At 36.1% G+C, this 57,671-nt stretch carries 55 protein-coding genes, 4 tRNA genes and 1 pseudogene (1 of these 60 running past the window's edge); 32 read left to right on the top strand and 28 right to left on the bottom strand.

What is annotated here, in order from left to right; translation table 11 throughout:
- On the bottom strand, nucleotides 1-95 hold the 5' end (the start) of the coding sequence (locus ABN099_RS06040) for an alpha-xenorhabdolysin family binary toxin subunit A (RefSeq protein ID WP_349462776.1). The gene continues 1,117 nt to the left of window position 1, outside the view; only the first 95 of its 1,212 coding nucleotides appear in the window; it begins with the start codon at nucleotides 93-95; the stop codon falls past the left edge of the window.
- Between the two features lie 210 nt (nucleotides 96-305).
- Between ABN099_RS06040 and ABN099_RS06035 the strand changes: the two genes are divergently transcribed.
- The 8 genes from ABN099_RS06035 to ABN099_RS06000 all read left to right on the top strand — a co-directional run bounded on the left by ABN099_RS06035 (nucleotide 306) and on the right by ABN099_RS06000 (nucleotide 8,864).
- Entirely contained in the window at nucleotides 306-1,637 is a 1,332-nt protein-coding gene (locus tag ABN099_RS06035; protein ID WP_349462775.1) for an isochorismate synthase, read from the top strand.
- A gap of 351 nt (nucleotides 1,638-1,988) precedes the next feature.
- The gene (gene menD, locus ABN099_RS06030; protein ID WP_349462774.1) at nucleotides 1,989-3,686 is read left to right on the top strand and encodes a 2-succinyl-5-enolpyruvyl-6-hydroxy-3-cyclohexene-1-carboxylic-acid synthase; all 1,698 of its coding nucleotides are present in this window, start codon (nucleotides 1,989-1,991) and stop codon (nucleotides 3,684-3,686) included.
- Entirely contained in the window at nucleotides 3,661-4,428 is a 768-nt protein-coding gene (menH, locus tag ABN099_RS06025) for a 2-succinyl-6-hydroxy-2,4-cyclohexadiene-1-carboxylate synthase (RefSeq protein ID WP_349462773.1), read from the top strand. The genes menD and menH overlap by 26 nt, the downstream gene beginning before the upstream one ends.
- Nucleotides 4,429-4,440: 12 nt before the next feature.
- On the top strand, nucleotides 4,441-5,298 hold the full coding sequence (gene menB / locus ABN099_RS06020; RefSeq protein ID WP_064720448.1) for a 1,4-dihydroxy-2-naphthoyl-CoA synthase: 858 nt from the start codon (nucleotides 4,441-4,443) through the stop codon (nucleotides 5,296-5,298).
- Nucleotides 5,298-6,269 carry an o-succinylbenzoate synthase gene (menC, locus tag ABN099_RS06015; RefSeq protein WP_349462772.1) on the top strand — a complete coding sequence of 324 codons (972 nt, stop codon included), beginning with the start codon at nucleotides 5,298-5,300 and terminating at the stop codon, nucleotides 6,267-6,269. Before menB ends, menC begins: the two co-directional genes overlap by 1 nt.
- A complete protein-coding gene (menE, locus tag ABN099_RS06010) occupies nucleotides 6,257-7,687 on the top strand; it encodes an o-succinylbenzoate--CoA ligase (RefSeq protein WP_349462771.1) in 1,431 nt (476 codons plus the stop codon). Before menC ends, menE begins: the two co-directional genes overlap by 13 nt.
- 170 nt (nucleotides 7,688-7,857) lie before the next feature.
- The gene (locus tag ABN099_RS06005) at nucleotides 7,858-8,478 is read left to right on the top strand and encodes an iron-sulfur cluster assembly scaffold protein SufA (RefSeq protein ID WP_349462770.1); all 621 of its coding nucleotides are present in this window, start codon (nucleotides 7,858-7,860) and stop codon (nucleotides 8,476-8,478) included.
- A gap of 5 nt (nucleotides 8,479-8,483) precedes the next feature.
- Complete coding sequence (locus ABN099_RS06000) at nucleotides 8,484-8,864, top strand: type II toxin-antitoxin system YafO family toxin (protein WP_349462769.1); 381 nt, start codon at nucleotides 8,484-8,486, stop codon at nucleotides 8,862-8,864.
- A gap of 92 nt (nucleotides 8,865-8,956) precedes the next feature.
- Here ABN099_RS06000 and ABN099_RS05995 read toward each other — a convergent pair whose 3' ends face one another.
- The gene (locus ABN099_RS05995) at nucleotides 8,957-10,411 is read right to left on the bottom strand and encodes a catalase (RefSeq protein ID WP_349462768.1); all 1,455 of its coding nucleotides are present in this window, start codon (nucleotides 10,409-10,411) and stop codon (nucleotides 8,957-8,959) included.
- Nucleotides 10,412-10,693: 282 nt separating this feature from the next.
- On the opposite strand from ABN099_RS05995, the gene ABN099_RS05990 reads away from it, so the two are divergent.
- Nucleotides 10,694-11,236 carry a YfaZ family outer membrane protein gene (locus ABN099_RS05990; protein ID WP_349462767.1) on the top strand — a complete coding sequence of 181 codons (543 nt, stop codon included), beginning with the start codon at nucleotides 10,694-10,696 and terminating at the stop codon, nucleotides 11,234-11,236.
- A gap of 91 nt (nucleotides 11,237-11,327) precedes the next feature.
- Here ABN099_RS05990 and tyrP read toward each other — a convergent pair whose 3' ends face one another.
- From tyrP to ubiG, 6 genes are all read right to left on the bottom strand, one after another.
- Complete coding sequence (tyrP, locus tag ABN099_RS05985; protein ID WP_349462766.1) at nucleotides 11,328-12,539, bottom strand: tyrosine transporter TyrP; 1,212 nt, start codon at nucleotides 12,537-12,539, stop codon at nucleotides 11,328-11,330.
- Between the two features lie 183 nt (nucleotides 12,540-12,722).
- A complete protein-coding gene (locus tag ABN099_RS05980) occupies nucleotides 12,723-12,956 on the bottom strand; it encodes a YgdI/YgdR family lipoprotein (RefSeq protein ID WP_064720442.1) in 234 nt (77 codons plus the stop codon).
- A 90-nt stretch (nucleotides 12,957-13,046) separates the two neighbouring features.
- Complete coding sequence (yfaE, locus tag ABN099_RS05975) at nucleotides 13,047-13,325, bottom strand: class I ribonucleotide reductase maintenance protein YfaE (RefSeq protein WP_349462765.1); 279 nt, start codon at nucleotides 13,323-13,325, stop codon at nucleotides 13,047-13,049.
- 29 nt (nucleotides 13,326-13,354) lie between these two features.
- Nucleotides 13,355-14,485, bottom strand: a complete 1,131-nt coding sequence (gene nrdB, locus ABN099_RS05970; RefSeq protein ID WP_349462764.1) for a class Ia ribonucleoside-diphosphate reductase subunit beta — start codon at nucleotides 14,483-14,485, stop codon at nucleotides 13,355-13,357.
- An 11-nt stretch (nucleotides 14,486-14,496) separates the two neighbouring features.
- Nucleotides 14,497-16,788 (bottom strand): class 1a ribonucleoside-diphosphate reductase subunit alpha, encoded by a 2,292-nt coding sequence (nrdA, locus tag ABN099_RS05965; protein ID WP_349462763.1) that lies wholly within the window; start codon nucleotides 16,786-16,788, stop codon nucleotides 14,497-14,499.
- 348 nt (nucleotides 16,789-17,136) lie between these two features.
- On the bottom strand, nucleotides 17,137-17,874 hold the full coding sequence (ubiG, locus tag ABN099_RS05960) for a bifunctional 2-polyprenyl-6-hydroxyphenol methylase/3-demethylubiquinol 3-O-methyltransferase UbiG (RefSeq protein WP_349462762.1): 738 nt from the start codon (nucleotides 17,872-17,874) through the stop codon (nucleotides 17,137-17,139).
- 172 nt (nucleotides 17,875-18,046) lie between these two features.
- Between ubiG and gyrA the strand changes: the two genes are divergently transcribed.
- The gene (gene gyrA, locus ABN099_RS05955) at nucleotides 18,047-20,683 is read left to right on the top strand and encodes a DNA topoisomerase (ATP-hydrolyzing) subunit A (RefSeq protein ID WP_349462761.1); all 2,637 of its coding nucleotides are present in this window, start codon (nucleotides 18,047-18,049) and stop codon (nucleotides 20,681-20,683) included.
- 184 nt (nucleotides 20,684-20,867) lie between these two features.
- Nucleotides 20,868-23,717, top strand: a complete 2,850-nt coding sequence (gene rcsC / locus ABN099_RS05950) for a two-component system sensor histidine kinase RcsC (protein ID WP_349462760.1) — start codon at nucleotides 20,868-20,870, stop codon at nucleotides 23,715-23,717.
- A 412-nt stretch (nucleotides 23,718-24,129) separates the two neighbouring features.
- Here the strand turns inward: rcsC and rcsB are convergent, their stop codons facing one another.
- Nucleotides 24,130-24,786: a response regulator transcription factor RcsB gene (rcsB, locus tag ABN099_RS05945; protein WP_349462759.1), complete on the bottom strand. Its 657-nt coding sequence runs from the start codon at nucleotides 24,784-24,786 to the stop codon at nucleotides 24,130-24,132.
- Between the two features lie 2 nt (nucleotides 24,787-24,788).
- Nucleotides 24,789-27,497, bottom strand: coding sequence for a phosphotransferase RcsD (gene rcsD, locus ABN099_RS05940; RefSeq protein ID WP_349462758.1), 2,709 nt, complete (start codon nucleotides 27,495-27,497; stop codon nucleotides 24,789-24,791).
- A gap of 201 nt (nucleotides 27,498-27,698) precedes the next feature.
- Here rcsD and ABN099_RS05935 point away from each other — a divergent pair.
- From ABN099_RS05935 to ABN099_RS05920, 4 genes are all read left to right on the top strand, one after another.
- Nucleotides 27,699-27,786: transfer RNA gene (locus ABN099_RS05935), tRNA-Ser, on the top strand.
- A gap of 6 nt (nucleotides 27,787-27,792) precedes the next feature.
- Nucleotides 27,793-27,868: transfer RNA gene (locus tag ABN099_RS05930), tRNA-Thr, on the top strand.
- Nucleotides 27,869-28,127: 259 nt separating this feature from the next.
- A tRNA-Ser gene (locus ABN099_RS05925) sits at nucleotides 28,128-28,215 on the top strand.
- 6 nt (nucleotides 28,216-28,221) lie between these two features.
- Nucleotides 28,222-28,297 (top strand) — tRNA-Thr (locus ABN099_RS05920).
- 116 nt (nucleotides 28,298-28,413) lie between these two features.
- Here the strand turns inward: ABN099_RS05920 and ABN099_RS05915 are convergent.
- Complete coding sequence (locus ABN099_RS05915) at nucleotides 28,414-29,151, bottom strand: S24 family peptidase (RefSeq protein WP_349462757.1); 738 nt, start codon at nucleotides 29,149-29,151, stop codon at nucleotides 28,414-28,416.
- Between the two features lie 238 nt (nucleotides 29,152-29,389).
- Between ABN099_RS05915 and ABN099_RS05910 the strand changes: the two genes are divergently transcribed.
- From ABN099_RS05910 to ABN099_RS05885, 6 genes are all read left to right on the top strand, one after another.
- A complete protein-coding gene (locus tag ABN099_RS05910) occupies nucleotides 29,390-30,208 on the top strand; it encodes an antitermination protein (RefSeq protein ID WP_349462756.1) in 819 nt (272 codons plus the stop codon).
- A gap of 386 nt (nucleotides 30,209-30,594) precedes the next feature.
- On the top strand, nucleotides 30,595-30,903 hold the full coding sequence (locus ABN099_RS05905) for a phage holin, lambda family (RefSeq protein ID WP_349462755.1): 309 nt from the start codon (nucleotides 30,595-30,597) through the stop codon (nucleotides 30,901-30,903).
- A complete protein-coding gene (locus ABN099_RS05900) occupies nucleotides 30,896-31,300 on the top strand; it encodes a structural protein (RefSeq protein WP_349462754.1) in 405 nt (134 codons plus the stop codon). The genes ABN099_RS05905 and ABN099_RS05900 overlap by 8 nt, the downstream gene beginning before the upstream one ends.
- Entirely contained in the window at nucleotides 31,297-31,746 is a 450-nt protein-coding gene (locus ABN099_RS05895; RefSeq protein ID WP_349462753.1) for a lysis protein, read from the top strand. Before ABN099_RS05900 ends, ABN099_RS05895 begins: the two co-directional genes overlap by 4 nt.
- Before the next feature lie 69 nt (nucleotides 31,747-31,815).
- A complete protein-coding gene (locus ABN099_RS05890) occupies nucleotides 31,816-32,328 on the top strand; it encodes a phage gateway protein (protein ID WP_349462752.1) in 513 nt (170 codons plus the stop codon).
- Nucleotides 32,329-32,336: 8 nt separating this feature from the next.
- On the top strand, nucleotides 32,337-32,483 hold the full coding sequence (locus tag ABN099_RS05885) for a hypothetical protein (protein ID WP_349463133.1): 147 nt from the start codon (nucleotides 32,337-32,339) through the stop codon (nucleotides 32,481-32,483).
- Between the two features lie 28 nt (nucleotides 32,484-32,511).
- Here ABN099_RS05885 and ABN099_RS19040 read toward each other — a convergent pair whose 3' ends face one another.
- The 3 genes from ABN099_RS19040 to ABN099_RS05875 all read right to left on the bottom strand — a co-directional run bounded on the left by ABN099_RS19040 (nucleotide 32,512) and on the right by ABN099_RS05875 (nucleotide 33,528).
- The gene (locus tag ABN099_RS19040) at nucleotides 32,512-32,718 is read right to left on the bottom strand and encodes a nucleotidyl transferase AbiEii/AbiGii toxin family protein (RefSeq protein WP_432807491.1); all 207 of its coding nucleotides are present in this window, start codon (nucleotides 32,716-32,718) and stop codon (nucleotides 32,512-32,514) included.
- A gap of 91 nt (nucleotides 32,719-32,809) precedes the next feature.
- Nucleotides 32,810-33,331 (bottom strand): hypothetical protein, encoded by a 522-nt coding sequence (locus ABN099_RS05880; protein WP_349462751.1) that lies wholly within the window; start codon nucleotides 33,329-33,331, stop codon nucleotides 32,810-32,812.
- Complete coding sequence (locus tag ABN099_RS05875; RefSeq protein WP_349462750.1) at nucleotides 33,322-33,528, bottom strand: hypothetical protein; 207 nt, start codon at nucleotides 33,526-33,528, stop codon at nucleotides 33,322-33,324. Before ABN099_RS05875 ends, ABN099_RS05880 begins: the two co-directional genes overlap by 10 nt.
- 636 nt (nucleotides 33,529-34,164) lie before the next feature.
- Between ABN099_RS05875 and ABN099_RS05870 the strand changes: the two genes are divergently transcribed.
- On the top strand, nucleotides 34,165-34,587 hold the full coding sequence (locus ABN099_RS05870) for a GNAT family N-acetyltransferase (RefSeq protein WP_349462749.1): 423 nt from the start codon (nucleotides 34,165-34,167) through the stop codon (nucleotides 34,585-34,587).
- Nucleotides 34,588-34,637: 50 nt separating this feature from the next.
- Here ABN099_RS05870 and ABN099_RS05865 read toward each other — a convergent pair whose 3' ends face one another.
- The 5 genes from ABN099_RS05865 to ABN099_RS05845 form a co-directional block, all read right to left on the bottom strand.
- Entirely contained in the window at nucleotides 34,638-35,021 is a 384-nt protein-coding gene (locus ABN099_RS05865) for a DUF805 domain-containing protein (protein ID WP_349462748.1), read from the bottom strand.
- An 84-nt stretch (nucleotides 35,022-35,105) separates the two neighbouring features.
- Nucleotides 35,106-35,630, bottom strand: coding sequence for an effector binding domain-containing protein (locus ABN099_RS05860; RefSeq protein WP_349462747.1), 525 nt, complete (start codon nucleotides 35,628-35,630; stop codon nucleotides 35,106-35,108).
- A 146-nt stretch (nucleotides 35,631-35,776) separates the two neighbouring features.
- Nucleotides 35,777-36,022, bottom strand: a complete 246-nt coding sequence (locus ABN099_RS05855; protein WP_349462746.1) for an AraC family transcriptional regulator — start codon at nucleotides 36,020-36,022, stop codon at nucleotides 35,777-35,779.
- A gap of 423 nt (nucleotides 36,023-36,445) precedes the next feature.
- Entirely contained in the window at nucleotides 36,446-36,880 is a 435-nt protein-coding gene (locus tag ABN099_RS05850; protein WP_349462745.1) for a hypothetical protein, read from the bottom strand.
- A 177-nt stretch (nucleotides 36,881-37,057) separates the two neighbouring features.
- On the bottom strand, nucleotides 37,058-37,237 hold the full coding sequence (locus ABN099_RS05845) for a GhoT/OrtT family toxin (RefSeq protein ID WP_349462744.1): 180 nt from the start codon (nucleotides 37,235-37,237) through the stop codon (nucleotides 37,058-37,060).
- Nucleotides 37,238-37,907: 670 nt separating this feature from the next.
- Between ABN099_RS05845 and ABN099_RS05840 the strand changes: the two genes are divergently transcribed.
- A complete protein-coding gene (locus ABN099_RS05840) occupies nucleotides 37,908-38,450 on the top strand; it encodes a DUF924 family protein (protein ID WP_349462743.1) in 543 nt (180 codons plus the stop codon).
- Nucleotides 38,451-38,522: 72 nt separating this feature from the next.
- On the opposite strand, the gene ABN099_RS05835 is transcribed toward ABN099_RS05840, so the two are convergent.
- The 4 genes from ABN099_RS05835 to ABN099_RS05820 all read right to left on the bottom strand — a co-directional run bounded on the left by ABN099_RS05835 (nucleotide 38,523) and on the right by ABN099_RS05820 (nucleotide 43,977).
- Nucleotides 38,523-39,299, bottom strand: coding sequence for a dimethyl sulfoxide reductase anchor subunit family protein (locus ABN099_RS05835; RefSeq protein ID WP_349462742.1), 777 nt, complete (start codon nucleotides 39,297-39,299; stop codon nucleotides 38,523-38,525).
- Nucleotides 39,300-39,302: 3 nt separating this feature from the next.
- Nucleotides 39,303-39,920 carry a DMSO/selenate family reductase complex B subunit gene (locus tag ABN099_RS05830; protein WP_349462741.1) on the bottom strand — a complete coding sequence of 206 codons (618 nt, stop codon included), beginning with the start codon at nucleotides 39,918-39,920 and terminating at the stop codon, nucleotides 39,303-39,305.
- 11 nt (nucleotides 39,921-39,931) lie between these two features.
- Nucleotides 39,932-42,364 (bottom strand): DMSO/selenate family reductase complex A subunit, encoded by a 2,433-nt coding sequence (locus tag ABN099_RS05825; protein WP_349462740.1) that lies wholly within the window; start codon nucleotides 42,362-42,364, stop codon nucleotides 39,932-39,934.
- Nucleotides 42,365-42,720: 356 nt separating this feature from the next.
- Nucleotides 42,721-43,977, bottom strand: a complete 1,257-nt coding sequence (locus ABN099_RS05820) for a mechanosensitive ion channel family protein (RefSeq protein ID WP_349462739.1) — start codon at nucleotides 43,975-43,977, stop codon at nucleotides 42,721-42,723.
- A 603-nt stretch (nucleotides 43,978-44,580) separates the two neighbouring features.
- Between ABN099_RS05820 and ABN099_RS05815 the strand changes: the two genes are divergently transcribed.
- Nucleotides 44,581-46,209, top strand: a complete 1,629-nt coding sequence (locus ABN099_RS05815; RefSeq protein ID WP_349462738.1) for a hypothetical protein — start codon at nucleotides 44,581-44,583, stop codon at nucleotides 46,207-46,209.
- Nucleotides 46,210-46,299: 90 nt separating this feature from the next.
- Here ABN099_RS05815 and ABN099_RS05810 read toward each other — a convergent pair whose 3' ends face one another.
- Nucleotides 46,300-46,878, bottom strand: coding sequence for an HdeD family acid-resistance protein (locus ABN099_RS05810; RefSeq protein ID WP_349462737.1), 579 nt, complete (start codon nucleotides 46,876-46,878; stop codon nucleotides 46,300-46,302).
- Nucleotides 46,879-47,072: 194 nt separating this feature from the next.
- On the opposite strand from ABN099_RS05810, the gene ABN099_RS05805 reads away from it, so the two are divergent.
- Entirely contained in the window at nucleotides 47,073-47,930 is an 858-nt protein-coding gene (locus ABN099_RS05805) for a D-amino-acid transaminase (protein ID WP_349462736.1), read from the top strand.
- A 137-nt stretch (nucleotides 47,931-48,067) separates the two neighbouring features.
- Here ABN099_RS05805 and ABN099_RS05800 read toward each other — a convergent pair whose 3' ends face one another.
- On the bottom strand, nucleotides 48,068-48,628 hold the full coding sequence (locus tag ABN099_RS05800) for a helix-turn-helix domain-containing protein (RefSeq protein WP_349463120.1): 561 nt from the start codon (nucleotides 48,626-48,628) through the stop codon (nucleotides 48,068-48,070).
- A gap of 86 nt (nucleotides 48,629-48,714) precedes the next feature.
- On the opposite strand from ABN099_RS05800, the gene ABN099_RS05795 reads away from it, so the two are divergent.
- Both ABN099_RS05795 and ABN099_RS05790 read left to right on the top strand, forming a co-directional pair.
- The gene (locus ABN099_RS05795; RefSeq protein ID WP_349462735.1) at nucleotides 48,715-49,377 is read left to right on the top strand and encodes an AzlC family ABC transporter permease; all 663 of its coding nucleotides are present in this window, start codon (nucleotides 48,715-48,717) and stop codon (nucleotides 49,375-49,377) included.
- Nucleotides 49,377-49,703, top strand: a complete 327-nt coding sequence (locus ABN099_RS05790; protein WP_349462734.1) for an AzlD domain-containing protein — start codon at nucleotides 49,377-49,379, stop codon at nucleotides 49,701-49,703. The genes ABN099_RS05795 and ABN099_RS05790 overlap by 1 nt, the downstream gene beginning before the upstream one ends.
- An 82-nt stretch (nucleotides 49,704-49,785) precedes the next feature.
- Here the strand turns inward: ABN099_RS05790 and ABN099_RS05785 are convergent, their stop codons facing one another.
- The 3 genes from ABN099_RS05785 to ABN099_RS05775 form a co-directional block, all read right to left on the bottom strand.
- Nucleotides 49,786-51,186 (bottom strand): ATP-binding protein, encoded by a 1,401-nt coding sequence (locus ABN099_RS05785; protein ID WP_349462733.1) that lies wholly within the window; start codon nucleotides 51,184-51,186, stop codon nucleotides 49,786-49,788.
- A complete protein-coding gene (locus ABN099_RS05780; RefSeq protein ID WP_349462732.1) occupies nucleotides 51,187-51,852 on the bottom strand; it encodes a response regulator transcription factor in 666 nt (221 codons plus the stop codon). It lies immediately after the preceding gene.
- 691 nt (nucleotides 51,853-52,543) lie between these two features.
- Entirely contained in the window at nucleotides 52,544-53,278 is a 735-nt protein-coding gene (locus ABN099_RS05775; protein ID WP_349462731.1) for a hypothetical protein, read from the bottom strand.
- Between the two features lie 159 nt (nucleotides 53,279-53,437).
- On the opposite strand from ABN099_RS05775, the gene ABN099_RS05770 reads away from it, so the two are divergent.
- The 5 genes and pseudogenes from ABN099_RS05770 to ABN099_RS05750 all read left to right on the top strand — a co-directional run bounded on the left by ABN099_RS05770 (nucleotide 53,438) and on the right by ABN099_RS05750 (nucleotide 57,196).
- A complete protein-coding gene (locus tag ABN099_RS05770) occupies nucleotides 53,438-53,779 on the top strand; it encodes a DUF5713 family protein (RefSeq protein WP_349462730.1) in 342 nt (113 codons plus the stop codon).
- A gap of 96 nt (nucleotides 53,780-53,875) precedes the next feature.
- Nucleotides 53,876-53,983 (top strand): annotated as a pseudogene (locus ABN099_RS05765) (DUF2798 domain-containing protein); the annotation flags it as partial.
- Nucleotides 53,984-54,283: 300 nt separating this feature from the next.
- Nucleotides 54,284-54,934, top strand: coding sequence for a hypothetical protein (locus ABN099_RS05760; RefSeq protein WP_349462729.1), 651 nt, complete (start codon nucleotides 54,284-54,286; stop codon nucleotides 54,932-54,934).
- 275 nt (nucleotides 54,935-55,209) lie between these two features.
- Nucleotides 55,210-56,301 (top strand): NADH:flavin oxidoreductase/NADH oxidase, encoded by a 1,092-nt coding sequence (locus ABN099_RS05755; RefSeq protein ID WP_349462728.1) that lies wholly within the window; start codon nucleotides 55,210-55,212, stop codon nucleotides 56,299-56,301.
- Between the two features lie 265 nt (nucleotides 56,302-56,566).
- Nucleotides 56,567-57,196 carry a CatB-related O-acetyltransferase gene (locus tag ABN099_RS05750; RefSeq protein ID WP_349462727.1) on the top strand — a complete coding sequence of 210 codons (630 nt, stop codon included), beginning with the start codon at nucleotides 56,567-56,569 and terminating at the stop codon, nucleotides 57,194-57,196.
- Nucleotides 57,197-57,671: the final 475 nt, after the last annotated feature.

The following is a 57,671-nucleotide window of genomic DNA, read 5'->3' as shown; positions in this document are numbered from 1 at the left end:
TCAATATTTTTTCCTAGTATTAAACTCAGTGCAACTTCAGGTAGATCTACTTTTTCGATGATTTTATCGACATGGTCAAAGATGGCTTTATCCATATAACCTCTCTTAGGTATAATTATTTTTAATTCTATGGCATGATTTTGAAATGACCCATTTGTTATTTACAGATAGCGAGTTAACGCTTCTACTTTGTAACATGAAAAATACAAAACTTTGATAAATGACAAAGGTTATAATTAATCAGCTCTTTGATAATTCTTATAGAGACGTATAATCTCCCTTTTAATTAGTTGTGGGTATTTGGAGTGGAAAAGGTTAAGCCTGTGTTTTCGACACTGTACGAAAAAGTTAAAAATATAAATCAGACAGCACAAGGTAATCTTTTACATCTGAAAGTCACCTTGGCGTCAGACGTTTCATTTTCGCTACTTTCTTGGCTTGCAGCTCAGACGTATTATCCTCAGTTTTATTGGCAACATCGCGATGAATATGAGGAGGTCGCTGTTTGTGGGCAATTACGTTGCTTTAATCACATTCATAATGCACGAGAGTTTTTAAGTGCTCATAAAAATGAATCTAATAGTGATGATGTCCGTATTTGGGGATTAAATGCGTGGGATACCATTATTCCTGGGCGAATTGATCAACAAACTGGGGATGATGCTTACCTTTTCTTACCCAGAATTGAAGTAAGACGTCAGCAACAACAACTTTCAGTTCATATCAATCTATTGGGTGAAGAAGATAGAGAAGATGCATTAACTTTTCTTCGTTCATTAAACGATGAATTAGAAATTGCACCACTTTCTGTTTCTGTTACCTCAGTAAAACACTCTTTAACTCAAGCTCAGTGGGTTAACTATTTAGATCTGGCTTTACATGAGATTGAACAAGGGACTTTCGAGAAAGTTGTTCCTGCAAGAGCAACTTGCTTAACACTTGATAATCCACTTAAAGCCATTCAATTTATGAAAGCAAGCCGTGATGTTAACCATCACTGTTATCACTATATGTTGGCTTTTTCTCCTTCTGATGCTTTTATTGGTTCATCACCAGAGCGATTATATCGTCGTGATGAGAAACAACTCTATACCGAAGCATTGGCAGGAACAGTAGCAAGTTCTGACAATGAGCAACAAGCTACAGCGTTTGCTGAGTGGCTGATGAATGACAAAAAAAACCAACATGAGAATTTAGTGGTCGTTGATGATATTTGTCAGCGTCTACAAGGTGGCATTGAAGGTATTGATGTTTCGCTAGCGGATGTGATTCGACTACGTAAAGTGCAACATCTTCGTCGTTATATCCACGGTAAACTTATTAATGCAGACGATGTTGACTGTTTAAAACGCTTGCAGCCGACTGCCGCAGTGTGTGGTTTACCTCGAACGGTTGCACGTGCCTTTATTCATCAGCATGAACCCTTTAAAAGACGTTGGTATGCGGGTTCTGCGGGCTATTTAGGATTATCTCATGCAGAGTTTGCCGTTAGTTTACGTTGTGGCGAATTACACGATGAGACATTAACACTTTATGCGGGTGCGGGGGTTGTCGCGGGATCATCTCCGCTGCAAGAGTGGGATGAAATCGAAAATAAAGCCGCTGGATTACGCACTTTATTGCAAGAAAAAAAATAATATTGTGCCGATTAATGCCTTGAACAAAATAGTGTCAACAGGGTGAAACATAAATGAGTAGTATTATTTGGCGCAGCTATTTAGTGCTACTTTCTAAATAACCACTGCTATAAGCCAACCAATAAATGCTATTCTTGAGAATATTAGTGCTATTTATTTATACTGTTGACGAAAGAAAAATAGATTAACTTAAAATATGTTGAGTATATAGCCTAAATAATGCACTCCGATGAGTGTTTTCTTTCACTATTTATTTAACGAAAACTTCTGTTCATTGAACTAGGCTAAGGAAAAGTATTTAGGAACAGATATTATAATAGCAATTGTAGGTTTTCGTTGTTGGGATGATCAATGTCTAATAGTTCGTTTAATCGCCAATGGGCTAAAGTTATACTTGAAGCTTTGACTCGTCATGGTTTGCGCCATATCTGTATTGCTCCCGGATCTCGTTCGACACCTTTAACACTTGCTGCTGCAAATAATAGCAAGTTGATTTGTCATACTCACTTTGATGAACGTGGACTAGGGCATTTAGCATTGGGTTTAGCCAAAGCAACAAAAGAACCCGTTGCTGTTATTGTGACCTCAGGAACGGCGGTTGCTAATTTATATCCCGCATTAATTGAAGCGGGATTAACCGGTGAGCGCCTCGTTTTTCTTACTGCAGATAGACCCCCAGAACTTATCGATTGTGGTGCTAATCAAGCAATACGCCAGCAAGGTATTTTTTCCTCTCATCCATCAAAAACACTCTCTTTGCCAAGACCAACCTTAGATATTTCAGCAAATTGGCTTGTCTCTACCGTTGATAACGCAATGAATGAGCTTGTGCATGGTGCTTTACATGTAAATTGCCCTTTTGCAGAACCGTTATATGGTGATGATGACATGACTGCTGCGTGCCCTTGGAGTGATGCATTGGGTGATTGGTGGCAAAGTCACCAGCCTTGGCTACAAGAAACGGTTAAGTCATTTGTTGCAACACATCCGCAATGGCAAGCATTGCGCCAGAAAAAAGGTGTTGTAATAGCCGGGCGTATCACTGAGCAAGAAGGGATTGACGTTGCCAACTGGGCAGCTAAGTTAGGTTGGCCTCTATTAAGTGATGTACTTTCTCAAACCGGTCAGCCACTACCTTGTGCTGATTTATGGCTAAATAATCCACAAGCTAAAGCGCTATTAAATCAAGCTGAAATTGTTATTCAATTTGGTTCAAGCTTAACAGGTAAACGGTTATTACAGTGGCAAGTGGGATGTTCCCCAAAATCGTATTGGATTATTGATCCTATTCCAGGTCGATTAGATCCCGGTCATCACCAAGGTGAAAAATTTACGGTATCACCAATACAATGGTTAACAGCACATGCGCCAATTGATAATTTACCTTGGGCAGAACCACTAGCTGAAATAGCCAAACAAACTTATCAACAAGTAAATAAAGCCACGCAAAATTTTGGTGAAGCACAAGTGGCGCATCAATTAAGTCAATTACTTCCTAAAGATGGACAGTTATTTGTTGGCAATAGTCTTATTGTAAGGTTAATAGACGCATTGGGTGTTTTACCTCAAGGTTATCCTGTTATGAGTAACCGAGGTGCAAGTGGTATTGATGGTCTACTTTCAACCGCCGCCGGTGTACATCGGGCAACAGAAAAACCAACATTAACTATTCTTGGTGATCTATCCGCACTCTATGACTTAAATAGTTTAGCTTTGCATCGTCAAATTTATGCACCTAATGTTATTATTGTTGTGAATAATAACGGTGGTCAAATATTCTCTATGCTGCCAACACCAGCTACACAAAGAGAGCGCTTTTACTGTATGCCACACTCCTTGAACTTTAAACATGCAGCCGCTATGTTCGGTTTAAATTATGCTTCACCGACAAGTTGGGATGCACTATTTACCACTGTTCAACAATGTTGGCGTAGTGGCGCAGAAACCACATTAATCGAATTAATTGTCAATGACACTGATGGTGCCCAAACATTAAATCAGCTAGTTAAACAGGTAACAGCTCATGACTTTAGCATGTCGGCGATATAATACCCATAACGAAGGACCTTGGTTAATTTGGTTGCATGGGTTATTAGGTGAAGGAGACGAATGGGAACCAGTCATTGCTGCTTGTCATGAATATCCTTCGTTGGTGATTGATCTACCGCGACATGGCGATTCAGCATCAATTGGTGCTAAAAGCTTTGTTGAAGTGAGTGCGTTACTCACTGAAACACTAAAAGCCGAAAAAATCACACACTATTGGCTAATTGGGTACTCTTTAGGTGGCAGAATTGCGATGTATCACGCATGTTTTGGTGATACTAGCGGATTGATGGGACTTATTGTTGAAGGGGGTAACCCCGGCTTATATGATGCAAGCGAAAGACAAAATAGAGTTGCACATGATAAACGATGGGCTCAACGATTTCGCGACGAACCAATAACTAAAACATTAGAACAGTGGTATCAGCAGCCTGTCTTTGCAGATTTAAGTGACGAAAAACGCCAATTATTAGTTGAAAAACGTAGTCGTAACGCGGGTTTTTGTATCGCAGAAAGTCTTGAATGCCTTTCATTAGGTCATCAACCTTGGCTAGTGACAGAATTACAACAACTCACATTGCCTTTTATTTGGCTATGTGGTGAAAAAGATAAGAAATTTCAGACGATAGCGCAGCAATATTCGCTGCCATTAACAACTATCCCGCACGCTGGTCATAATGCCCATCAGGCTCAGCCTGTTGCTTATGCTGCGGTGATAAACCATGTTTTATCCCTCTTTGGTTAAAGGAACCTAATTATGCTTTATCCGAGCGAAGAAAAGCTGTATGCACCGATAGAATGGCAAGATTGTTCAGGCGATTTTGAAGATATTCTCTACCATAAATCTGCCGATGGCATCGCAAAAATCACCATTAACCGCCCACAAGTGCGTAATGCTTTCCGTCCTTTGACTGTCAAAGAGATGATCCAAGCATTAGCAGATGCGCGTTATGATGATGGTATTGGTACCATTATTTTAACCGGTGCAGGTGAAAAAGCGTTCTGTGCTGGTGGTGACCAAAAGATTCGTGGTGACTACGGCGGATACCGTGATGATAGCGGCACACATCACCTGAACGTATTAGATTTTCAACGTCAAATTCGTACTTGTCCAAAACCTGTTGTTGCAATGGTTGCTGGTTATTCTATCGGTGGTGGTCATGTTCTGCATATGATGTGCGATTTAACCATTGCTGCTGAAAATGCCATTTTTGGTCAAACAGGACCAAAAGTAGGATCATTTGATGGTGGTTGGGGTGCTTCTTATATGGCGCGCATTGTGGGTCAAAAGAAAGCCCGTGAAATTTGGTTCTTATGCCGTCAATACGATGCTAAAGAAGCGCTGGAAATGGGTCTGGTTAACACCGTTGTCCCTTATGCAGATCTTGAAAAAGAGACGGTTCGCTGGTGTCGTGAAATGCTTGAAAATAGCCCAATGGCATTACGCTGCTTAAAAGCTGCACTAAATGCGGATTGCGATGGTCAAGCGGGTCTGCAAGAATTAGCGGGTAACGCCACCATGCTGTTCTATATGACTGATGAAGGTCAAGAAGGCCGTAATGCGTTTAATGAAAAACGCCAACCTGATTTCTCTAAATTTAAACGTAATCCATAATGCGAAACGCAAAACTCTATTCATTCAGCCTGCCAATGGAGGCAGGCGTTGTTCTGCGCTATCAAAGGCTGAAAACCCGTGATGGTTTTCTCGTCTGTTTAGAGCAGGATGGCAAACAAGGCTGGGGTGAAATTGCCCCATTACCAGAATTTAGCCGTGAAACGTTATCTGAAGCTCAAGCTTCTGTAACCGACTGGTTAGCCGCATGGTGCAATGGCGAAAACCCAACTGAAAGCCAGCTGCCTAGTGTTGCATTTGGTATCAGTTGTGCATTAGCTGAATTAAAAGGCACTCTGCCTCAAACTGCGAATTATCGTGCAGCACCATTATGTAATGGTGATCCTGATGACTTAATTTTAAGCCTTAATGAAATGGAAGGCGAAAAAGTCGCTAAAGTCAAAGTGGGTCTGTATGAAGCGGTGCGTGATGGTATTGTGGTCAACCTTCTTTTAGAAGCTATTCCTGACTTAAAACTAAGACTTGATGCTAATCGAAGCTGGACTCCTGCTAAAGCAGAAAGCTTTGCTAAATATGTTAATCCACAGTGGCGTGATCGCATCGCTTTTTTAGAAGAGCCTTGCAAAACACCCGCTGAATCTTTGGCATTCTCCCAAGAAACCGGGATTAACATTGCATGGGATGAAACAGTACGAGATGACGGCTTTGAAATAAAACCCCAAGCAGGTGTAACGGCGATTGTGATTAAGCCAACATTGGTGGGTAGTTTGGAACGATGCCAAGCTTTAGTATCACAAGCTCATGCTTTAGGTCTAGAAGCTATTATTAGTTCAAGTATTGAAACCAGCTTTGGATTGACACAATTGGCACGAATTGCTCAGTGGTTAACACCAAATGCAATTCCCGGTTTAGATACTGTTGACTTGATAAAACAACAGCTTGTTAAGCCGTGGCAAAATGTCGATATTCCACTTATCTCTCTTGAGCAACTAGCGATAGTATGGCAACAGTAGTTCAATTTGAGCAATCGCCGTGGCAATATTGGGCAACATTATGCCCAAATGAAACGGCGATTATTGCTGATGTTCAGCCAATATCATGGCAGCAATTAGTTTGTCATATCAATGTATTAGCACAAAGTTTTTATGAACAAGGTGTTCGACCTCAACAGACTATTTTGTTTCGAGGCAAAAACCATATTCATCTGATTTATGCTTTATTAGCAGCTTTTCAGTGTGGTGCTAAGGTTTTACCGCTAAATCCTCAATTACCACAATCGTTGCTAGATGATTTATTGCCTCATCTTAATATCGATTTTTACGCTGATTTGAGTCGTTCACCTATTTCGGTTGATGCCGCGTTACTAGATTTAAGTGCGATTGCTTATAAAACCAACACACTTCAACCATCAACATCAATAATGCCAGATATTGAATGGGATGCTAATCGTATGGCAACCCTGATTTTAACATCCGGCTCATCAGGTTTACCTAAAGCGGCTGCGCATACTTTTAATGCACATCTTTGTAGTGCTGAAGGTATTTTATCGCTAATGCCTTTTAATAAAGGCGATAGTTGGTTGCTTTCTTTACCGCTTTTTCATGTGTCAGGGCAAGGGATCTTTTGGCGTTGGTTATTACGTGGCGCAACACTTGTTGTGCGAGAGATGCACCCTTTTATAGCAGCACTACAAGGCTGTACACATGCTTCTTTAGTTCCGACACAACTTTGGCGTTTCTTACAAAAAGATAAACAGCAAGATAAGCAACAGCCTATCACCTTAAAATCGGTTCTATTAGGTGGTGCGATGATCCCGACTGAATTAACTCATGAGGCTGAAAAGTGGGGAATTCAATGTTGGTGTGGTTATGGTATGACCGAAATGGCTTCAACTGTTTGTGCTAAACGCGCAGATGGTAAAGCAGGCGTAGGGCGGGTACTTAAAGGCAAAGTCATTAGATTAGTTGATGATGAAATTCAAATTAAATCAGATAGTGTTGCTTTAGGTTATTGGTTTGATGGCAAATTAAAACCGTTATCACTCACTGCGGATGGTTGGTATTCCACACGAGATAAAGGTGATTTCATTGATGATGAATGGTGTGTTTTGGGGCGTTTAGATAACCTTTTTTTCAGTGCAGGTGAAGGCATTCAACCAGAAGATATTGAGAAAGTACTCAATACTCATCCTAAAGTGAGCCAATCTTTTATTGTTCCAGTTGATGATGCCGAGTTCGGTCAACGCCCTGTTGCGGTTGTTGATGCGGATATTGAAATAATCAATCAATTACCTCAGTGGTATCACTCCCAATTAGCGGGATTTCAGCGACCCATTGCTTGTTTACAACTCCCAGAAAGCCTCAAAAATGGCGGGATAAAAATTTCCCGTAAACAAGTGCAACAGTGGGTGAAAGGGCAGTTGTTGAAGTGATATTCATTTATTTTTCGAGTTTTCTCTCAAAACCAGTATTGCTAATGTAAAGAGTGGATAAAAGTGATTTGAATATATGCTCATCACCGTTAAGCTGGTGAGCATAAAGTAGACAATGGATGCAAGGGTAATACTTAGGAATAGAATAGTTCCGTTGATATGGAGTTCAGATGACGAAAAAAACAACTCAGCTAGCGATAGCCACGATTGCAACAAGCTTAATGGCTTCACTTGCGCCTGTACCTGCGAAGAGTATTTCACTTAATACGATAACGTCTGTTGAACAACAGGCTAAACAAGGAAAAACGAAAGTATTGGCGTTTGAATTGCCTCAGGAACAAATTTTTTTACCTTTAGATGAAGCCTCTGAATACCTTAATAACATCAATATACAACAACGCATTCTACTCAATTCGATGGTAGATAAACGAATAAATAGAGGTAAAGGACCCCTTTTTAGTAACCTCGCACAAATAAAACGTTTGTGTATTGATGGGCTAGAGCGGCACATGCAAATTAAAGCAGCAGTACAGTATGTGATGAGTGGGAATAATATCTATCATTTATTTCCAGAAGACTTAGAACAACAAACCAAGTATAAAATGAGCCTACTTCAGTTTGGTCGAGTTGTGGCTCAGGGTGAATTTATTTTACGTGATATTTTGTCGTGCATTGAGCAATGTTCACCGCCAGAAAAGACAGTTCATTTAGTTGATATGCCAGATCAAGATAAAGTAAGCGCTTGGATTTTAGCTGAACATCATAAAGTTGGGATTGTTGACACGGAGTAGTCTTGATGGTTTGTATTGTAAATGTACATGCTGATGTAGAGATGCCAGAAGTAGCAAACAAATATGCTAAAGCAATAGAAAACTGGAAAAATACAGGCATATTGCCAGATAGATTTGGGAATGAAGGTCAATGGGAAGATAACTCAAGACTGTGTGCTTCATTTGTTTATAAACTTCATATACGACTACCATCAGAGCCTGCTTGGAAGAAAACAAAATCACAAATTGATAGGCATTCTAATCACTATATTGTCTTTTCAAGGCACTGGTTGAATTACAATAATATCCAAATCATTGGTGTTATGTCACCAGATGGGCATGAAAAGGCAAAAACTTCTTATATGGCTGAATTAGAACGGCGAGCAGAAGAATTCCAAAACAGTTAATCAAAATTACAATATTGCTGCTTATAATAAAGGCGCCGGAAGGCGCCTTTATTATTTTTGCCGAGTTGCTCACAGGGCTTCTTATTATGCGGTTATTTAGTGTCTTTTTTTGCTAACGCTTTTATTGCTTTCTCAACACCTGCACCATATTCAGGGTGTACTTTCTTAAATAAAGCAATTTGGCGTTTTTGCGTGTCTTTACTTGCTTGTGATAATTCACCTGCAATACGAGCAAACATGCGTTGATGCTCTTCATCGCTCAGCAGTTCATAAAGGGCACGAGGTTGGCTGAAATAATCTTCATCTTCACGGTGATTCCAGTGATCAGCTGCACCTTCTACTGTTAATGGTGGCTCTTTAAAATTAGGCTGCTCTTGGAACATGCCGCCATTATTTGGCTCATAAGTAATGCCACTACCGCTATTACCATCAACACGCATTGCACCATCACGATGATAATTATGGAATGGACATTTTGGTGCATTAACAGGGATTTGGTGATGATTAACACCCAAACGATAGCGATGCGCATCACCATAAGAGAACAGGCGACCTTGCAGCATTTTATCAGGAGAAAAACCGATACCTGGAACAATATTGGCTGGGCTAAATGCCGCTTGTTCCACATCAGAAAAATAGTTTTCAGGGTTACGGTTTAACTCAAAATAGCCAACATCAATTAAAGGATAATCTGCATGTGGCCACACTTTAGTTAAGTCAAACGGATTGTAAGGAACGGTTGAAGCCTCTTTCTCTGGCATAATTTGAATTTGTAAGTTCCAGCGAGGGTAATCGCCACGTTCAATCGCTTCATATAAATCACGTTGTGAACTTTCTCTATCTGTTCCCACCAGCATTTCAGCTTGGTCATCCATTAAGTTTTTAATGCCTTGTTGGCAACGGAAATGGAATTTAACCCAGAAACGTTCATTATTTTTATTGATAAAGCTATAAGTATGGCTACCAAAACCATGCACAAAACGGTAGCTTTGTGGTAATCCACGGTCACTCATATCAATGGTTAATTGGTGTAATGATTCTGGTAAATGAGAGAAAAAATCCCATTTATATGCTGAATTACGCAAGTTGGTACGTGGGTCACGTTTTACAACGTGGTTTAAATCAGGGAATTTTAATGGGTCACGAAGGTAAAAAACGGGGGTATTGTTACCAACCATGTCCCAGTTACCTTCTTCAGTGTAAAACTTCAATGCAAAACCGCGAATATCACGTTCTGCATCCGCAGCACCACGTTCACCCGCTACGGTTGAAAAACGACCAAACATTTCTGTCTTTTTACCCACTTTAGAGAATATCTTTGCGCGAGTATATTTGGTGATATCGTGAGTAACCGTAAATGTACCAAAAGCGCCAGAGCCTTTAGCGTGCATACGTCTTTCAGGAATAACTTCACGATCAAAATGGGCTAATTTTTCTAAAAACCAGACATCTTGTAGCAACATTGGACCACGAGGACCTGCGGTCATTACATTGTTATTATCTACAACTGGTGCACCAGACGCCGTTGTGAGCTTTTTCTTTTCCATCACATTTCTCCAGTTTATGAAACTATGAACGTTCTAAAAAAATAGCATGTGTGAATAAAACGAAGCGAACAGCCTTATATTTATTATGGTTAATTTCGGCTGGAATTCCACTTTAGCAATATAGAGATAATAAATAAAACCAATTAGACCAATAATATTGATAGGTAATGTTTATTTACATAACTTGAATAATATAGAGGTTATTTAGCAATTTACGCTAAATTTACTGATAGCTTCATAGTACAATCTAGGATTGAGTTTTTATTTGCTGGAGCAATAACAATGAAAAAGTATTTATTAGCGGGTGCTGTGGGAGCAATGCTATTTGCAGGAACGGCTAACGCAGCCTCTGTAAATTTTCAAGTAGGCGATCACTATACCGATTTACGAGGTGGATTAGGAAATCCAAATTCTGGACTTTCTTTTAATGGTAATTGGGCACGTAGTGATCATGATGGTCAAATAGGAACATTAGGCGCTAAATTTGCTTTACCATTAGGACCGTTTTCAGCAAGCGTTGGTGGAAAGGCCGTTTATTTATCACCTAAAGATGGTGATGATGGTGCTGCATTAGCGGGTGGTGTTGGGCTAAATTGGGATGTTCTGCCATCTTTAAGTGTATATGGAGAGCTTTATGGTTCCCCAGAAGGCTTAACCTCAGGTAGTGAATCTTATTATGAAGCGGATGTGGGTGCGCAATTAACGGTATTTAAACCATTGCATGTTAATGCAGGTTATCGTGTGATTGAAATCGAAAACTCACATAATAGAAGTAATAACAAACTTGCTGATGGTTTCTATTTAGGGGCTGGTTTAAGTTTCTAATTATTTGTTATTTTACTCTAATATAACAAGATAAAATAAAAAGCTGGTGTTGATATTCAACACCAGCTTTTTTATGAGCACAATTTAGCGATTAACCTACTTGTGGTAATAACCCAAAAGTAATTGCAATTTGGATACCAATAACGACAAGACCACAGATAAACACGATAGCAAGAGCAGGTTTTCCACCTTTAACGATGTAATGCTTATCAGTGTGCTGTTGCTGTCTGACTTTCCAAACTAATAACGCAGGTAGTAACAGCGCTAAAATAGATAATGCGATAGCCGCATAAGCTAGTGCTTGGACAAAGTTAGGATAATAGAGCGCACAAAGTAGTGGAGGTACAAAGGTAAGTAAACCAGATTGCATACGACCAGACGCGCGATTACTGCGTTTAAACAGGTCAGCTAAATAATCAAATAAACCTAGAGCAACGCCTAGGAAAGAAGTGGCTAGTGCCAATGCGGCAAACAAGTTTACTGCGATATTAACGCGAGGTGTTGCAACAACATCGCGAATAGCAGTTAACAGTCCATTTAAGCCAGATTGTTGCGCCATAATACCCATAAACGTATTGGTAGGAATTGCGCCTAGTGTAGCGAGTTGCCATAAAATATAAGCAACAAGTGGAATAGCACTACCAATAATAAAGATAATACGTAGCTTTTTAATATCACCATTCATATAGCTAACAATACTCGGCACGCTGCCATGAAAGCCAAATGAGGTAAAAATAACAGGAATAGCCGATAAAATTAGTCCATGAGCAACAGGCATAGAAGTTAAGTTGACGGTTTCTACATGAGGTAACATAACCACTAACATAAAGATAAGAAAGACCACTTTCGCAGTAAATAATAAGCGGTTAATCATATCAACAGACGTTGTACCAATTCCTACTACTGCACCACCAATCACTGTAAAGATAATAATACCTTGAGTAACAGAAACGGGTGTGCCAATCCAAGACGATATTGTTGCAGAGAGTAATTCACCCGCACCACTGATATAGGCTGTTGTTAAGGCATACATTAACAGTAGTAATGCTAAACCTGTAATCAATTGCCCACCTGAACCTAGATAGCGTTTAGCAATAGAGCCAAGACCCATATGAGGATCATTATGCTGATAAACTTCAACCAGTAACAGTGCGGTGTAGCTCATTAAAAGCCACAAGCCAATAAGTAATAGAATAATGGTGCTAAAACCAATACCAACAGCAGCAAGTGGCATTGCTAGCATCCCCGCCCCAATAGTTGTTCCTGCAACAATAAAGACACTACCTATAGTGCGATTTTTCACAAAATCCTCTGTTATTCAAACGGTTTTATTTATTTTAAAGTCAGAGTATAAGAATGATAAATATCTGTCAAATTTTAATTACGTAGAGTGTAAGGTTAAGTTTACGAAAGGGCGTTAAAAACAAAAAAACGCCAATATCATTTTTTATTGGCGTTTTTAAAGGAAAAAAACTAATCACATATATTAATCGTCAAGTTCTACCATACGTCTTATTTGATCGCGGTTAATTTGCTGTACTTTTCCTGTTTCTGCATCTTTATATGTAATTAACCCAGTAGCTTCATTTATCTCGACTTTATCTGTAGTTAGGATAGTTTGCCCATTAACAGTCTCTATTTTTTGTGGTGATGAACAACCAGCAACTAATAGTAGTGACGCTGAAATGGCAACGACTGAGATAATAGAATTGAATTTCATAATAGGATTTCCTTTTTTAATTATGTAATTTAACTTTAGTCAAGGATACACAAGAGTGTTAGGAAAAATGAAAATTTAAGATAATTCAAATTAATCAGAGCAAATTTCAATTTCAATATCACTGATAGGATGGCAACTACAAGGTAGGATTTCATCTGCCTGAATAAATGCCAAAGGTTCATTACGATAGCAAACCTTTCCTTTTACTAATCGCAATCGGCAAGAGCCACAATAACCTTCTCGGCATTGGTATTCGACTTGAATTTTTCCGTGTTCTAATGCTTCAAGTAAAGAAGCGTGAGCATTGGAGCAGAACTCTAGCGGGGTTGAAAGACCCTGCTGATGCAGGGTCACTTTATGAGATGCCATAACGTTATCTATGTTAATTCTCAGTGTTATTACAGCTCAAAACTGCTTAAGTCGTCAGTGTTAACTTGTGAGTCGATTTGACCAACAAGATAAGAACTTACTTCAACTTCTTGTGGTGCGACTTGAACGTTGTCAGAAACTAGCCATGCATTAATCCATGGGATTGGATTTGAACGGCCTTTGAAAGGCAGTTTTAGCCCCACAGCTTGCATACGAATATTCGTAATATATTCAACATACTGACAAAGAATGTCTTTATTTAAACCAATCATTGAGCCTTCAGAGAATAGGTATTCAGCCCACTCTTTTTCCTGTTCAGCGGCTTCAACAAAAAGATCATAACACTCTTGTTCACACTCCGCGGCGATTTCAGCCATTTCAGGATCATCCTGACCTGAGCGTAATAGGTTCAGCATATGCTGAGTACCAGTTAAATGTAAGGCTTCATCACGAGCAATCAATTTAATGATTTTCGCATTACCTTCCATTAATTCACGTTCAGCAAAAGCAAAAGAGCAAGCGAAGCTAACATAAAAACGGATAGCTTCTAACGCATTAACACTCATCAGACATAGATAGAGTTGTTTTTTTAATTTGCGTAACGTTATATTGACGACTTTACCTTTTACTTGATGATCACCTTCACCATACATGTGATAAAGGTTAGTTAAGCGAATTAACTCATCATAGTAAGATGAAATATCACGTGCACGTTTTAAAATCTCTTCATTTTCAACGATATCGTCGAATACAACTGAAGGGTCATTAACGATATTACGAATAATATGTGTATAAGAACGAGAGTGAATAGTTTCAGAAAAAGACCATGTCTCAACCCACGTTTCTAATTCAGGAATCGATATCAGTGGTAAGAAAGCCACATTAGGGCTTCTACCTTGAATTGAATCGAGTAACGTTTGGTATTTTAAATTACTAATAAAAATATGTTTTTCATGATCAGGTAACGCATTGTAGTCAATACGATCACGAGAAACGTCTACTTCTTCTGGACGCCAGAAAAAGGAGAGTTGCTTTTCAATAAGCTTCTCAAAAATAGGGTATTTCTGTTGATCATAACGCGCTACGTTAACAGGTTGCCCAAAAAACATGGGCTCCAGCATTTGATCATTTTTAACTTGCGAAAAAGTAGTATAAGACATAGCTTCCTCAATTAAATTTTACACGCGCCGCCTTCACAATCTGAATCTTCAGTCTCAACGACTTCTTCCAGATCACCCTGTACATCATCTGCACCATCGCGGGTATTGTGATAATAAAGTGTTTTCACACCATATTTATAAGCGAGCAGCAAATCTTTCAGCAGTTGATTCATAGGAACCTTACCGCTTGGGAAACGAGTAGGATCGTAGTTAGTGTTTGCAGAAATCGCTTGGTCAACAAATTTTTGCATAATACCCACTAACTGCAAGTAACCCTCGATACTTGGCATCTGCCACAGTAATTCGTAAGAACCTTTTAAGCGTTCATACTCAGGAACAACTTGGCGCAAAATACCATCTTTTGATGCTTTGATACTGATGTAACCACGAGGTGGTTCAATACCATTGGTTGCGTTTGAAATTTGTGATGATGTTTCTGATGGCATCAATGCAGATAACGTTGAGTTACGTAAACCGTGAGTTTTTATCTCTTTACGTAAGCCTTCCCAATCGTAATGTAACGGTTCGTTAGTCAGTACATCCAATGATTTTTTATAGGTATCGATAGGTAAGACACCTTCAGAATAGGTTGTCTCATTAAACCATGGACATGCACCTTGTTCTTTCGCTAATTCATTTGATGCTTTTAATAAATAGTACTGAATGGCTTCGAAAGCACGATGAGTAATGTTATTTGCACTACCATCCGAGTAACGGACACCATGTTTTGCTAAATAATAAGCAAAGTTAATAACACCAATACCCAATGTACGACGTCCCATCGCGCCTTTTCTTGCAGCTTCAATTGGGTAGTCTTGGTAATCTAACAGCGCATCCAGAGAACGAACAGCTAAGCGAGCTAACTCTTCTAAATCATCAAGGTTTTCTATCGCGCCTAAGTTAAATGCTGAAAGTGTACATAATGCGATTTCACCATCAGGATCTTTAATATCATTTAATGGTTTAGTTGGCAGTGCAATTTCTAAACATAAGTTAGATTGACGAATTGGTGCCACCGCCGGATCAAATGGGCTATGCGTATTACAATGGTCAACGTTTTGCAGATAGATACGACCCGTTGATGCACGTTCTTGCATCATTAATGAGAATAACTCTACCGCTTTAATTTGTTTTTGGCGGATGCTCTTATCTTTTTCATATTGTACATATAAACGTTCAAATTCTTCTTGGTCAGCAAAGAATGCATCATAAAGACCGGGTACATCGGACGGGCTAAATAGCGTAATTTCCTGATCTTTAATTAAACGTTCATACATTAATTTATTTAATTGCACACCGTAATCTAGATGACGAACACGGTTATCATCAACACCACGGTTATTTTTCAGTACTAACAGGCTTTCGACTTCTAAATGCCATAATGGATAGAACAACGTTGCTGCACCACCACGAACTCCGCCTTGCGAGCATGATTTAACCGCAGTTTGGAAATGTTTATAGAATGGAATACAACCTGTATGGAAGGCTTCACCATTACGGATAGCACTACCTAATGCACGAATTCGACCTGCATTAATACCAATACCTGCACGTTGTGATACATATTTTACTATTGCACTTGAGGTCGCATTAATAGAATCAAGGCTATCATCACACTCGATAAGCACACAGGAGCTAAATTGGCGAGTTGGTGTTCTTACTCCCGCCATAATTGGTGTTGGTAATGAGATTTTAAAGGTTGAAATCGCATTATAAAAACGCTCAATGTAGTCCATACGTGTATTTTTTGGATAGCGCGAGAACAAGCACGCGGCAACTAACACATATAGAAATTGAGCACTTTCGTAAATTTCACCCGTAATCCGGTTTTGAACGAAATATTTACCTTCTAACTGCTTTACCGCTGCGTAAGAGAAGTTCATATCACGCTGATGAACAATAAATGCGTTCATCTGTTCAAACTCTTCTTTGGTGTAATCTTCAAGAAGATGACGGTCGTATTTGCCTAAATTAACCAACTTTGTGACGTGATCAAACAGTGCGGGTGGCTCAAATTGGCCATACGCTTTTTTACGCAAGTTAAATACAGCAAGGCGAGCCGCTAAATATTGATAATCAGGTGTTTCACCAGAGATTAAATCAGCAGCAGCTTTGACGAGTGTTTCATGGATATCAGCTGTTTTTATACCATCATAAAACTGAATCTGAGAACGTAATTCAACCTGAGAAACTGAGACATTTTCTAGGCCTTCTGCAGCCCAAGCAATAACACGGTGAATTTTGTCTAAGTCAATGCGTTCTTTGTGACCATCACGTTTTGTGACGAGCAGGCTATGATTCATGAGCGATGTACCTTTCTTGCATAAGTGTTACCTGAAATTTTATACCGCAAAAAAACGCTCCCGATGACAGTTATTGTCAAGGAGTCTTGTGGTGTGAAATTTAAGGAAACACAATATATAGGGGTTGGTTCAAATGGTGATAACAAGATAAAGGTAATTGCGTGATTGATCAAGTGTACAAATTTGATGGTTTCTGTGGATAAATGGGGGATAATTTTTTTAACAACTGCCTGTACCCTGCATAAATACAGGCAGTAAGAAACACAAATCGAAGTGATAATAGGGCAAAGTCAATTTTTAAAAATGTGATCGTTTGATGTTTTATTAAACCAAATCAAACTTTCTGTTTCACGAATTCGAGTTATGTGTCGATTGTGTGTGCACCATATAGTTAACATCAACGTTTGGCGCTAATCGGAATTTGTCAGTGATTGGATTATAGTGTAACCCGATCATATTTTTGGTACGCAAATCCGTTTCATCAACCCAACTCAGTAGTTCTGAAGGGCGAATAAACTTATTAGCATCATGTGTGCCTTTAGGTACCATATTCAGAATATACTCCGCGCCTACGACAAGCATAAACCACGCTTTTTTATTGCGATTAATGGTTGAGAAAAAGACATGACCACCCGGTTTAACCAGTTTGGCACAAGCTCTTACAACGGATGAAGGGTCAGGAACGTGTTCTAACATCTCCATGCAAGTGACAACATCATAGGTTTGTGGATTATCATTTGCGTGGTTTTCGACAGTATCTTGTATATAGGTAACCGGGATACCGGATTCAAGTGAGTGTAAACGAGCAACTTGTAGCGGCTCTCCACCCATATCAAGACCCGTGACTTCAGCACCAACACACGCCATACTTTCAGACAAAATTCCACCACCACAACCTACATCCAGCACTTTTTTACCAAATAAGCCATCTGCACGTTCTTGGATATAATTGAGTCTTAATGGGTTAATGCGGTGTAGCGGTTTAAATTCACCTTCAAGATCCCACCACCGTGATGCGACACTTTCAAACTTGTCGATTTCATGCTGATCCACATTAGCATGTAAAGAGGTTGTTTTATCATTCATCAGAAAGCATTACTCCTATTTTCATATTGATATGATTCTACCAACGTTAGAAGGTGAAATCGAAGAGAATAGCGAAAGAATCACTAATTTAGTTGTTTCAGTTTTCCTAAAATTGGCGATTTGTGGTATAGTTCTACACCTTTGAATCCGTAGTATGAGGGACAGTGGCTCCATGAGCGACATTGCCAGAGAAATCACACCAGTTAATATCGAAGAAGAGCTGAAAAGCTCATATTTGGATTATGCGATGTCTGTTATTGTCGGACGCGCATTACCCGATGTTCGAGACGGACTGAAGCCAGTACACCGTCGCGTTCTTTTTGCGATGAACGTACTTGGAAACGATTGGAACAAACCTTATAAAAAATCAGCCCGTGTTGTTGGGGATGTTATTGGTAAATATCACCCGCACGGTGACAGCGCTGTTTATGAAACGATAGTTCGTTTAGCACAGCCTTTTTCTATGCGTTACATGTTGGTTGACGGGCAGGGTAACTTCGGGTCAGTTGATGGTGACTCCGCTGCTGCAATGCGTTATACCGAAGTTCGTATGGCGAAAATTGCCCATGAACTGCTAGCGGATCTAGAAAAAGAAACGGTCGATTTTGTTCCTAACTATGATGGTACAGAACATATTCCGGCAGTAATGCCAACCCGTATTCCTAATCTGTTAGTGAATGGTTCTTCTGGGATTGCAGTCGGGATGGCAACAAACATTCCTCCGCATAACCTAGGCGAAGTTATCGATGGTTGTCTTGCTTATGTTGATAATGAAGACATTACCATTGAAGAGCTGATGGAACATATTACGGGACCTGATTTCCCAACTGCCGCTATCATTAATGGTCGCAGAGGAATTTTAGATGCTTACCGTACTGGGCGTGGGAAAATTTATATCCGCGCACAAGCAGATGTAGAAACTGATGAGAAAACGGGTCGCGAAACGATTATCGTGACGGAAATTCCTTATCAGGTAAATAAAGCTCGCTTAATTGAGAAAATTGCCGAGCTTGTTAAAGATAAACGTATTGAAGGCATTAGCGCATTACGTGATGAGTCAGATAAAGATGGTATGCGCATTGTTGTTGAAATTAAGCGTGATGCTGTTGGTGAAGTAGTACTCAATCACCTATTCTCTCAGACTCAAATGCAGGTTTCTTTTGGTATCAACATGGTTGCACTTCATCAAGGTCAACCAAAAGTATTAAATCTGAAAGAAATTATCTCTGCATTTATTCGTCACCGTCGTGAAGTGGTGACTCGTCGTACTATTTATGAATTACGTAAAGCGCGCGACCGTGCTCATATCTTAGAAGCACTTGCTATCGCTTTGGCAAATATTGACCCGGTTATTGAAATGATCCGTCAAGCGCCAACGCCAGCAGAAGCAAAAGCCGCTTTAATTGCACAACCTTGGGACTTAGGTAGCGTCTCTACAATGTTAGAACGCGCTGGCGATAGCAATGTTGCTCGTCCTGAGTGGTTAGAGCCACAATATGGTGTGCATGACGGAAAATACTATCTAACAGAACAACAAGCACAAGCTATCTTGGATCTGCGTTTGCAGAAATTAACAGGTCTTGAGCATGAAAAACTATTAGATGAATATCGCGAACTACTGCTTCAAATTGCTGAATTATTACATATTCTGAGAAGCCCAGAGCGTCTGATGGAAGTCATTCGTGAAGAGCTTAATGCGGTTAAAGATCAATATAACGATCCTCGTCGTACAGAGATCACTGAAAATACAGCAGATATTAATATCGAAGACCTAATCAATGAAGAAAATGTTGTTGTAACACTTTCTCATCAGGGCTACGTGAAATATCAGCCACTCACTGACTATGAAGCACAACGTCGTGGTGGTAAGGGTAAATCAGCGGCAAGAATTAAAGAAGAAGACTTTATTGATCGTCTACTTGTTGCCAATACCCATGACACAATTCTTTGTTTCTCAAGCCGTGGTCGTCTCTACTGGATGAAAGTTTACCAGTTGCCAGAAGCAAGCCGTGGTGCACGTGGTCGTCCTATTATTAACTTACTGCCTCTTGAGCAGAATGAACGCATTACTGCGATTCTACCTGTAAGAGAATATGAAGAAGGTAAGTTTGTCTTTATGGCAACCGCTAGCGGAACTGTGAAAAAGACACCATTAAAAGATTTCAGTCGTCCTCGTAGTGCAGGTATTATCGCCGTTAATTTAAATGAAGGTGATGAACTTATCGGTGTTGATTTAACCGATGGCACTAATGAAGTTATGCTGTTCTCTGCGGATGGTAAAGTAGTACGCTTTGCAGAAAATTGTGTTCGTCCAATGGGACGTACTGCGACAGGTGTTCGTGGTATGAAACTGATCGACGATACCGTAGTCTCACTTATCATTCCTCGTGGTGAAGGTGATATCTTAACGGTAACCGAAAATGGTTACGGTAAACGTACTGTACAAAGCGAATATCCAACGAAGAATCGTGCAACACAAGGCGTTATCTCAATTAAAGTGAGTGAGCGTAATGGTAAAGTTGTTGGCGCAATTCAAGTTGAAGAGACTGACCAGATAATGATGATTACAAATGCGGGTACATTAGTTCGTACACGTGTTTCAGAAGTCAGCATTGTTGGACGTAATACACAAGGTGTTACCTTGATTCGTACTACAGAAGGCGAGCTGGTGGTTGGTTTGCAACGTGTTGAAGATGAAGATGATGCGTTAGATGATGATGAAGCTGATGAAGTTATTGTCAATGAAAATACATCAGAAGCACCAGAATCAGATTTAGAAGACGATGCAGATACAGACGACGAAGAATAATCGTTATTATTGTGCTGTATAAAAAAAGAAAAGCAGGCATAATTGCCTGCTTTTTTTGTGTGGATAGTTCTCTGTTAATGCAGAAAATTTATTCTTATGATAAAGATCATATCATTCAGACATACAGTAACTTCTGCTAGAATGGGATAAGTTCCTTGTGTGGTTTATCGATTAGGGTGGTTGTTTGAGATATCTCTCGTCCTTTAAAACATCGTTAAAAATTTCCCGCTACCTTTTTCGCGTATTAGGTGTGATGTTGTGGGCTATGGGCGCATTGTTGACCATGTTTTATCTCATCAATATTTTCAATGATACAAAATCAGATATCAGGCAAGAATATAGTAACAACTACACCAATTTGCTCGGTTTTTTCAGGCAAACGTCAGGAACCATTCGTGATTTACAATATCTCGCTGAGCGCCATCAAGAACAACTTAATTTAAATCCCAACATCAAAAATTTACCCTTCTATGAAGGGGCATTCTCTTTACACAAATTAAATGAAACTGCGGATTGTGAACTTTTTAAAGGTCAAACGAATAACTATTTCCGTTCATTTAATAGCATTCTTTATTATTGGAAAGATAACACACCGGCTTTACAGGGAATAAACCAAGTTTTTATGGTGGGTTCTCATAGCATGTGTATGATTAACTTCCCATTACGTGCTTCGCCAATTGATACCGAAATGCTGAAAAAAATGGTTTATGAGAATACTCGAAACTATATAAATCAGCGCGCTCAAGGTAAAGAGGTTAACCAATATTGGATAGTGCCTGATGCTAAAGGAGATAGTGGCATTCTGTATGTAATGTCTCCGGTTTATGCCTCTGGTAAATTTATTGGATTGATCGGTATTGAAAGAGCTATTCGCCTTGAATATTTCTCTCCAACTAAAGATCGGGTTATCTCTATTCACCTGCTTAATAGTAGCAATACAACTATTTTAAATTATCCTGCTGAGAATAATTATCGTACAGCAAGACACGCACCTGAAGTCAATGCGCCTTATTTTGGTTTTGATAACGATTTTAGTGATTTAGTTTCTAAACGAAAATTATTGCCTTCATCATTTAGTGTGGTTTATTCGCTACCACTAAAACAGATCCTGAATGAGTTTAAATTCACGATATTTAATGCTCTGATTTTAAATACAATATCAGCCATTATGGTCTTTATTTTTGTGTGGATCTTTGAGCGAAAAATATTTTCACCCGCAGAAAATAATGCATCACGACTAGAAGAACATGAGCAATTTAACCATAAAATAGTGGCATCAGCACCCGTTGGGATCAGTATCCTTCGCATACGTGATGGCATGATTATTTTAAGTAATGAGTTAGCTCATAACTATTTTCGCTTACTTAGTCATAGTGATAAGCAAAATATTTTGTCTATTATTGCAGAGAAAGGTAGCAATATGGTGGACGTGGTTACTAACAACCGTAACCATCTGCAAATTAGCTTTGTTAATTCTCGTTATCAAAATGAAGATGTTGCTATCTGTGTTTTAGTCGATATTAGTGCCCGTGTAAAAATGGAGCGCTCTTTACAAAATATGGCAACAGCAGCAGAGCAAGCAAACCAATCTAAATCGATGTTTTTGGCAACAGTGAGCCATGAATTACGCACCCCACTGTATGGCATTATTGGGAATTTAGAATTATTGCAATCTTTTACTCAAAATGATGAAACAGCAAGATTGCTAAAAACGATGGATAACTCGTCATCATTACTGCTTAAAATCATTAGTGATATTCTTGATTTCTCAAAAATTGAATCTAAACAATTAAAGATAGATATTAAGCCCTTTAATTGTCGCCAAGTTGTCTCATTTGTTATCTCTAACTATTTACCATTGATAGCCAAAAAAGACCTCGCTATCTACTGTTTTATTGAGCCAGATGTGCCCAAAATCGTAAATAGTGACCCTGTCCGTGTACAGCAAGTTATTTCTAATTTATTGAATAATAGTATTAAATTTACCACAACTGGCTGTATCACATTACATCTTTATAAGGATGATTATTACCTTTATTTTGATATACACGATACAGGCAAGGGAATTAGTGAAAAAACACTTCATGAGCTTTTTGAGCCATTTTTTCAAGTCTCTCAAAATACTGAGAGTGCGTCAGAAGGCACAGGGCTAGGATTGGCTATTTGTGAGAAACTCATTAACTTAATGGATGGTGATATTAGTGTGGTATCACAAGAGAATATTGGTAGCCGATTTACAGTACGGATCCCGCTATACGGTGCTTTAGAAAATAAAGAAAATAAAGAAAATAAAGAAAATAAAGAGAGCAAAAAAAATCTTTATGCACAAAGTACGGTTCGCTGTTTCCTTGATGTAAGAAACCTCTGCTTAGAAGGTTTTATTGATCGCTACCTTAGTTACTTCGGGTTAACGTGTGAACCATTAACAGAAGAGGTTGTTCTGACTTCAACTGATTTTATTATCACTGATCATGAGCGTGACGTAACTACTCAATGTCAAACAATCAGAATTAATGAGCACTATTTTGATCCTGCGAAGAAAATTGATGAGAACATGTGGTTGTGCAGTACTTATAAACTAAATGAATTATCTAAAATTATGCTACAACTGCCGCAAACAAAATCTGATGCTATTTATTCAGAATCTAAAGCTATAACAACAGATAGTGGCTTACAGATGCTAAAAGTGCTTATTGTCGACGATCATCCTATCAATCGCTTATTACTTACAGACCAGTTAAAGAAAATTGGCTTTAATACTGCCACAGCAGAAGATGGATGTGATGCGTTGGAATTTATTGCTAAAAATCTTGTTGATATCATTCTGACAGACGTCAACATGCCAAATATGAACGGTTATCAATTAGCAACTCACGTTCGACAAATGGGAAGCACTATTCCAATTATTGGTGTAACGGCAAACGCAATAGCAGAAGAAAAACAGCGTTGTATTGATGCAGGTATGGATGATTGTGTTTCTAAACCAGTTTCACTAATGGTTTTAAAAGAAGCATTATTAAAATATATTCCTTAGTAATACTAATATGATAACTATTTGATAGTATTAAATAATAGTATATTGATAGTAGCAGGAAAAATACACAGCTAACAACTAACAAAAAAGGCGCTATTTTTAGTGCCTTTTTTAATTAATTGGCTATCAAGAAGAGTAAAACGAGATATAGCGTTTTTTAGTAAAAAATCAAAAAGTGAGATGTAGAACTGATATTTCTAGGCATAATATAAGCAATGCTAGCTTAAATAGCCTGTAAACGAGTTGTGTGACATTAAGTAGGATAGTCAATGGAATATAGTTAATGAAGGAAAGAAGGACGTCAATGGATAAATAAGAGAGAAATAAATAACAAAAAAAAGCAGAGAAGCTCCCACAAAGGGTACGAGCTTCCTGATTTTATCGGTACTGCCAAAATAAGTTAACGAACAGACTAATCGTCGCCGTTAATTTCCTTATCGATAGTCACTGATGATAAGTAGTTGAGTAGAGCAATATCATTATCAACACCTAACTTCATCATTGCTGATTTTTTCTGGCTACTAATCGTTTTAATACTACGATTAAGTTTTTTAGCAATTTCAGTGACAAGGAAGCCTTCAGCAAACAATCTTAGGACTTCACTCTCTTTTGGTGACAGGCGTTTATCTCCGTAACCATTGGCATTTACTTTCTCTAGTAGTTTTTGAACGCTCTCAGGCATAAACTTCTTGCCTTTCTGTAACGTTGCCAAAGCTTTTGGTAAATCTGTTGGTGCGCCTTGTTTTAAAACGATACCTTCAATTTCAAGATCAAGCACTGCACTTAAAATAGCAGGGTTGTTATTCATGGTTAGCACAATAATAGACAAGTTAGGATAGTGTCTTTTTATGTACTTAATCAATGTAATACCATCACCATATTTATCACCGGGCATTGAGAGATCGGTGATTAGGGCATCAGCATTTAACTTTGATAAGTTATTGATAAGTGAAGTTGAATCTTCAAACTCGCCAACAACATTAACCCATTCTATCTGTTCTAAAGATTTTCGAATGCCGAATAAAACAATTGGATGATCATCGGCAATAATAATATTAAGGTTATTCATGTTTAATTGTTACCTTGCTGCAGCAACTGTTGAATCCATTTATCCAGTTGACTGATACGTTCTTTTATCTCTAATTCATTATGATTTTTTATGTCACGCTCTAAATATTCACAGCTCTCTTTGAGATACTCCAAATCTAACATGGCAAAAACCCCTTTTAGGCGATGTGCAGTCTGGGCTAGAGAAGGAAAGTCTTTATTAGTTGCCTCTAAATGTAATTTTTCAATATCAATTGGAACAGTATTGATAAATAGCTCCTTATAATCACTACCATCCAGCTTCTGTCTATAATTATTAAGAATTACTTCGTGATTATCAAGGTTATTATTTTCATTTAAAATACACGCTTGAGTTGTTTTTAGAGTTAATGACTCATTTTCTTCAATCAAATAAGTAATAGCCTCTATTAATGCATCACCAAAGTTATAGTTACATTTTATTAAATTTTTTGATATTTTTTCAAATCCAACAATAGAACTAACTAATAATATTGTTGCTGATTCTGCTTTATCATCAGGAGTATCTTTAAGTATGATATCGTATTCAGGATAAAGATTCTCTTTATTTTTATCAAAGTATGTAGCGCCATATTTATCAAGCTGTTGGCAAACGATTTTTTCTATTTCAGGGTTTTTTATGGCAAGTTTTGCGCTTACTCCCTCTAATAATACGTCAAAGCTTCGTTCTTGAGTATCAATATGCTGGTATGGTAGTACGATACGAAAATGAGAACCAATACTTTCCTGACTCTTAATAGTTAAATCTCCTTGTATTTTCTTACACAACAAATGGCATAAATAAAAAATAATTCCTGAATTGGAATAATATTTATCACCCATTGCTTGCCCAAGAAATGGATATTTAATATTAGCAATATCTTGTGGTGTCAGACCACTTCCACTATCAATAATATCAATAAGTATTTCTTCTTTATCTTTATTTTTCACTAAATTTAAATTGACGGATATTTTTCCATAATTAGTCGTACTAATGGCATAATTAATCAATGATAAAATAATTTTACTTAATGCGGGTCCATCGTTAATTAAAAGTAAACCAGGTCTTATATTGTTATGAAAATAAAGTGTTAATCCTTTTCTTATCATAAAAGGAGTAGTTGTTAAAAGAATAGATTCTACAAGTGTTGAAAGTTCAAATTCATCTTTATGAATTTTCCATTCCTGGTTTTCTAACTTATTAATTAGCGTAATGTTTTCTATCCACTCTGAAATATAGTTAGTTTTTTCCAATAGTAGACTAAGCAATTGTTGATGAATATCTTCAGGTAATAACTCTTTGAATTGATAAACCATTCCATTAATGTCTTTGATAGGACGCATTAGCTCTAATGACATATTGGAAAGGATTTTACGTCGAGCAATAGTATTTTTTTCATATTCTTGCTGTGCTAATTGCAATTTTTTATTGATCAACGCTTCATTATCTTTATTCAGAAAAATGAATAGAGACGTATTATCGATATTGTTGTTATTGCTGGTCCTAATTTCATAGATCTCATTATTGATAGCCGTTTGTATCAAACCATTATGCTCTATCGCCATTTGGCGGATCTTTGATAGATCAATATGAGGTAGTAGCTTCTCAGCGTGACTGTTGCTGATAATCTTATGGTTAGATGAAAAATTGTATACCAATAATCCGATAGGAAGATTAGAGATAATGTCATTCGTCATCTCTTCCTTGATACGAAGATTACGAGTCATTGAGATATAGGGATAAACATACTTGTTGCGAATATAGATATGACCAAAAATTGAGATCAGAAGAAAAGATAATAGGCTAACTAATAGCCAGATATTTTTATAAGTGATTTCTGTGATAATGGTTTTTAAAGGATATTCGTAAGAAAGCGAATAAGGGATCCCAGCAATTGGCTGAGAAAATATGAGTGAAGTGCCATCGGTAGAAACTTCAATATCATTTTTATCATAGATTGTCTGCTGACCAGTAGGCAGTAATCTTAAATACTGAGGCTGCAATTCATAAGGAAGAAAATTATTTATCGGCAGATCAAATGCAATCACACTCGTGAGTTGCCCTGGCACATTAAACATGATGCGATAAGTATAATAATAAATGTTTTCTGTAGACATTTTCCTAATCGGGGAGATGCTCTCTTTTTCATCTAATGCTGTCGATTGCATTAAAAGTTCAGAGCGTTTGTTCTCAGCCGTTAAAGTTAAGTAACTCTCTTTATAACGTATCTCAGGTTTGAGTACTGAGTGTGTGGTAACTAATATAAGGTCATTGCCTTTACCATTAAGGTAATAAAGCGAGCTATAGTCATTACGAACACCCCAAAGGATCTCTAGCGAATTGGCAAAGCGTCTTGCAAGTTGAAAGGTATGCTCATTTGATTTACCAAATACAATGGTATCAACAGTTTGATCTCTGCCTTCAAGCCAATAAACGTCGGTACGTAACTTTATGGGATTGATGCGCATTGGCGGATATGTGGTTGAATCTGCCATTTTGTTTGATAATTGAAAAAGCTGGTTTGAGTGATAACGGTAATCTTCGACTTGCAATGCAAATTTATGCGTCGTGTTATTCAGTGCATTTTTTTTATTGTCTAGCCAAGCGTTAAAGTAGCTATAGGCATATAAAGATAGAGATATGACCAGAAAGATAAGAAACAGGGCATATATACGGGTCAATGTATTTGGTTTTAATTGAGTCAGTTTGCGCATTCAGTTTGCGAACCTTTAAAAACGAAGTAAGTAGAAGATAATTATTGGTTAAACAACCACCAGCATTCATTCCATATATTAACAGCTTATCACTTTAAAAGGGATATTCGAGTGAACTTTGAGCAAACAAACAGAAAAAGAGAAATTTTTTATATTCAGCGCTAGACAGCGCGCCGATAGATGGGCATAATTCCGCGCTATGGAAGGATGGCCGAGTGGCTGAAGGCAGCGGTCTTGAAAACCGCCGATGGGAAACCATCCTAGAGTTCGAATCTCTATCCTTCCGCCAGAATCAGCCGGCTTAGCTCAGTTGGTAGAGCAACTGACTTGTAATCAGTAGGTCACCAGTTCGACTCCGGTAGCCGGCACCATATTAAGAACCCGTTATCTCGCAAGAGGTAACGGGTTTTTTCTTTGTTTAAATTTTATTATACTGCTATTTTTTAGAGCAGTAGGAATAGAAACCTATACTGTTTATATTCCATCGATGCGTTATTCGACCGCTATATTAATAAGTTATCCTTTTTTAACCAATATTTGCATGAACTTTAAGCAAACAGATAAAAAAATGATTTTTTTTATCTTCGGGACTAGACAGAGCGCTGAGAGATAGGCATAATTCCGCGCTATGGAAGGATGGCCGAGTGGCTGAAGGCAGCGGTCTTGAAAACCGCCGATGGGAAACCATCCTAGAGTTCGAATCTCTATCCTTCCGCCAGAATCAGCCGGCTTAGCTCAGTTGGTAGAGCAACTGACTTGTAATCAGTAGGTCACCAGTTCGACTCCGGTAGCCGGCACCATATTAAGAACCCGTTATCTCGCAAGAGGTAACGGGTTTTTTCTTTTGTGAGATTTAATGTTAAAACGACAATAAAAACACCACTAAAGAAGTCGTGTTTTTGCATAAACTAAATGATTACCAGCCCATTACTGACCAATTAAATACACGCCCTAAAATTTTCACCTCTTCAAATGTGGATCGTTCATCAGGGTAATCTATCGTATTGTAGCTACGTATAATAATTGTGTTATTAGGGAGCCGATGTAGAATTTTGACTCTTAAAAGATCACCTTGTTGAATGGCATAAATGCCGCCATCAACGATTTTTGTATGGCTGGTACTGATAGTTACAACAGAACCATCAGGAATAACAGGGGACATACTGTCACCGTGAACTTTAAAGGCAACGGCATCACTAGGTTGTACTCCATAGCGATTAAACGTAGAACGAGAAAATCTCAACAATTCCACCTTCTGATTATCCGTGGTACAACTACCAAAGCCGGCTGCTAACTCAATTGTAGTATAGAAAGGGATCTCAACTTCATCTCGTTCTATTGGTGTATTATTATCCCAATCATCAACAGGTGTCATTTCTGTTACAGAAATACCATCGTTCTTTTTAGCACCTCGTCCATATTCTAACCATTCAGCCCTAACATCGAGCCAGTGACTGAGTGCTAATATATTTGTGGAATCAGGAATAGATTCACTGTTTAACCACTTCCATACCGCAGGGGCACTAACTTTTATGCCTTGTTCAGCTAATGCATCTGTAATTCTTTTACCTAAGCCTCGACCTGCAATCCCTGAATCTAAGCAGGCTTCTTGAAGCCTTTTTGTGAACTCCATTTTATTATCATTTTTAACCATTGGTTAATTTCCTTTGCTGCTTGACGCCACTTTGGTTAAAATATAACATTAACCAACAGTTAATAAAAGTGCGAAATGTACAGAAAATTAACTAAGTAAACCAACGCAAGAGTGGTAAGTCAAATCACGTTGAGATAACGCCATAAAATGCGGGTGATTAAGATGCATAAATGCCATGCCTTGTCGTGGTACATGGATGACCAAGTTAGAAGTGATAGGAAATCAAAAGGAGCATTAAATGAGACTAGCAGACTTACCAAAATATTTTTCACCAAAAAGTATTGTTCTGAGTGATGTAAGATCAGTTAAAGCGGTAGATACGCTTTCAATAACAGATGTTATGACATCAATTAGTTTAGCAACGCGTAAAGGGCGTATGGGTATAGAGCTTTTTTTAGCTAAACATAATATTAATCAGCCAGAAGAGGCAATAGAGAGCCTTTATCAATATGCTTTAACGCAAGTCTATAAATATAAAGCTATTAATAAACTGATTGAAAATGAAAAGAGCGAAGCTCTACGTATCATCGCAAATTATGCTTTTCAAGATTATGCGCGCAGTGCGGCAAGTAAAAAGGCTTGTCCTGATTGTCGTAACGGATTTATAGACGTTGAAGTTTTTACAACAAAAAGTTATACCACGAAACCTGTAAAAGAATTTGTGAACAATAAAACCGCCACCGAACGTAAAATGAAACCGGTCAATAATACTATTTATCGTGAAGTACGCGAGGTAACTCGAGTTGTTTGTCCCACCTGCAAAGGTAAAGCAGAAATTCGTTTAGCTTGTCGCTGCCATGGGCGAGGTAAAATTCTTGATAAAAAAGAGAGTGAAAAACAAGGTGTTTCTATTTTTAAATCTTGTACTCAATGTGCAGGGCGTGGCTATCCCCGTTTAAAATTTAGTGAAGTATTAGAACAAGTACAAACAGTAGCAAGTGTTTCCAAGACAGTTGCATACAATAACTATAAACCATTGTTTGAAAGCTTAGTTGAAGAGTGCTTTAAAGAAGAGTCTTTATCAGAGAAAATTCTCCAAGAAGTCACTAACAAGTAATAATTTTCTATTTTTATGTATTTTGTTAGAAATTAGATATTGACTTTAAGGAAAGACTAGCATACTATAACCCCACAGTGAGAGATTTGTATCTAAAGACCTCACAACAGAATAGAGAGAGCCTCACTTCGGTGGGGCTTTTTTGTCTCTACAGTTTATGATTTAAGCTTCAGTAACTAATACCTATTCACAGTATTGAATAATAACGTCTTATTAAAAATGGAAGATCACAATCGTGGTCTTTTTTATTTCAACTATTTATCTTTTTGGATAAATAAAGCCTAAATACATCCATATTAAATTAAAGCAGTACTTAAATATAAGTGCTGTAAGCGGGTGTCTTATTAATTATATTTCCTCCTATTGGAGGTAAGCCATGAGAAATAATGAAAGAAAATCCAGATCTATGGGAACAGATAATCTTTGCTCTTTCTTCAATGAAAGAGCAGGGAATATCAGCCTCTCTAGCTGGAGGAATGGCTATTCTTCGAGGTTTATACAACGGCGGAGGATGGAAAAAAACCTCCATTGATGGGCTGATGTGTGCAATGTTTGCTTGGTTTATTAAAGATATTTTAATCTTATTTAATATTAATCATGAGTTTGCTTACTTAGCCAGTGTATTTATTGGTTATGTGGGTGTCGATTCTGTCAGCAAACTCCTTAAAGGAAGAGCAGGAGTAAAAAATGGCTAAAATAGCGCGAGGTGAGCGCAATAATAATCCCGGTAATATTCGACATGGTTCAAAATGGCAAGGATTATCACTACAACAAACCGATAAAGAGTTTTGCCAGTTTATATCCCCTGAATATGGTATTAGAGCTATTTATAAGTTATTGCAGACATATCAAAATAGATATGGATTAAATACAGTTAATGACATTATTAATCGCTATGCGCCACCTAATGAAAATAATACAGTCGGTTATATTAATCGTGCATCAAAAGAGATTGGTGTTGAGGCTAATAAATCAATTAATACGCAACTGAAAAATATCACAATTCCGTTAGCTGTCGCTATTGTTAATATTGAACTTGGATATCAGCCTTATTCTGAAAAAATTTATGAAAGTGCTTGGTTATTATTATGAATACCCTATCCAAAGTGATGGTGATAACGACTCTATTTTTAACCGTAGGACTATTTTGGTTGGTTGATAGACATCAAACACTTAATAAAAAATATCTCAATATATCGCAAGAGCTCTCACAACAAATGGCTACAAATAGAGATTATCAATTAAGAGTTAGTCAACTTAATCAACTTGATAATAATCATTTACAGGAACTTACTAATGCAAAAAAAGAAATTGGTCGGTTGCGTGATATTAGTGAACGCACTCCTGATAGGGTGTACATCAAAGCAGAGTGCCCTAAAGTCACCAATAATTCCGCCGCCAGCTTGGATGATGCAATCACCGCCAGACCTACTGACACCGCTATCAGAAATTATTGGTTACTCCGAGAGCGAATGGCAGGATCAGAACAGATCATATTAGGTTTACAAGATTATATTCGGCAAGAGTGTATAAAATAATAAATTCCTATAATTAAAAATAAATACTTATTTTTAAAAGAAAAGGGAGTGTGATATCAAGGAGGTGAAATGAAAGATAATGATATTAATTCTGCCATTCGTGAACAATTATTAAAACAGCTAGCATCAGCAAATATTAACGTTGAAGTTATTGCTGGTTTTCAACCAGAAAAAAAACAAGATAATAATCTTATCCTATTTTTTCCCATAAAGGAGGTCGGTCAAGGTTGGCAAAAAAGAAATTATAATATTCAAGGCAATAATGCGAATCATAAAGAACAACAAATGACTGAATTAACATTTCAGGTTCAAGGTTTTATTAAGCAACACCCAGATTTAACAACAGGTGATTTAATACGAATAACACGAATGATAGTAAATTCGTTACCTTTTATTGAATCAATGAGAAAAATGGGAATAGGGATACAGCGCGCCACTGAAATAAGGCGAGCACCAATAGTAAATGAGGGAAATAGCTATGAACATAACCCATCATTTGATTTTAATGTCACCTTTTCCAGCACCTTATCTTTAGACACTGCTGCAACAAATTTACTTATTTCTAATCTATCTCGTATTTAAGGATAAATATGTCTATTAAACAAACTCGCTATATTGATATTGCGAGCGCAGTTATTGGTGCATCCGCTGCACCTATGCGCAAACTTACCGCTCGTATTTTTTCAACAGATCCTAAAATTCCTGCAGGTAAAGTGTTGGAGATTGACTTCCTTTAGACTCACTAGGTTTTTTAATATATGTCAATCAGGCAGAAATCGTTTCCTCAGCACTCTTCATGCGATTTTTAATCTGGTTGCCGCTTAGCCCCCGATTGTTAAACATGGCTAGATCAACATCTTCTGAAAATCTTTGGATTAGACCAAAAAACTTGGATAGCGCCGTTCCACCTTTAAAAACAAAATCGTCCCTGAACTCAGACTGGCTTAATTGGAGAAGAACGTGTGTACCCAGTAATCCTTCTCAACATAAACTTCTGGGATCTTAAAATACTCTGCTGTTCGGTTAATCAATTCCAGAAATGCGTCCTGGTTGTTATGAAGGTTCATTCAATATTCCATTCTTCTGCATTATCCCAGTAACTGTTGAGCCCAATCCGATAACGGGTAGTAGGATTTAGCCGTTTTTTGAGATTCAAAGCCAGATTTATATTAATGTTTTCTATCAATAATCCTAACAAAGCTCTCGTTGCAGGCGAATAAAAATTTGCCAAGTTAATAAGCTCACAAAGACCATCTTCTTTGATATTCTTCAGTTTTTTCGCTATCACTTTCATGACTTCTGATGGATTACTGTCCGGTATTTTCTTAATATTGGAAAGAACATCAAGAATCTCAAGGTACTCCCTGTTAGATTCTGAAACGGGCACTTTAGCTTTCACTAATTTCACCTCGATGGTACCGAGATCCTTACGCTGTGGTGATTTGTCACTGGCAATGGTAATTGTTTTGGGAATCTGAGTAGTTAGTCCTAGTCGGTTATAAAGACCTGTTCCCGTGACATAACCTCTCCGCACCCCGTTTCGATACATGAAGATTTTCAGCTTCTCGGTATCACTCAGTTGCATTTCACCAAATATCCCTTTTTCGGGCGGTAAAACTGACCTTTAGCAAACCTTTTAATGTCACCATTCTTCACTAGGCGACTGATAGCTTTCACCGTTGTTTCAGGACTTGAAAGATATGGTGTTAAATCTCTATAGGTGAAAATTTTACCTGGTTCAAATCGGTTTATTTCTTTCTCAACTAAGGGTTTAATCTTCATATTTTTAGCCTTCTGTTAAGTATTCTACACCTGGTTAGCAAGTGGCAGTTTTTTTGCGTAAAAACATGACATTTATAGCGGTGGATACAACACTTACAAATAATTACAGTGACTTAGAACATTCCATCTTTTCAGTCAAATCTATTGCTGATAGCCTACCGCATTGATATGGACGACGTCGCAAAAGAAACATTGAAGTGGGGGAACGATAGTCCAATTAGCCTGATATACAACAAATCTTAAAAATAGAAAGAACCATCTGTCAGTTTAGTAAGATTGAAACACCCTATAAATTATAAATGCTTTATGGGTATTGTTGGATTGATTCTACTCAATAGATAAACGTGCCTTAATTTTTATAATGTCCGCTCTTGGTACTGAACGGTGTGTCACATTAGAATTGGCTAAATGAAGAAGGTGTTTATGTAAATGAAGATACTCGAGGGTAAATAGTAGGGGTTAATACGGGAATAATTAAAGTTTTTGTTGCTAACTAAATAAATTTACTATTTTTAGTGTATTTCTTAATGCTGAAATTATAAATGATTAGCTTTAATATTACACTGATACTATTATAGTATCCGTTATTATAAATTTCATTATTATTCATTTAAATTTTTTATTATAAAAACTACCATGAAAATAAAACGTGTCACCTATCATTATCTCTCTGCGCTTATTGAGCTAGACACCTATGCACAAACACATTCTTCACGAATCGAAGAAATCAAAGCGTGGATTGATAATAACGAGCTTTATATTGTAGCTGTTGATTCTGTGATTGTGGCTTATGGCGTATTTCACTATCGCTTTTTTCAGTGTGGTTTTATTGAATTGATCATGGTGGATGAAAACTATCGTCAACAAGAGATTGGTTCTAAATTGATCAACTATTTTAAAGCGCTATCAAAAACAGATAAAATTTTCACATCTACTAATCAGTCCAACCTTAAAATGCAAAGTATGTTAGCTAAATTAGGTTTTGTCGAAAGTGGTAGCGTTGATAACTTAGACAAAGATGATCCTGAGATAATTTATTATTTTAATAAATCCAAATAATAGTAATGTTATAAAAATATAACATTACTATTTAAATCAGATAAAAGTTACTAAAAATTGCTGAGTTTAGGATCAGAACCGAAACGGTTTTTACCTTTAGTACCCTCGATACACATAAAAACAAAAACAATAAGTGGACCAAGGCTTGGGATTAACAGTAGCAATACAAACCAGCCTGAGCGGTCTTGATCATGAAATCGTCGAACACAAAGAGACAAGGAAGGAATTATGGTAAATAAGTAGTAAAAAACAATAAGCGTTAATCCAGCCGTACTGACAGGAGAACTTTCTCCTTTCTCACGTAACCCTACAATAGATATCATAAAAAACATAAATATAATGATATTTATTAGGGTAAACATCCAATATTCTTTGCGTCTAGCTCGCCCTGAAAAATTAAAATAATTTTTAAGTGCTAGAAAATACCATTTCATAAAATATCCTTATTAGAAAATAAAGCATAAGAATATTTTATGACTAAGGAAAAGTAAACTAGTTTATAAAAATATTATATTAGACTATTCAGTGGGGTTTGACTTAATATCAATAGGAATATAATAATTAACGTCTTTAATTAAAGATAACGGTTTGTTAATAAGGTCTAAAACATGATAATCATCTTTTAAAATATATTCTTCAATATCAGGTGACCCTTTTTTTCTTGGAATATTTAATTTTTTCATCAATATCCCATAAATATTATAAATAATATCTTTATAATCTAGCTTTAATAATTCTGATGTAAGCGTCACTTTTAAATATTTTCTATTACTGATTGTTTCAGTATAACCCAATGTTTTGTTATCCATATCTGCTGATTTTTCTATCATCGTGGCATAGCTAATCACCAGATTATTTTTTTGCTCAGATAAAATATTATGAGTGGCATAAACTTTATTATGATGATAAAGCGCTTTTTTAAAGAACATTGCCCAATACTCTTTGCGATATTTTTCAGTATTTAAATTCCACTCAATAGAGTTAGATTTGTAAATATGGTTGATACCAATCAGTGATAGATTTTCAATATCAACTATTTGCATATCCAGATTGTAGCCTGCAAATTTTCTTAAAGGTAAGGTAAAACCATATGCTTGCCAACTTGCTTTTCGACGATAGTCATAAGGTGTTATATCAAATAGCTTTTTAAAAGCACGAGAAAATGTCTGTTGAGAGTCAAAACGATATTTTAATGCGATATCAAGTAGTGGTGTACGCTGTAAACGCAGTTCAATCGCAGTTCAATCGCAGCACAAGAGAGGCGCCTAGCTCTTATATAAGACGCTAGTGTCAAGTTTGTTTGCTCTTTAAACATGCGTTGAAGATGCCATTTTGAGTAACCTGATTTTTGTGAAACGCTTTCTAAACTAAGGTTTTTCTCTAAATTCTCTTCAATCCAATAGATAATATCGGTAATGACATTTTCACTAAACATATTTTGACTCTAAGTAGAAACTCTATTTTTAAAATATAGAAAATATTAATAAGTTTAATTTACATGAAATACTGTAATGTTTTTACACTTATTTGTAAACGTATAATAAAAATCAAGTTAATGGAAATCTATTCTTTTATTTTTAATCAAAAGGTTAGTGCTGATATAACGATGGTTTTAAGTAAAAGCACTCAACCAAATGTTAATAAAATAAAATAGCGAAGCATTAGATGTTCTTTTTACGAGAAAATCTAAGCTAAAAGAGCTATTTTTAAAAAATTAAACTAATGATTTTTAGTATTAAAGGTATTTTTGTTATATAGACGTTTTCGAATCGAAAAAAAGCCTATTATTTTATATAATAGACCTTTTTAAGCAATGGAGTATGTTTACTTATTTTTTATTTGTTTGATAAAGAGAAAGTTATGCATTTCTTAAGGTAATTTCCCATGATCTATCTAATTCTCTTTGGATATAAGCATAAAATTTACCATCAATAATAAATAAAGCAGCTGTCTTATTAAATCCATCAATATAATCATAAGTTTCTGCTGGTATTAGTTTTGCATCATTTTGAATAATAAATAGTTCAAAGAATTTATTTTCTGTCGATATACAACATAAATACTGTTTATTACTAAAGGCATCATAGATAACTTGCATATAGTCATAATAATGTTGAAAGGTCTTATCTTCAATATGTGCTCCTAATTTACCCGAAGGAAGAATACTCCTTGTTTCATACTTCTTATCTTTATTTAAGGAAAGTAAAAAGTTTTTCTTATCTATATTGAATGCGATATTTATAGCGTAAAATGTATCTGCTATACCTGAATCTACTACCTTAACATTAGCCATTTGAAAATTCCTTATTGATTGAGTGTTCAATATTTACTTTATATTTATTTTTTATTTTTAAAATAATAAAAAATAATATATCTATTTTAAATTTAAATTAATTTATCAAATAGAGTGGTCATAAATATAAAAGTATCAAATAGAAAAGCAGATAGACTATGGGTCTATGATAAACAATTAGCTAAAAATAGAGAAAACAAGCGCCATAAAGAAACTTAATGGCCAAGTTATAGCAATGAGAAACGCACTAAGCAGGCGCATGGCAAGACTAGGATCTTTCGTTAAAAAGAAAGTAATAATAAATGATAATACAGCACCGACAAGGTAGCTTATTCCAATAACAGCAATGGTAGACATGGCAATTCATTCAGTAAGTAAACTACCAGAATTGTACTCCAATTTTGTTAAAGAAACAGAGGAATAGAGCAAATATTTGAACAAATGTCATTAGCAATGCGTGTTTTTTAAACATTTATCTCATATTTGATCTCCTTTTACTTTATACAAAATAAGTCTCTATTCCAGAATGGTTCTAAATTGTTTTTTTCTTATCATATTGAATTTTAAGCGTATTTAATTACAATAAAGGTTGTTAGGTACTAATGCTTATTTTAAGAGTTTCTTAGCGCTATTTGTAATATTTATTAATATGGTGATAATTTTTTTTAAGCTTTTTAGTTGGTTGTTTTATCGGCATAGTGTCTAGGTTACTTGGTATTTATTTAATCAAAAAGGTCCTAAAACAATAAATGTAGGGTCGAAAAAAATATTGTTATCAATATTTTGAGTAGATAAGTAGCTTATGGATGGCGTCACTTAATGGATATAAGTGTTCTCTAGGAAGCGATTTAAATCCCCTTTGAATAGATCCAAAGGGGATTTATTTTTTTATTAAATGAATAATAGGATTAGTAAATTAATCAACTTTTAAGATGCGTCGCTATCAAAAGTAGGGTAGTTTGGAGATAATGACTAAGGTAAAACGAAAGCGAGTGTTTCACTAATAAGCGACAGCGTGGTTATCAATATGAATCCTTATCAAGCGGTTTTAACTTTTTGGTTTGATGAATGCACCCCTGAGCAGTGGTTTAAAAAAGATATTTCTTTCGATAAAAAAATTAAAGATAGATTTGGGTTGCTTTGTGAAGAAGCAAGCCGAGCAGAGCTTTCATTTTGGCGAGAAAGTATTGAAGGGCGTTTGGGTGAAGTTATTATACTTGACCAATTTTCACGTAATATTTGGCGAGATACACCGCGGGCATTTTCTCAAGACAATATGGCGCTTATTTTAGCGCAAGAGGCAATTCGTCAACCCGAATATCTTTCTTTAACCCCAGTAAAAAGAAAGTTTTTAATTATGCCCTTTATGCACTCTGAATCGAAAAAAATTCACCAAGATGCACTTACTCTGTTTTCTCAATTAAATGATGAAAATACTTATCAATATGAGCTTCGGCATAAAGAAATTATTGATAAATATGGTCGTTATCCTCACCGCAATGAAGTTTTAGCCAGAGAGTCTACACCAGAAGAAATCCTGTTTTTACAACAACCTGGTTCATCATTCTAAAAAAAATGCATACCTAAAAAGGTATGCATTTTGCTTTTATTGCTTAAAGTGTACGCTTTAAGAAAATCAAGATTACATCGTAATATGCCACAAATTATAGAAGGCAATACGACCCGACAACTCAGCAATAATCACTGCGGCAGCGCAAGTTGCTAGCGTCATTTTTGATGCTTGTGCTTTTAGCGCGGTAAAACCAACAATCACAATACCTAATGCAAGTACTGCAAGCTGAAATCCCCAGAAAACAGTCTGTTCTGCACTTAGTTCTGGTCCGGTAAAGCCAAGGAAACTAACGTAGCCTGAACGCGTTGCTAAGGTGATAATAGCGCCAATAATAAAAGATAACGCACCTAAACGTCTTGCACCTGTTGCCATAGCAAGAACGCCACCACCCACTAACAGTGTCATCCAAAATTGCAGTGTTGTGTAATCGGTATTCCAATTAGCAATTGTTGCAATATGATAAACTTGCGGAATTGACCATACAAAAGCTAACCCGAAAATAACGGTAAATAGGTTACAAACTTCACGTAAACCATTCCACTTTTTCATTACTGTTAATGCCACTGTAGCAAATGCAAATCCAGTAAATACGCCACTTAGAAATGCTTCGTTACTCATTGGTGAACGACCAACACCTAACAGCATATTAAAGAAACGCAGTGGTTGTCCTACGTGTAATCCACCAATACCTAATCCGATTAACATTAATATTAATGCCAAGATATTCGCATTACGTAATTGGTTTTGATCAATCTGACCTAATTTTTTACTGATATAGGCAATAAGAAACAGCCCTGCTGCTGAAGAACCTAATACAGTAAAAAAAACTAGAGGAAGTTCATGCATGGTTTATACCTCCGCCGCATTTTGAACTGAACCGGTTTTATCACCAGAAGGTTTTGCTTCTTTATGTGCCTTAATGACGATATTTGGGTTAGTTAAACTAGGATCTGGCATTGGTGCAATACCACACTCAGTACCATGTTTTGCTCTAATGACTTCAATATCATCAAAGTCCAGCGCACGTTGAGGACAAGACTCAACACAAACCGGTTTCATGCCTTGTGCTACACGTTCATAGCAACCATCACATTTAGACATGAGTTTTTTCTTTTCATCAAATTGTGGTGCACCATAAGGGCAGCGCAATTCGCAATAACGGCAACCTACACAAATATCTTGGTTAACAACCACTAAACCATCTTCTTCACGTTTATGCATTGCCCCCGTTGGACAACCAGCAACACACGTTGGATTAGAGCAGTGGTTACAAGATATAGATAAATAATAACTATAGATATTTTGTGTCCAGATACCATCTTGTTTAGCCCAACTACCACCACCGTATTCATAAACACGACGGAATTTAGGACCTAAATCTAACTCTTTTTCATCCTTGCAGCTGACTTGACAAGTTTTACAGCCAGTGCATTTAGTGGAGTCAAAATAAAAACCATATTGCTTCATGAGTTAACTCCTTATGCACGTTTCACTTCAACAAGGTTTGTATGTTGTGGATTTCCTTTAGCAAACGGCGATGGGTGCCAGCTTGTTAATGTGTTAATACATCCACCCTTATCGACACCTGTTGTATCAAGATCTCGCCATGCACCTTGTGGCACTGCAATCACGCCAGGTAATACACGATCTGTTACTTTTACTCGAATATTTAAGCGACCACGGCTATTATAAATCTCTGCGATATCGCCAGATTTTAAACCGCGCTCTTGTGCATCAATTGGATTTAACCAAAATTGATGAGGGATCGCTTCGCGTAACATTGCCACATTATAATAACTCGAGTGAACGTGACCTTTATCGTGAAAGCCCGTCATTTGCAGAGGGAATTTCTCTTTCAATGTTACGTTTTCAACACCTTCTTCATTCTTACAATATTCTGGAATAGCAGGAATGCGGTCACCTTCAGGTAAAATCCAACCTTCAGTATCTTGCATCAGTTTTTCAGAATAGATTTCGATTTTACCTGTCGCTGTTTTTAATGGATTAGCGATAGGATCTTGACGGAATGATTCAAGAGCAACGTATTTATTACGACTTGGTAATTTACGATCAATAATGCCCATATCATTTGTTTCTGCAAACGCAGGTAATGTAGGGTTTTTATCACGCATTTGGTTATAACAAAACTCAATCCACTCTTGGTAGGTACGACCTTCTGTAAATTGCTCTTTAGTTCCCAATTTTTCTGCAATGTCAGTTAAAACATCGTAGCATGGGCGGTTTTCCCATAGTGGGTCAATCGCATTTTGCAGGCGGACAAAGTAGTGATAAGCACCACTAGCATAAGAGTTATTGATAAGGTCGTCAGTTTCAACCGTCGTCACATCTGGTAGTAAAATATCAGCATATTTTGCAGATGGCGTCATGTGGTTATCCCACACTAGAATAAACTCACATTTTGATTCATCTTGCAGTAATTCATGCGTTTTATTCAAGTCTGCGTGTTGGTTACCAATCACGTTACTGGAATAGCACCACATAAATTTAATGCCAGTATCAAGTTTATCTTTATTTCTAATTCCCGCGTTTTTACTGGTTAACTCTTCACCACGAGCAATGGCTTCAGACCACATAAAGGTAGGAATGAGGGTTTTAACTGGATTAGGAAGCGCAAAGCTTGCAACTGGGTAAGCAACGTTACCACCCCAACAACCCGTATTTGTACCTGGACGACCAATATGACCCGTCATCAAAGGTAGCATCATAATGGCACGGCAAGCTTGTTCGCCATTAGTTGTACGCTGAATACCCCAACCTTGAGATATCCATGCTGCTCTGGCATTACTGATTTCGCGCGCTAATTGGATAATACGACTAACAGAAATACCAGTTAACTTACTTGCCCACTCAGGTGTTTTTGCAATGCCGTCGGTACCATTACCTAAAATGTAATCTTTATAAGAGCCATTTTCAGGCGCTGAAGCAGGAAGCGTTTCTTTATCCCAACCAACGCAATATTGACGTAAGAAAGCTTCATCAGTCAGACCTTCTTGGATCATGACATAACCTAATGCCGCAACTAGTGCCGCATCCGTACCCGGATAAATAGGGATCCACTCTGCACCCAACGTTGTTACGCTATCAGTACGGCGAGGATCGATGATGATAACTTTACTTTTGCTCTTATCTAACGCAGTCAGCGTTTCATAGAACTGACCACCACCAGACATACGGGTTTCAGCTAAGTTATGACCAAACATCACAACTAAATCTGAGTTCTCAATTTCAGTTAATAAAGACTCTTCCATGCCACCATAAACATAAGGCAGGATCCCGGTTAACTGAGAGTAAGAATAAGTACCGTAGTCACTTAAAAATCCACCCACTGTACTTAATAGGCGTTTACATGCAGTTCGACCATGTAAGTTTGCACCTGTAGAGCCTGAACCATATTGGTAATAAACGGATTCATTACCATATTTTTCAATAGTAGATTTTAGGTTTTCAGCGATGATTGTTGTCGCTTCATCCCAAGAAATGCGTTCAAATTTACCTTCACCACGTTTACCAACGCGTTTCATTGGGTATTTCAAACGATCAGGATTATAGGTTTTCCAACGAACGGAACGACCACGTAAACATGGGCGAATTTGATGAAGACCAAAAGTTGAATCATCATACATCGTTTCATTAGAGATACGGCGGATCACGCCATCTTTCACATGAACTTTTAATGGACAACGGCTACCACAGTTCACTAAACACGCACTGTATTTGATAGTTTCCGCTGTCTCATCAGGACGGATACCCTGGGGAGTTTGAGCATTTGCAGAGAAAGGTAATGCTACCGTTCCTGCCACAGCAGCAGCGCCTGAAAGGACAGCCGCAGACTGAATGAACCCACGCCGGCTCATTTCAGTAATAGAAGTATTATTTTTAATTTTTGACATTGACATTACCCTAACATTTTTCACAACAAGTAAAGTTGTATATATATGTTAAGTTATAACCCTCATACCTATAATGATTTATATCAATATAAAAAATGTTAATAAGGTTATCTAAAAAAATAACTATTAAACAAATGGTTACATTTTTTGATAATATACTACTTTAGTGGTAAAAAATTATCATTCAAATAGGATCCAACAATCAATCGATATATAAAAAATAACATAACGATAATAATTAAAATATAAAAAACAAGATTGTTAACATGATAATAAAATAGAAACTTATTAATATTTGTTAATAAGAAAAGTAAAAAAGAAGAATCATTCTCCTTTTTTACTTAATACAAATTAATTTATTGTGGATTATTTTCGACAGGAAATCTGAGTGCTCTTACATCATTTCCGGTTGGAGATTGGTGAACCCTTAAGCCAAATTGAGGCAAAGTAGCAAAGATATGATCAAATATATCTGATTGAATCGCCTCGTATTGAATCCAAACAGTGGTGTTCGTAAAGGCGTAAATTTCAATGGGAAGCCCATTCGAGGTTGGAGCTAATTGTCTTACCATAATCGTCATTTGCTTATGAACATTAGGATGATTTTTTAAGTAAGCTTCAACATACGCACGGAAGGTTCCAATATTGGTCATACCACGTTGATTTAATGATGTTTGACATTCATTGCCCAAGGTTGCATTGAATTGATTAATTTCACTTTCCTTATTTTTTATATAAGGAGCCAGCAAGTGAGCTTTTTCTAGACCATCAAGTTGTTTTTTATCTAAAAAATGGATGCTGTTAATATCAAGAGCAAGACTTCGTTTAATACGACGTCCTCCTGATTTTGTCATTGCTTGCCAGTTTTTAAAGGAATCTGAAATGAGAGAATAAGTTGGAATAGTCGTCACCGTATTATCCCAATTACGCACTTTAACGGTTGTTAAACTAATATCAATGACGGCGCCATCAGCACCATATTTAGGCATTTCTAGCCAGTCACCAAGGCTTATCATGTTGTTTGCTGATAATTGAATACCAGCAACTAATCCCATAATAGGATCTTTAAACACCAACATTAATACCGCCGTCATGGCGCCTAGACCACTGAGTAAAATAAGGGGTGATTTACCAATAAGTAGGGAAATAATCATTATCCCAATCAGCACAGAGGCAGCGAGTTTTAAGCTTTGAAAAATACCTTTTAATGGTAATCGACCAAACGAGGATGAATTTCTCATGATCTGCATACAGAGATCCATAATAGAGAAAAGCATTAACAAGCCAAAAATTAAGCACCACGCTTGGGCGCTGGTGGTGAGAATTTCTTGTGTTTTACCCGCCCCCATCCACACCAGCGCTTGGATATTAACAACAACGCCTTGGATTAAAAAAGCAAAACGGCTAAATAGTTTATTTATTTCTAGAGAAAGTTGCCATTTCTGATCGTACTGATTTATTGCTTTGGAAATTTTAGGTAAGACTAACTTGTGCAAAATAAAATGAAGAGTGATTGCGACAAGAAAAATAATGGTTAAAACGAGTAGGAGAGAAGCGACTTGGGCATACTCCTCATTGAATTGACGTATCCATGTAAGCAGTTGCTGCTGCATAAAATATCCTCATAGTTAATATAGATTGTCTATCCAGAGTACAGAAAAGAGAGCTTAGTTCAAGAAGGTAAATTTTTTGTTACGAAAAATGCGAGGGTAAACGAAATGGTAAATAAGCGTAGTAGAGTGAATAAAAGCCAGAAATAGTCTTTTGTGCGATGAGGGTGCTATTTCTGGCTTCATGCTATATTTTATTTTTAAATCAAATAATTACAGTAAACGAGTTGATGATAATTTTACAACAACCTGATGCAGATGAGTAATAAAAGAAGTCATTGATTTCATATTAAGTATCCTATTAATAAAGTGTGACTCATGTCACAAATATTTTCTGATACTGATTTTAGTCACATTCTCATAACAGTCAATAGGTTTTTACAAAAATATTTTAAAAATTAAATTATTTTTTATATTCGTAATGGCGATTGCGATTTTTTCGATTCAATATGTAACTTCAGCGAATTTATTCTTTTGTTTTATAAGTGTTTTCTTGTTCATCTCTATTAACAATGCTCAGTTGACTATTTCCCATTGTGATTTTCTCTCAAATTTTTTTCTTTAAGCTAAAAGTGAAATTAATGATAGAAAAAAGGAAATCACGTAATGACAATAGAAACAAAAGAAGAACGTTTGCAAAAAATCTTACAAGGTGAGAAAAGCGTAATTACACTGACACCACCTGTTTATGGTGCTCAAGCTCAAGCTCAAGCTGTTACTGATGCTGATGTGGATATTAAATTCAATCAGATAAAATCATCTCCTGATGATCCTGATGACGAAGTAAAAATGAATCGGGTTATCAAATATGAGGTTGTTGTAACAGGAATTAATCTACGTTTGGCTGAATGGCGTACAAGTCCGAAAGGAATTTTAATTTTGCCAAACAGCAAAGATGTCTACATTACAATAGTGGATAATAATAAAACAGAAATCTCTTTAACGGGTAATCGAAGTGGCGTGGCATCATTACAATTGATCTTAAAAGATGAAGATGATGAAAATATTGTTTATTACGCAACACCGATACAAATTCGAGTTACTCCACCTAAAACTAATCCTAACACTGACTGTGCGTCGACTAATTGTGAAAAATTTGATGATGTGTTGACAATTCGCTCAGAATCTATGCAATGGCCAAGTCAGTGGGAAAGTGTTTCTAAAAGTTTTGTGGTACATCTTCAAGATAAAGAAGGTGAGGATGTTCAAAATAAAGAGATTAAATTAACTTACGATGTGGAGAACAGTACATTAGCTGTTGAGCCAGAAATTTATAATGCAGATGGCGAGAGAATTAATATTGGCAAGACTAACAAATATGGTATTGCAAATTTTAAAGTTAAGTTTAAAAAGAGTGAACCTAAACAAGTCGCATTATTTCATGCCGAAACTGAAAATAGTGAAGACCCAACGAAGCCAATTAAATCAAGAGATTACTATGTTGAAATGACAACGGAGAAATTACCTTCTCCTAAAGTGCCAGCAACATTAAATGGTATTCTTAGCTATCATAGTGAAAATTATTGCGTTAACGCGAATCTCATTTTAGGTCGAGATATTAGTGAGAGCACACAGGTTGGGTTTTATTTTAATGACCAACTTAAGATGTTGCCATGTACTGATAAATCGGCAGTCTCTGTGAGACTAGAAAATCAATCATTAACAAATGGTATTCATTACATTTCTTTCTTTACTGTTGATATCTTCGATAATATCTGTTTTTCTCGACGTGAACGCATCATTGTTGATAACTCTTTAACTGGGGAATGCAGTAAGCAGATTAAAAATATTGCACCAAAGCCTTGCATTAGTGTCACTATTCCGCAGATTTGCGATCGCTACTTTAATTCTGTCAATATTAGGCTTGTTCCTTCTTTATGTTTACAAATTAAAAATCGCGTAGCAAAAATGAATATCCAAAAAATGGTTATCATCTTTAATGGTTATTCTAAGATAAATAGCAGTGAAAGAATGTTAGTGTATCGCTCAACATTAGAAATCTATGCGGATGACCCTCGTTTAGGTAATTTCTTACACGATACAACACCTAATAACGACCCTATTAATATGGTTGAAATCGTTGAGCCTGCATTAGAGAACATTTTGGCTGATGCATTGCCTAATATTGAAGTTGGGCAACTTGGCATTCAGGTGATAGTATTTGAAAAAACAGGAAATTGTTACCTTTGTGGGGAAAATATGTACACCGTATCTTTAAGATTACCTTGTGCATAATAGATAAATTCAGCATATAAAAGAGAGAGAAAACGTAATGTGGCTCTGTCTCTTTTATATGTTAGAGATTCATTTTTATTCTATTTATGTTTAATGAATCATTCGTTTTATGGCATTTATAATAGAAAAAATGGTTATTGAGCTAAAAATAAGTTGGATACCGATAAGCGTCATTACCAGCGCAACAGAATTTTGAGGACCAAAAGCAAGTAAAAAATAGGCAACAATAAGATCGAGAAAGCCCACTAATAGATTAAACCAGCCATAAAAATTATCTTTAATCTGCTTAAAACCAATGCTTAAACGTAAAACACCCGCAAAAATAAATAGAAAACCAATAAGAAAGGCAAGGCTTAACATTCCTTGCAAAGGATCTGTAATAAAAATATAGCCTAGTAGTAAATAGATAAACCCAGCCAATAGGGTAATTAGCATTGAAGACCCAGAAGATACTTGGGTGTTAAACCCAGCAATAATGCTGGTAATTGCGCAGGCAAAAAAAATCAAACCAAGTGATATGCTGATAACAATGCCAGACGAGAGCGGATTAATTATACAGATAATACCTGCAATAAATCCCAAAATGGCAATAACATTCATAAATGTACACTGTTTTTTTACCAATTTCTCTGTTAGCTGAGGTAAATTATTCTTATTGATATCTAACATAGCCACCTCTTTTATTTATATTTACTAAACATAAGCTAAATTATAGCAATTTTTATCTGCAAGGTATGATTTCTTTAAATTAATAGAGGAAAAATAAAGAAAGACGCAGGAAAAATAGCATTTGAAATGCCATTATCAAAGAGTAAGGTAGTGAGGTGGTATAAAATGTAAACGAAATAAATGGCGGAGGTAAAATGTCTGATATTGTTTATTTAAACCATCAGTTTGTGCCTAAAGAGCAAGCGAAAATATCTGTTTTTGACCGTGGTTTTTTATTTGCAGATGCAGTATACGAAGTTACAGCAGTAATTGATAAAAAATTAGTTGATTTTGATGGCCATTTTCAACGTTTACAGCGTTCATGCAAAGAATTAGGTTTATCATTTTCTTTGTCTAAATATGAATTAGAAGCAATTCATCGACAACTTATTGAAAAAAATCATGTAAATGAAGGTTTAGTCTACTTACAAATTACACGGGGTACGGATTCATCTCGTTTTTTTGATTTTCCTTCATCATCGGTACATTCGACTGTTGTTGCCTTTGTTCAGCACTCTACAATTGTTAATCATCCTAATGCCACGAAAGGAATTTCAGTGGTTACGGTAGATGATATTCGTTGGCAGCGTTGCGATATTAAAACGGTTGCCTTGTTGGCTGCGTGTTTAGCAAAAAACCATGCGCATCAACAAGGTGCTGATGATGCAATTTTAATCAAAGGTGGGTATGTTACTGAAGGTAGCTCAAGTAATTTTTTTATTGTAACCCATAATAATGAAATAATTACTCGCCCGTTAAGTGAACATATTTTACCCGGTATTACGCGCCAAGCGCTAATTCAATTAGTAAAAGAAATGGGGCTTGAGATAAAAGAACGTCTATTTACAGTTGATGAAGTTAAAGTAGCAAAAGAGGCATTTATTAGTTCTGCTACCACATTAGTTTGGCCTGTCATTTCAGTTGATCAGCATCTAATTAACAATGGTAATGTAGGTGCGATATCACAGCGTTTGAGAAAAATTTATCTTGATAAAATAGTAGAGACAAAATAACAGTTTGTTATTTTCATTTTATCTAGCCAATTGAATTCAAATGTAAAACAATTAAATAGATTACCGTACTTTTTTAGCTCTTTTATTGAAAGAACCAGTACGGTAAATTTTTATTGCTTCACTATAAAAATAAATAATTAATTATGATGCTCGATGATCATCACCGCGGTTGTATCTGTTTCAAGCGCCCGTAAAACGTGGGCAATATCACCGGGGTAACAAATGTAATCACCAGGATGTAGTTCTTGTTGGTTTTCTAAAGTACCGACCATTGCGCTACCACTAATTATTATAATGTGTTCAGTAACGTTTTTACTATGAGGTTCTGACACTCTATCTTTTCCTGGTTGTGCAATAATAGTATAAATATCGCGTTTTGCGCCATTAGGACAAGATGAAAGTAAAAATGCATGATAGTAAGCTTTTTCTGCACTGATCTTAAAACCATCACCTTTTCTAATAACTTTAACTTCAGATTCTGGTGATGAAATAAGCTGAGAAAAGGAAATATTTAATGCAACACAAATTGCCCAAAGTGTTTCAATACTCGGATTTCCTTGTCCTGCTTCTAATTGTGATAGCGTAGATTTTGCAACACCAGCTCGCCTTGCAATTTCGGCAAGAGAAAGACCTGCTTTTTTTCTCTCTCTTGCAAATGCTTGGGAGATAATTTCAATAGGTGTACAAGGTGATGACATCATAATTTCCTTTAAAGAATCAGCTTGCAAAAAAAACAATCGTTCAACATAATGAACGAATCGTTCAATAAAAAATACATTATTTTATGCAAATTAATAGCCGCCTTGATAATAACGTACTTAAAGACATTCTGCTTGTTTCATTAGCTGATGGTATTGTGGGTATCTCTTACGGTGCATTAGCGCATACGCAGGGCTTTGATTTTTGGGTACCATTAGCATTATCTATTTTTGTATTAGCAGGTGCATCTGAGTTTTTATTTATTGGTGTTGTTGCGATGGGAGGAAGTGCAATATATGCAGCTTTAGCTGGATTAATGGTTAATGCTCGACATATTCCATTTAGTATGGCGGTTAAAGATCTGCCTGGTAAAGGACTTAAATCATTACTTGGTTTTCATATTTTAAATGATGAAAGTGTTGTCTTTGGACTATCACAACGAACAGCAGAACAAAATAAACTGGCATTTTGGGCTTGCGGGCTAGGAATTTTAATTGTTTGGCCTTTAGGTACTCTATTAGGTGTGTATTTAGGTTCATTTATTCTTGATATTAAAATGTTAGGATTAGATGCAATGTTTCCTGCGATTATTCTTGCTCTAAGTTTACCTGCATTAAAAAATAAACTAACACGTAACGCCGCAATTATCGGGAGTCTTATTGCGCTTACTACAACGCTATTCTTACCGGTAGGTATACCCGTTTTACTTTCATTATTTGGTGTTCTATTTGTAGTGAGGAAAATGTAATGTCTACCACTTCTATTATTACGGGAATTGTCATTTTAGCTGTGGGGACTTATGCGATGCGCATGTCAGGAGTATTGCTTAATAATAGAGCAGGTATTTCTGAACGTGTAAAAGAGATATTTTCTCTCTCCGCGATTGTTATTCTTTTTTCTGTTGCTATGACATCTACATTTTTTGATGGTGAACAACTCGCTGATTTAGCTAAGGTAATAGGTGTCGGTGTTGCGGGTATTCTGACTTGGAAAAAGAAACCTTTTATCCTAATTGTATTGAGTGCAGCGATAGTTACAGCAGGGTTGCGCTGGTTAATTAGTTTATTAGGATAAATGAGAAAAATAGCTAAGACAGTGTAGTCATAATTAGCAAAAAAAGGAGAGATATTACTCTCCCTATTATATTTAATGCTGCTTAATCACTGTCTGTTAGCGTGATTTCTAGTGGTAATGAAATGATAAAACCAATGCCTTTATTATTTAATCCTTGTGTAATGGTGAGCGAAGCCTGAATTTTTTTCGCTAAATTTTGAGCAATCGATAGACCTAATCCACTTCCAGTTTCTTGCGTACCAGGAACTCGGTAAAAACGAGAAAATAGCGATTCAATATGTTCTTTGGCTACACCAGGACCATTATCACGTAAAATAACACTCACGCCATGTTGCCATCGGTTCTCAATGGTAATTTCAACTTGGCTACCTTTAGGACAGTATTTAATCGCATTATCAATAAGGTTATTAAAAATAGATAACAGCGCTTGTTTGTCTGTTTTTATTTCAAGTGGGTTACCTTCATTTAATGATAATTCAATATCTTTTGTTAGTGCGTAAGGTACTCTTTGAGCAATAGCATTGCCGATAGCATTGTAAATATCGATGGTTTCTATTTTAATCGGAAAATCGTCACATTCTAATCGTGCTAAATCAATTAATTGATGTGAAAGTGCAGCGGCTCTATCAAGCGACTGTTTCATATCATCAATAATTTCTTCTCTTTCTGCTATATTTTCAACCAAAGAGAGCAGATGTAATTGTGCAATAACAGCGGCAATCGGCGTTCTTAATTCATGTGCTGCATCAGCCATAAATTGTTTTTCTCTAATGTTTGCAGCATCAATTCTTGCCATCAGCTGATTAAGTCCTTTAAATACAGGACGGATTTCTTTAAATTGTTGCCCTACATTAATAGGTGTGAGGTTCCGAGGTTTACGATTAGAAATAAGTTCTGCAGCTTGTCTTAGTGGACGTAAACTAAAATAAGCCGTAATCAAAATAGCTAAAATAACGCTTGCAAGAATAAATAAAAATGGAACAAAGGTGCCCTCTATGGGATTACCAATAACATGACCTCTGTCTTCTACTGACTCACCAATAAAGACTTTTATTTTATGTTTTTCCCCCCAGCTATAAGAAAGGATCCATTTTTCACCCGCTATAGATATTCGTTCAGAGGCTAATGAAAGCACTTTGGGAATAGGCAATTCGGGTCTATTGGTATAAATAATATCGTCATTTTTATCAAGAGCAATAACCCAAGGAAGATAGGGAAGGTCGTCTTCTTCACCATTAAGCATGGCATCGATATACATACCTTGTAAGTTATGTGCTATCTCTTTCACTACTTTAGGTTGGTCAGCAACAATTTCTAAAGTATCAGCAAAACCTTGGGCTATAATTTCTTGTTGTTTATTATATATTTTCTCGAAATCGGCAAGGTAATCAAATTGTATCCACGCTAGCCAAACGCCCCATAGGATAATAATAGAGATAATCTGAAGAGCGATGGTATAGATGAAAAAGGAACGGATCTTCATTTAGTTAACTTCTTTTTTTAATAAGTAACCTACGCCACGAACAGTAATTATCCGTTCTTTGCCTATTTTTCTGCGTAAGTTGTGCATATGAACTTCTAAAGAGTTACTTTCAATTCTATCATCTAAGCCAAACAAACGTTGCTCTAGTTCAGATTTACGCACTACGTTATCGGTATTACGCATAAGTTCATATAATAATTGGTACTCTTTACCTGATAATAAAAGTAATTCATCGTTGAGAGTGACTTGGTGATTAGCTGGGTTAAGTTGTAAATCACCAATTGACCATATTTGTGACGAAAATCCAGCCATTCTACGACTTACTGCTTTTACTCTTGAAATCAGTTCTGGCATCGCAAATGGTTTTGGTAAAAAGTCATCAGCCCCAGAATCTAATGTTTGTACGAGATTATCTATTTGAGTACGCGCAGTAAGAATAATGATAGGAATTTTTTCTCCACTTTTCCTTAGTGCGATAAGTTCATCTTGTCCGTCGCCATCAGGTAGACCTAAATCTAGCAGCATTAAATCAAATGTGCGTTGACTTAATTGATTTCGTGCATCAGCCAGTAATCTTACCCAGCAAGGATGAAACCCTGCGATTTCAAGTCCTCGGCACAGTGCTTTGCCAAGTTGTAAATCGTCTTCCACTAATAAAATATTCATAAAAATACCTATTTAAATCTGCTTAAAGAAAGTATATGTGGCAAAGAAAAATTGAGCAATATAATAAAATGTAACTCTAAGTCTGATTAATCAACTCTTAATGTAAGATAAATTTTTATTTAATATGTGTTTTTACTATAAATAACATCTAATGAGTAAATAGAGTTATAAGATATATTAAATAACATAATTGATAATTAATTTCTATTAAGTTTATATGCATAAATCATAATTTCAATGAAATTACACTTGTTGTTTTTTTATTTTACTTTAATGTTCTGCTTTTAATAAATATTCAATAGTTAAAGATTTGTTTGTAATAATTCATCATGGATAAGATAACTAATGATAAAGTTAATAATAAATTAAATAGTGATTTTAAGTGCGATTGAAATAGAAAAAATATTTCATCCTTAGAATTATCAATAAAACATTAAGCTTATCTTGCTATTGATTTTAATTAAATGAAGTAAGATTGTTTTGTTATGCAACAAGCTTCTCATTTTTATTTTTATTTATTTTAGTTACTCTATTTATCTATACTCAATCAGTAAGACTTATTAGTTTTAAATGGAATAGAAGTTTATATTAAAAGGAATTAATATGGGATTAAAAGATATTTTTTAGTTTTAACTAATTTATTCTGTGTCGAAAATGCTCCCAACCCTCTGGGAGCATTTCAATAGCAAAACTAGTTATTACAAGGTACTTTATCCCACAATATAAGATCAAAAGGTAAATTTAGTGGCGCAGCTAATTCATTAGCGACTCTTTGCATCTGTATTTTGGCTTCTATTGCTCTTTCTTTATCAACATCAGGAATTATTTCATCTTTTGCTGGCAAGTCATCTAATAAGCCTTCTTCTACCACTTTTCCTTCAGACCAATGTTGAAAGAGCCAATTTCCTTTTTCCATAAGGCGATATGTCGTGCCTTCAATTAATGATATTTTATCTTCGTTATAGTGAACAGGGATAAGCTGATTTGCAATATTATCCCAAATCCACCCTTGGTATGTGCCATCATTTTGGCGAGTTACCCACCAATGCATATCATTAGGTTGGTAGAAATAAAGTTCAATAAGTGAGGTATAAGGATAGATATTACTTTCGAGTGATGACTGAATAAGATTATCATTAAAATAGTCAACAGAAAGTCTTTTGTTGTCCATCTTTAATTCCAAATGACACCCATTCCACTCGGTTAGCCTTAAGCCATCACTTGTTGGAACTTCAGGAATAGAAATAATTTCATCTGTTGCACTATCGCTATCTGGAGGATAGTAATATCCCGTAACATATTCACCGTTTTTACCATAAAACTGCCACGATGCCAGTGGGCGTGTATTTAAGTAATAGTTAAATATGAAAAAAAAGAGAAAAATTAATCCAATAAATAGGGCAATATAAGATGTTTTTTTTGTCATTTTAGTTAGCTTATAGATGATGTGTTTTTATACCCAAAATATAGAATTTTAGTGTGGTTACTACTAGAAAATTGCTGGAATATAGTTAATATACTTTATTATAAGAGTAATAAATAACTATTCTTTACCAAAATGAAAAAATTTAACCTAGGATATATTATGACAATAAAAAACAAGATGTTATCTCAATATCATTTTTTAAAAGATATGGATAATGATCAATATTTTCCTGCCCATTTAGTGAAGAAAGGTCAAGAAATTCTTAAAGCATTTTGTCTAAATATCGAAACCTCCACCCCTAAAACATTAGCTGAACTTTATGTTTTAAGTCATAAAGCGACTGATCAATTTAATGATTTAGCTGAAGAGTTTGATGAAGAAGGAAGTGAAATAGAAACAGTAGCAAGAGAATGCATTGGTGGGGATATTTATATTATAGCCAAAGAATATGGTTTTGACGATGCAGACATTGAAGAGTTGATTGCAACTAGAGATTGGTAATATTAATAGTAAGGATATTTTATATTAATAGGGTTTCCTTATTTAAAAAAAACTTATGAAAAATAGAGTAATATATGTCAGGTTTTAATTGTTTCTCCTTGGTTAACTTTATGGGGAGTATCTTGGATGATCGCTTTTCCAACCGTTTTATTTGTTTTACCTATTGCAAGAAAACTATCACTATCATTAGTTAAACCGCATTAATTATTAGATTAGCATGGAGACTAGCTTTATTAGGCTAGTCTTATTGAACTTATAGATTGATTTCTTGCTGATTTATTTTGTTTTTTATTATTTCCTTCTTTTTATTACTATACTTATATGGCTTTGAATTTAATGAGGTTAGCACCATTAAAAAAGTGAATGTGGTGATTGATAATTACTTTAAGAAAATGGTAATAGCATAGTTGATTATTTTCACGTATTTTAATAAATAACTAGTTTAAATAGACAAAATATTAATGTTATTAATTTGCTATTTACCTTTGAAAAGTAAGGGATCGTGTGAAAATAATAAAATTCTTATTACTAAGTTGCTCATTTTTTCTCGCTGCATGTACAACAACCTATGATCTTGATAAGAAAGAGAATGAGAGGATCACAGCACTATTATTGAGTAATGATAAACTTTATGCGGTTGGCGAGGTAAATGATTATGAGTTTTCAGGTGAGATAGTTAAAGCGTTATATCTTTTTAGCTTAAGCCCTTACGCTAATAAGTTGATTTACTCTTCAGCAGACCTAACGGTTACAGATAACAAATCGGTTAATGGCATATATCGAGTTTATATTGCAGTCGCCGGACTTTCTGACATTGAGAAAAAAGAGCTGATAGATAAATATCGTTTTCATATAACAAAATACCTGCCTAAAGCGGCTACAACACCGCCTAATGATACAGAAAAACCAGAATTCTTAATGCAAAGTTTTCGATCTAATGGAAACATCGTTGCGCTGGAGAATAAACAAGCATTAAATAAAAAATACGCGTTAGAAACACCATTAATCGCAGAAGTAAATTATTTTTCTTCCAGTAAAGATGTTGCTGGTGATGTTGGGGCGGTTTTAATGGCGCCTGTTGCTATTATTATGGTTGTGCCAGTTATGTTAGTGTGGGGTGTGGCATGTGCTGGTAGTAGTAGTGATGGATGTTAAAAATAGAGTGCTGAGTCTCTTTAGACGTAAATCACATAAAAGGCTAATCAACGGTACTCGGTTATTTTTCAGTAAGCGTCGCTCACTTAAAGGTAATTATTGCCTTTTTTCTTAGTACAATGTGAGGTAGCGCATCGCGTGAGTAGTGGCTATTCGCTAGCCTTATTCCTTTGTATTTAAATAGTAGGCAAAAAAGTTATTTTCTAAGCATGAATATAGCCAGAATTAAAAATAATCTCTTTGCCTAGATGCTTATTAATAGCAGGAGGCTTTATATGAGTTTGTTATTTTCCCCTAAGAAATTAGGTCCTCATCAGTTAGACAATCGAATAATTGTTGCACCAATGTGTCAATATTCTGCTGAAGAGGGAATGCCAACTTCTTGGCACACTATGCACTATGGTCAATTAGCATTATCTGGCGCTGCATTAGTTATTATGGAAGCAACTGCGGTCGAGCCAAGAGGAAGAATAAGCTATAAAGATTTAGGTTTATGGTCAGACAAACATGCCAATGCATTAAAAATCCTTGTTGATAATATTAAAGCCTATTCACCCGCTAAAATAGGTATTCAACTTGCACATGCAGGAAGAAAAGCATCAACCGATCTACCATGGAATGGGGGTAAATCGTTAGCGCCAACAGAGATTCATGGCTGGCAAAAAGTTGCACCTTCCTCTATTGCTTTTGGACAACATCATCTCCCTGATGCATTGACGATCAATGATATTGAAGAGATAAAAACAGCTTTTATTCAAGCAGCGAAACGCGCTGAATCTGCGGGTATTGATGTTATTGAAATTCATGGTGCTCATGGCTATTTATTGCATGAATTCTTATCACCTTTATCAAATTATCGTACTGATCAATATGGTGGCGATTTTAATAATCGTTGTCGGTTCTTGGTTGATGTGTTTACTGCGGTGAAAAATGCAGTATCAGATAATATTTGTGTTGGCATAAGAATATCTGCAACAGATTGGGTTGAAGGTGGTTGGGAGCTTGAAAGTTCAATTGCGTTAACTCAACATTTAGAAGAATTGGGTTGTCACTATATCCATGTTTCTTCAGGTGGATTATCTGATAAGCAAACTATCAAGCTAGGTCCTAATTACCAAGTTCCTTTTGCTCAGGCGATTTATAATGAAACTCAATTGCCAGTTATTGCCGTTGGCTTAATTACTGAAGCAGAGCAAGCTGAAGCTATTTTGCTTACAGAGCAGGCAGATTTTATTGCGCTTGGTAGAGGTATTCTTTACGATCCTCGTTGGCCTTGGCATGCGGCAGAAAAATTGAAGCAGACTCTTAAGGTTGCTCCTCAATATTTACGTTGCGCACCCCATGGTAGTAAAGATTTCTTTAAATAAGATAGAATGTTTTTACCACGAGTTATCGCCGTAATGGTTAATGCGTGGTTTTTATCTTTATTATGCTGATACAGACTATCTGTAGAGTATCTGTATAAATAGGTCGCGTTATTTTTCTATCAAATTATAAAAAGTGACAGTAATGATACAAAATCCATTATTACTACAGCCTAGAATAGCTTAAGACGGTGTGTTTTGAATGCGAACACATCATCAGAGAATTAAGCATTCTTTGATGACTCATTAATTTATAGAGAGTCATTTTATGAAAAATAAACATTGGTCACGTGTAGAGTATCTACATAACACAGTAAAAAATAAGAATATTATTATCAAAGGTCAGCATAGCTATTATAGCGACTGTTGGGATAATGGTTTTGAGGCATCGGTTGTACGTTACCTTTATGGTGATGAGATTAGCCTACAGTGGGAACCGTTATGGAAAATTGATAAATTATATATTGGCGATTATGTCTGTATTGGGGCTGAAGCCGTTATTTTGATGGGAGGAAATCATACTCATCGAATGGATTGGTTTTCTCTTTACCCTTTTATGGACAAAATAGCAGAGGCTTATATTGGTAAAGGCGATACTCATATTCATGATGGTGCATGGATAGGAATGCGTGCAATGATAATGCCAGGTGTTACTGTTGGTGAAGGTGCAATTATTGCAGCAAATAGTGTGGTATCAAAAGATGTTGAACCCTATAGTATTGTGGGCGGAACACCAGCAAAGCACTTAAAATATCGATTTGAGCCAAAAATAATAGAGCAGCTTTTATCATTACGTATTTATGAATGGTCTGACAAAAAATTTACAGCATTAAGACCTTATTTATGTCAGTCATCGATAAATACACTGTTAACGGCTGAAGCACAATATATTGAATAGATTTATGCCCTTGATAGTGAATGCTATCAAGGGCATTTTTTAGGTGTGATTTAAATAAAAAACACCTGAAAAGAAAATAGTATTAGTTTTTATTATTAATAGTCATTGCACCTGATTAAAATAAATAAATAAATAAATTTACCTTAAGTCTGTTTATTTTATCCTTATCGCAAATATAAATAAAATAAATTTAATGAAAAATAGTGATAATTGTTTTTCTTAAATTATATTTATTATGTATATATTTAATTTTAACCTTGGGTGACTTGTATTACTTATTGATTATATTTGATAATAAAACATAAAACATAAAACATAAAACATAAAACATAAAACATAAAACATAAAACATAAAACATAAAATATAAAATATAAAATATAAAATATAAAATATAAAATATAAAATATAAAATATAAAATATAAAATATAAAATATAAAATATAAAATATAAAATATAAAATATAAAATATAAAA

The organism is Proteus hauseri (genome assembly GCF_040139125.1).
Classification (GTDB): domain Bacteria; phylum Pseudomonadota; class Gammaproteobacteria; order Enterobacterales; family Enterobacteriaceae; genus Proteus; species Proteus hauseri_B.
The sequence above is the reverse complement of the archived record's forward strand: the minus strand, read 5'-3'. Positions and strand labels throughout refer to the sequence as shown.

What these genes read in the sequence shown, in the direction of transcription:
- ABN099_RS05805 (WP_349462736.1), top strand. Translation starts at nt 47,073, where the DNA reads ATGTCTGATATTGTTTATTTAAACCATCAGTTTGTGCCTAAAGAGCAA.
- ABN099_RS05770 (WP_349462730.1), top strand. Translation starts at nt 53,438, where the DNA reads ATGACAATAAAAAACAAGATGTTATCTCAATATCATTTTTTAAAAGAT.
- ABN099_RS05820 (WP_349462739.1), bottom strand. Translation starts at nt 43,977, where the DNA reads ATGCAGCAGCAACTGCTTACATGGATACGTCAATTCAATGAGGAGTAT.
- ABN099_RS05825 (WP_349462740.1), bottom strand. Translation starts at nt 42,364, where the DNA reads ATGTCAAAAATTAAAAATAATACTTCTATTACTGAAATGAGCCGGCGT.
- ABN099_RS05835 (WP_349462742.1), bottom strand. Translation starts at nt 39,299, where the DNA reads ATGCATGAACTTCCTCTAGTTTTTTTTACTGTATTAGGTTCTTCAGCA.
- ABN099_RS05890 (WP_349462752.1), top strand. Translation starts at nt 31,816, where the DNA reads ATGAAAGATAATGATATTAATTCTGCCATTCGTGAACAATTATTAAAA.
- ABN099_RS05980 (WP_064720442.1), bottom strand. Translation starts at nt 12,956, where the DNA reads ATGAAATTCAATTCTATTATCTCAGTCGTTGCCATTTCAGCGTCACTA.
- menD (WP_349462774.1), top strand. Translation starts at nt 1,989, where the DNA reads ATGTCTAATAGTTCGTTTAATCGCCAATGGGCTAAAGTTATACTTGAA.
- gyrA (WP_349462761.1), top strand. Translation starts at nt 18,047, where the DNA reads ATGAGCGACATTGCCAGAGAAATCACACCAGTTAATATCGAAGAAGAG.
- menB (WP_064720448.1), top strand. Translation starts at nt 4,441, where the DNA reads ATGCTTTATCCGAGCGAAGAAAAGCTGTATGCACCGATAGAATGGCAA.
- ABN099_RS05895 (WP_349462753.1), top strand. Translation starts at nt 31,297, where the DNA reads ATGAATACCCTATCCAAAGTGATGGTGATAACGACTCTATTTTTAACC.
- ABN099_RS05885 (WP_349463133.1), top strand. Translation starts at nt 32,337, where the DNA reads ATGTCTATTAAACAAACTCGCTATATTGATATTGCGAGCGCAGTTATT.
- ABN099_RS05875 (WP_349462750.1), bottom strand. Translation starts at nt 33,528, where the DNA reads ATGAAGATTAAACCCTTAGTTGAGAAAGAAATAAACCGATTTGAACCA.
- menH (WP_349462773.1), top strand. Translation starts at nt 3,661, where the DNA reads ATGACTTTAGCATGTCGGCGATATAATACCCATAACGAAGGACCTTGG.
- ABN099_RS05905 (WP_349462755.1), top strand. Translation starts at nt 30,595, where the DNA reads ATGAAAGAAAATCCAGATCTATGGGAACAGATAATCTTTGCTCTTTCT.
- ABN099_RS05795 (WP_349462735.1), top strand. Translation starts at nt 48,715, where the DNA reads ATGCAAATTAATAGCCGCCTTGATAATAACGTACTTAAAGACATTCTG.
- ABN099_RS06000 (WP_349462769.1), top strand. Translation starts at nt 8,484, where the DNA reads ATGGTTTGTATTGTAAATGTACATGCTGATGTAGAGATGCCAGAAGTA.
- nrdB (WP_349462764.1), bottom strand. Translation starts at nt 14,485, where the DNA reads ATGTCTTATACTACTTTTTCGCAAGTTAAAAATGATCAAATGCTGGAG.
- ABN099_RS05900 (WP_349462754.1), top strand. Translation starts at nt 30,896, where the DNA reads ATGGCTAAAATAGCGCGAGGTGAGCGCAATAATAATCCCGGTAATATT.
- rcsB (WP_349462759.1), bottom strand. Translation starts at nt 24,786, where the DNA reads ATGAATAACCTTAATATTATTATTGCCGATGATCATCCAATTGTTTTA.
- ABN099_RS05880 (WP_349462751.1), bottom strand. Translation starts at nt 33,331, where the DNA reads ATGCAACTGAGTGATACCGAGAAGCTGAAAATCTTCATGTATCGAAAC.
- ABN099_RS05990 (WP_349462767.1), top strand. Translation starts at nt 10,694, where the DNA reads ATGAAAAAGTATTTATTAGCGGGTGCTGTGGGAGCAATGCTATTTGCA.
- menE (WP_349462771.1), top strand. Translation starts at nt 6,257, where the DNA reads ATGGCAACAGTAGTTCAATTTGAGCAATCGCCGTGGCAATATTGGGCA.
- ABN099_RS05810 (WP_349462737.1), bottom strand. Translation starts at nt 46,878, where the DNA reads ATGTTAGATATCAATAAGAATAATTTACCTCAGCTAACAGAGAAATTG.
- ABN099_RS05870 (WP_349462749.1), top strand. Translation starts at nt 34,165, where the DNA reads ATGAAAATAAAACGTGTCACCTATCATTATCTCTCTGCGCTTATTGAG.
- ABN099_RS05915 (WP_349462757.1), bottom strand. Translation starts at nt 29,151, where the DNA reads ATGGTTAAAAATGATAATAAAATGGAGTTCACAAAAAGGCTTCAAGAA.
- ABN099_RS05860 (WP_349462747.1), bottom strand. Translation starts at nt 35,630, where the DNA reads ATGCAAATAGTTGATATTGAAAATCTATCACTGATTGGTATCAACCAT.
- ABN099_RS05865 (WP_349462748.1), bottom strand. Translation starts at nt 35,021, where the DNA reads ATGAAATGGTATTTTCTAGCACTTAAAAATTATTTTAATTTTTCAGGG.
- ABN099_RS05790 (WP_349462734.1), top strand. Translation starts at nt 49,377, where the DNA reads ATGTCTACCACTTCTATTATTACGGGAATTGTCATTTTAGCTGTGGGG.
- ABN099_RS05775 (WP_349462731.1), bottom strand. Translation starts at nt 53,278, where the DNA reads ATGACAAAAAAAACATCTTATATTGCCCTATTTATTGGATTAATTTTT.
- ABN099_RS05845 (WP_349462744.1), bottom strand. Translation starts at nt 37,237, where the DNA reads ATGTCTACCATTGCTGTTATTGGAATAAGCTACCTTGTCGGTGCTGTA.
- ABN099_RS05815 (WP_349462738.1), top strand. Translation starts at nt 44,581, where the DNA reads ATGACAATAGAAACAAAAGAAGAACGTTTGCAAAAAATCTTACAAGGT.
- ABN099_RS05800 (WP_349463120.1), bottom strand. Translation starts at nt 48,628, where the DNA reads ATGTCATCACCTTGTACACCTATTGAAATTATCTCCCAAGCATTTGCA.
- ABN099_RS05780 (WP_349462732.1), bottom strand. Translation starts at nt 51,852, where the DNA reads ATGAATATTTTATTAGTGGAAGACGATTTACAACTTGGCAAAGCACTG.
- ABN099_RS05750 (WP_349462727.1), top strand. Translation starts at nt 56,567, where the DNA reads ATGAAAAATAAACATTGGTCACGTGTAGAGTATCTACATAACACAGTA.
- rcsD (WP_349462758.1), bottom strand. Translation starts at nt 27,497, where the DNA reads ATGCGCAAACTGACTCAATTAAAACCAAATACATTGACCCGTATATAT.
- ABN099_RS05785 (WP_349462733.1), bottom strand. Translation starts at nt 51,186, where the DNA reads ATGAAGATCCGTTCCTTTTTCATCTATACCATCGCTCTTCAGATTATC.
- ABN099_RS05850 (WP_349462745.1), bottom strand. Translation starts at nt 36,880, where the DNA reads ATGGCTAATGTTAAGGTAGTAGATTCAGGTATAGCAGATACATTTTAC.
- ABN099_RS06005 (WP_349462770.1), top strand. Translation starts at nt 7,858, where the DNA reads ATGACGAAAAAAACAACTCAGCTAGCGATAGCCACGATTGCAACAAGC.
- ABN099_RS05840 (WP_349462743.1), top strand. Translation starts at nt 37,908, where the DNA reads ATGAATCCTTATCAAGCGGTTTTAACTTTTTGGTTTGATGAATGCACC.
- ABN099_RS05830 (WP_349462741.1), bottom strand. Translation starts at nt 39,920, where the DNA reads ATGAAGCAATATGGTTTTTATTTTGACTCCACTAAATGCACTGGCTGT.
- ABN099_RS05855 (WP_349462746.1), bottom strand. Translation starts at nt 36,022, where the DNA reads ATGTTTAGTGAAAATGTCATTACCGATATTATCTATTGGATTGAAGAG.
- ABN099_RS05910 (WP_349462756.1), top strand. Translation starts at nt 29,390, where the DNA reads ATGAGACTAGCAGACTTACCAAAATATTTTTCACCAAAAAGTATTGTT.
- yfaE (WP_349462765.1), bottom strand. Translation starts at nt 13,325, where the DNA reads ATGGCATCTCATAAAGTGACCCTGCATCAGCAGGGTCTTTCAACCCCG.
- ABN099_RS05995 (WP_349462768.1), bottom strand. Translation starts at nt 10,411, where the DNA reads ATGGAAAAGAAAAAGCTCACAACGGCGTCTGGTGCACCAGTTGTAGAT.
- nrdA (WP_349462763.1), bottom strand. Translation starts at nt 16,788, where the DNA reads ATGAATCATAGCCTGCTCGTCACAAAACGTGATGGTCACAAAGAACGC.
- menC (WP_349462772.1), top strand. Translation starts at nt 5,298, where the DNA reads ATGCGAAACGCAAAACTCTATTCATTCAGCCTGCCAATGGAGGCAGGC.
- ubiG (WP_349462762.1), bottom strand. Translation starts at nt 17,874, where the DNA reads ATGAATGATAAAACAACCTCTTTACATGCTAATGTGGATCAGCATGAA.
- ABN099_RS05755 (WP_349462728.1), top strand. Translation starts at nt 55,210, where the DNA reads ATGAGTTTGTTATTTTCCCCTAAGAAATTAGGTCCTCATCAGTTAGAC.